The 57,006-nt window shown below is 64.8% G+C and carries 54 protein-coding genes and 1 other RNA gene (2 of these 55 cut by a window edge); 33 read left to right on the top strand and 22 right to left on the bottom strand.

Going from position 1 to position 57,006, the window contains the following annotated elements; all coding sequences use genetic code 11:
• From DWV00_RS29200 to DWV00_RS29245, 10 genes are all read right to left on the bottom strand, one after another.
• On the bottom strand, nt 1–1,479 hold the 5' portion of the coding sequence (locus DWV00_RS29200) for a PhoH family protein (protein ID WP_115537099.1). Its footprint begins 330 nt before the window's first position; only the first 1,479 of its 1,809 coding nucleotides appear in the window; its start codon is at nt 1,477–1,479; its stop codon lies off the left edge, out of view.
• Nucleotides 1,480–1,804: 325 nt separating this feature from the next.
• Nucleotides 1,805–2,266, bottom strand: coding sequence for a peroxiredoxin (locus DWV00_RS29205; RefSeq protein WP_115537100.1), 462 nt, complete (start codon nt 2,264–2,266; stop codon nt 1,805–1,807).
• A gap of 90 nt (nt 2,267–2,356) precedes the next feature.
• Nucleotides 2,357–3,253, bottom strand: coding sequence for a polysaccharide deacetylase family protein (locus DWV00_RS29210; RefSeq protein WP_115537101.1), 897 nt, complete (start codon nt 3,251–3,253; stop codon nt 2,357–2,359).
• A gap of 43 nt (nt 3,254–3,296) precedes the next feature.
• Nucleotides 3,297–4,373 (bottom strand): bifunctional UDP-4-keto-pentose/UDP-xylose synthase, encoded by a 1,077-nt coding sequence (locus tag DWV00_RS29215; protein WP_115537102.1) that lies wholly within the window; start codon nt 4,371–4,373, stop codon nt 3,297–3,299.
• Nucleotides 4,370–5,323 (bottom strand): formyltransferase, encoded by a 954-nt coding sequence (locus DWV00_RS29220; RefSeq protein WP_115537103.1) that lies wholly within the window; start codon nt 5,321–5,323, stop codon nt 4,370–4,372. Before DWV00_RS29220 ends, DWV00_RS29215 begins: the two co-directional genes overlap by 4 nt.
• Nucleotides 5,320–6,360, bottom strand: a complete 1,041-nt coding sequence (locus DWV00_RS29225; protein WP_245965077.1) for a glycosyltransferase — start codon at nt 6,358–6,360, stop codon at nt 5,320–5,322. Before DWV00_RS29225 ends, DWV00_RS29220 begins: the two co-directional genes overlap by 4 nt.
• 6 nt (nt 6,361–6,366) lie before the next feature.
• Nucleotides 6,367–7,521 (bottom strand): DegT/DnrJ/EryC1/StrS family aminotransferase, encoded by a 1,155-nt coding sequence (locus DWV00_RS29230; protein ID WP_115537104.1) that lies wholly within the window; start codon nt 7,519–7,521, stop codon nt 6,367–6,369.
• Nucleotides 7,522–7,655: 134 nt separating this feature from the next.
• Complete coding sequence (locus tag DWV00_RS29235; protein WP_115537105.1) at nt 7,656–8,027, bottom strand: SMR family transporter; 372 nt, start codon at nt 8,025–8,027, stop codon at nt 7,656–7,658.
• A gap of 35 nt (nt 8,028–8,062) precedes the next feature.
• On the bottom strand, nt 8,063–9,799 hold the full coding sequence (locus DWV00_RS29240) for a glycosyltransferase family 39 protein (RefSeq protein ID WP_115537106.1): 1,737 nt from the start codon (nt 9,797–9,799) through the stop codon (nt 8,063–8,065).
• A 117-nt stretch (nt 9,800–9,916) separates the two neighbouring features.
• Nucleotides 9,917–10,291: an Mth938-like domain-containing protein gene (locus tag DWV00_RS29245; RefSeq protein WP_115537107.1), complete on the bottom strand. Its 375-nt coding sequence runs from the start codon at nt 10,289–10,291 to the stop codon at nt 9,917–9,919.
• A gap of 332 nt (nt 10,292–10,623) precedes the next feature.
• Here DWV00_RS29245 and DWV00_RS29250 point away from each other — a divergent pair, with 332 nt between their 5' ends.
• From DWV00_RS29250 to moaE, 6 genes are all read left to right on the top strand, one after another.
• On the top strand, nt 10,624–11,871 hold the full coding sequence (locus tag DWV00_RS29250) for a pyridoxal phosphate-dependent aminotransferase (protein WP_115537108.1): 1,248 nt from the start codon (nt 10,624–10,626) through the stop codon (nt 11,869–11,871).
• 50 nt (nt 11,872–11,921) lie between these two features.
• Nucleotides 11,922–13,247 (top strand): homoserine dehydrogenase, encoded by a 1,326-nt coding sequence (locus DWV00_RS29255; RefSeq protein WP_115537109.1) that lies wholly within the window; start codon nt 11,922–11,924, stop codon nt 13,245–13,247.
• A gap of 34 nt (nt 13,248–13,281) precedes the next feature.
• Nucleotides 13,282–14,733, top strand: coding sequence for a threonine synthase (gene thrC, locus DWV00_RS29260; protein ID WP_115537110.1), 1,452 nt, complete (start codon nt 13,282–13,284; stop codon nt 14,731–14,733).
• Between the two features lie 185 nt (nt 14,734–14,918).
• The gene (locus tag DWV00_RS29265) at nt 14,919–16,175 is read left to right on the top strand and encodes a molybdopterin molybdotransferase MoeA (protein WP_115537165.1); all 1,257 of its coding nucleotides are present in this window, start codon (nt 14,919–14,921) and stop codon (nt 16,173–16,175) included.
• 44 nt (nt 16,176–16,219) lie between these two features.
• Nucleotides 16,220–16,477 carry a molybdopterin converting factor subunit 1 gene (moaD, locus tag DWV00_RS29270; RefSeq protein ID WP_115537111.1) on the top strand — a complete coding sequence of 86 codons (258 nt, stop codon included), beginning with the start codon at nt 16,220–16,222 and terminating at the stop codon, nt 16,475–16,477.
• Nucleotides 16,478–16,510: 33 nt separating this feature from the next.
• Complete coding sequence (gene moaE, locus DWV00_RS29275; RefSeq protein ID WP_115537112.1) at nt 16,511–16,990, top strand: molybdopterin synthase catalytic subunit MoaE; 480 nt, start codon at nt 16,511–16,513, stop codon at nt 16,988–16,990.
• A gap of 100 nt (nt 16,991–17,090) precedes the next feature.
• On the opposite strand, the gene DWV00_RS29280 is transcribed toward moaE, so the two are convergent.
• A complete protein-coding gene (locus tag DWV00_RS29280; protein ID WP_245965078.1) occupies nt 17,091–17,678 on the bottom strand; it encodes a group III truncated hemoglobin in 588 nt (195 codons plus the stop codon).
• Between the two features lie 233 nt (nt 17,679–17,911).
• Between DWV00_RS29280 and DWV00_RS29285 the strand changes: the two genes are divergently transcribed.
• From DWV00_RS29285 to DWV00_RS29300, 4 genes are all read left to right on the top strand, one after another.
• Nucleotides 17,912–18,403 carry an Rrf2 family transcriptional regulator gene (locus tag DWV00_RS29285; protein ID WP_115537113.1) on the top strand — a complete coding sequence of 164 codons (492 nt, stop codon included), beginning with the start codon at nt 17,912–17,914 and terminating at the stop codon, nt 18,401–18,403.
• Nucleotides 18,404–18,524: 121 nt separating this feature from the next.
• Entirely contained in the window at nt 18,525–21,122 is a 2,598-nt protein-coding gene (gene clpB / locus DWV00_RS29290) for an ATP-dependent chaperone ClpB (RefSeq protein WP_115537114.1), read from the top strand.
• Between the two features lie 174 nt (nt 21,123–21,296).
• A complete protein-coding gene (locus DWV00_RS29295; RefSeq protein ID WP_115537115.1) occupies nt 21,297–21,764 on the top strand; it encodes a MerR family transcriptional regulator in 468 nt (155 codons plus the stop codon).
• The gene (locus DWV00_RS29300; RefSeq protein WP_115537116.1) at nt 21,707–22,123 is read left to right on the top strand and encodes a carboxymuconolactone decarboxylase family protein; all 417 of its coding nucleotides are present in this window, start codon (nt 21,707–21,709) and stop codon (nt 22,121–22,123) included. The genes DWV00_RS29295 and DWV00_RS29300 overlap by 58 nt, the downstream gene beginning before the upstream one ends.
• A gap of 46 nt (nt 22,124–22,169) precedes the next feature.
• Here DWV00_RS29300 and DWV00_RS29305 read toward each other — a convergent pair whose 3' ends face one another.
• From DWV00_RS29305 to trxA, 6 genes are all read right to left on the bottom strand, one after another.
• The gene (locus DWV00_RS29305) at nt 22,170–23,540 is read right to left on the bottom strand and encodes an MATE family efflux transporter (RefSeq protein WP_115537117.1); all 1,371 of its coding nucleotides are present in this window, start codon (nt 23,538–23,540) and stop codon (nt 22,170–22,172) included.
• 9 nt (nt 23,541–23,549) lie between these two features.
• Complete coding sequence (locus tag DWV00_RS29310; protein WP_115537118.1) at nt 23,550–25,310, bottom strand: ArnT family glycosyltransferase; 1,761 nt, start codon at nt 25,308–25,310, stop codon at nt 23,550–23,552.
• Nucleotides 25,311–25,539: 229 nt separating this feature from the next.
• A complete protein-coding gene (locus DWV00_RS29320; RefSeq protein WP_115537167.1) occupies nt 25,540–25,803 on the bottom strand; it encodes a type B 50S ribosomal protein L31 in 264 nt (87 codons plus the stop codon).
• 194 nt (nt 25,804–25,997) lie between these two features.
• The gene (locus DWV00_RS29325; RefSeq protein ID WP_115537168.1) at nt 25,998–26,873 is read right to left on the bottom strand and encodes a M90 family metallopeptidase; all 876 of its coding nucleotides are present in this window, start codon (nt 26,871–26,873) and stop codon (nt 25,998–26,000) included.
• A gap of 96 nt (nt 26,874–26,969) precedes the next feature.
• Nucleotides 26,970–28,232: a transcription termination factor Rho gene (gene rho / locus DWV00_RS29330; protein ID WP_115537120.1), complete on the bottom strand. Its 1,263-nt coding sequence runs from the start codon at nt 28,230–28,232 to the stop codon at nt 26,970–26,972.
• 192 nt (nt 28,233–28,424) lie between these two features.
• On the bottom strand, nt 28,425–28,751 hold the full coding sequence (trxA, locus tag DWV00_RS29335) for a thioredoxin TrxA (protein ID WP_102647006.1): 327 nt from the start codon (nt 28,749–28,751) through the stop codon (nt 28,425–28,427).
• A 441-nt stretch (nt 28,752–29,192) separates the two neighbouring features.
• Here trxA and ffs point away from each other — a divergent pair.
• An RNA gene (gene ffs / locus DWV00_RS29340) (signal recognition particle sRNA small type) lies at nt 29,193–29,291 on the top strand.
• An 89-nt stretch (nt 29,292–29,380) separates the two neighbouring features.
• Here the strand turns inward: ffs and DWV00_RS29345 are convergent.
• The gene (locus tag DWV00_RS29345) at nt 29,381–29,587 is read right to left on the bottom strand and encodes a hypothetical protein (protein ID WP_115537121.1); all 207 of its coding nucleotides are present in this window, start codon (nt 29,585–29,587) and stop codon (nt 29,381–29,383) included.
• Nucleotides 29,580–30,035 carry a lysozyme gene (locus tag DWV00_RS29350; protein WP_115537122.1) on the bottom strand — a complete coding sequence of 152 codons (456 nt, stop codon included), beginning with the start codon at nt 30,033–30,035 and terminating at the stop codon, nt 29,580–29,582. Before DWV00_RS29350 ends, DWV00_RS29345 begins: the two co-directional genes overlap by 8 nt.
• A 388-nt stretch (nt 30,036–30,423) precedes the next feature.
• Here DWV00_RS29350 and DWV00_RS29355 point away from each other — a divergent pair, with 388 nt between their 5' ends.
• The 4 genes from DWV00_RS29355 to DWV00_RS29370 all read left to right on the top strand — a co-directional run bounded on the left by DWV00_RS29355 (nt 30,424) and on the right by DWV00_RS29370 (nt 35,302).
• Entirely contained in the window at nt 30,424–32,898 is a 2,475-nt protein-coding gene (locus DWV00_RS29355) for a DNA polymerase III subunit gamma/tau (protein ID WP_115537123.1), read from the top strand.
• A gap of 134 nt (nt 32,899–33,032) precedes the next feature.
• Nucleotides 33,033–33,359, top strand: coding sequence for a YbaB/EbfC family nucleoid-associated protein (locus DWV00_RS29360; protein ID WP_102646965.1), 327 nt, complete (start codon nt 33,033–33,035; stop codon nt 33,357–33,359).
• Nucleotides 33,360–33,428: 69 nt separating this feature from the next.
• Complete coding sequence (gene recR, locus DWV00_RS29365; RefSeq protein ID WP_115537169.1) at nt 33,429–34,025, top strand: recombination mediator RecR; 597 nt, start codon at nt 33,429–33,431, stop codon at nt 34,023–34,025.
• 71 nt (nt 34,026–34,096) lie between these two features.
• A complete protein-coding gene (locus DWV00_RS29370; RefSeq protein ID WP_115537124.1) occupies nt 34,097–35,302 on the top strand; it encodes a CaiB/BaiF CoA transferase family protein in 1,206 nt (401 codons plus the stop codon).
• A 79-nt stretch (nt 35,303–35,381) separates the two neighbouring features.
• Here the strand turns inward: DWV00_RS29370 and DWV00_RS29375 are convergent, their stop codons facing one another.
• Complete coding sequence (locus DWV00_RS29375; protein WP_115537125.1) at nt 35,382–36,356, bottom strand: NADPH:quinone oxidoreductase family protein; 975 nt, start codon at nt 36,354–36,356, stop codon at nt 35,382–35,384.
• A 221-nt stretch (nt 36,357–36,577) separates the two neighbouring features.
• On the opposite strand from DWV00_RS29375, the gene surE reads away from it, so the two are divergent.
• From surE to DWV00_RS29400, 5 genes are read left to right on the top strand one after another with little or no spacing between them, the layout of a single operon-like run.
• Nucleotides 36,578–37,336, top strand: a complete 759-nt coding sequence (gene surE / locus DWV00_RS29380) for a 5'/3'-nucleotidase SurE (RefSeq protein ID WP_115537126.1) — start codon at nt 36,578–36,580, stop codon at nt 37,334–37,336.
• A complete protein-coding gene (locus tag DWV00_RS29385; RefSeq protein WP_115537170.1) occupies nt 37,333–38,193 on the top strand; it encodes a protein-L-isoaspartate(D-aspartate) O-methyltransferase in 861 nt (286 codons plus the stop codon). The genes surE and DWV00_RS29385 overlap by 4 nt, the downstream gene beginning before the upstream one ends.
• Before the next feature lie 5 nt (nt 38,194–38,198).
• Nucleotides 38,199–39,161, top strand: a complete 963-nt coding sequence (locus DWV00_RS29390; RefSeq protein WP_115537127.1) for a peptidoglycan DD-metalloendopeptidase family protein — start codon at nt 38,199–38,201, stop codon at nt 39,159–39,161.
• Nucleotides 39,162–39,172: 11 nt separating this feature from the next.
• The gene (rpoS, locus tag DWV00_RS29395; RefSeq protein WP_115537128.1) at nt 39,173–40,273 is read left to right on the top strand and encodes an RNA polymerase sigma factor RpoS; all 1,101 of its coding nucleotides are present in this window, start codon (nt 39,173–39,175) and stop codon (nt 40,271–40,273) included.
• Between the two features lie 48 nt (nt 40,274–40,321).
• Nucleotides 40,322–41,125 (top strand): 3'-5' exonuclease, encoded by an 804-nt coding sequence (locus tag DWV00_RS29400; protein ID WP_115537129.1) that lies wholly within the window; start codon nt 40,322–40,324, stop codon nt 41,123–41,125.
• 38 nt (nt 41,126–41,163) lie between these two features.
• On the opposite strand, the gene DWV00_RS29405 is transcribed toward DWV00_RS29400, so the two are convergent.
• A complete protein-coding gene (locus DWV00_RS29405) occupies nt 41,164–42,018 on the bottom strand; it encodes an endonuclease/exonuclease/phosphatase family protein (RefSeq protein WP_115537130.1) in 855 nt (284 codons plus the stop codon).
• Between the two features lie 172 nt (nt 42,019–42,190).
• On the opposite strand from DWV00_RS29405, the gene rlmD reads away from it, so the two are divergent.
• Complete coding sequence (gene rlmD, locus DWV00_RS29410; RefSeq protein ID WP_425452855.1) at nt 42,191–43,495, top strand: 23S rRNA (uracil(1939)-C(5))-methyltransferase RlmD; 1,305 nt, start codon at nt 42,191–42,193, stop codon at nt 43,493–43,495.
• A gap of 179 nt (nt 43,496–43,674) precedes the next feature.
• Here the strand turns inward: rlmD and DWV00_RS29415 are convergent, their stop codons facing one another.
• Nucleotides 43,675–44,373, bottom strand: coding sequence for a Bax inhibitor-1/YccA family protein (locus DWV00_RS29415; RefSeq protein WP_115537131.1), 699 nt, complete (start codon nt 44,371–44,373; stop codon nt 43,675–43,677).
• A gap of 237 nt (nt 44,374–44,610) precedes the next feature.
• Here DWV00_RS29415 and ndk point away from each other — a divergent pair, with 237 nt between their 5' ends.
• The 12 genes from ndk to hflC all read left to right on the top strand — a co-directional run.
• Entirely contained in the window at nt 44,611–45,036 is a 426-nt protein-coding gene (ndk, locus tag DWV00_RS29420; RefSeq protein ID WP_115537132.1) for a nucleoside-diphosphate kinase, read from the top strand.
• A 113-nt stretch (nt 45,037–45,149) separates the two neighbouring features.
• The gene (gene rlmN / locus DWV00_RS29425) at nt 45,150–46,325 is read left to right on the top strand and encodes a dual-specificity RNA methyltransferase RlmN (RefSeq protein ID WP_245965079.1); all 1,176 of its coding nucleotides are present in this window, start codon (nt 45,150–45,152) and stop codon (nt 46,323–46,325) included.
• A 137-nt stretch (nt 46,326–46,462) separates the two neighbouring features.
• A complete protein-coding gene (locus tag DWV00_RS29430) occupies nt 46,463–47,608 on the top strand; it encodes a helix-turn-helix domain-containing protein (RefSeq protein WP_115537133.1) in 1,146 nt (381 codons plus the stop codon).
• A gap of 94 nt (nt 47,609–47,702) precedes the next feature.
• Nucleotides 47,703–49,007, top strand: coding sequence for a flavodoxin-dependent (E)-4-hydroxy-3-methylbut-2-enyl-diphosphate synthase (ispG, locus tag DWV00_RS29435; RefSeq protein ID WP_115537134.1), 1,305 nt, complete (start codon nt 47,703–47,705; stop codon nt 49,005–49,007).
• 18 nt (nt 49,008–49,025) lie between these two features.
• Entirely contained in the window at nt 49,026–50,366 is a 1,341-nt protein-coding gene (gene hisS / locus DWV00_RS29440; RefSeq protein ID WP_115537135.1) for a histidine--tRNA ligase, read from the top strand.
• A gap of 57 nt (nt 50,367–50,423) precedes the next feature.
• Nucleotides 50,424–51,053, top strand: a complete 630-nt coding sequence (locus tag DWV00_RS29445; protein WP_115537136.1) for a tetratricopeptide repeat protein — start codon at nt 50,424–50,426, stop codon at nt 51,051–51,053.
• A 65-nt stretch (nt 51,054–51,118) separates the two neighbouring features.
• Nucleotides 51,119–52,264 carry an outer membrane protein assembly factor BamB gene (gene bamB, locus DWV00_RS29450; RefSeq protein WP_115537137.1) on the top strand — a complete coding sequence of 382 codons (1,146 nt, stop codon included), beginning with the start codon at nt 51,119–51,121 and terminating at the stop codon, nt 52,262–52,264.
• A gap of 73 nt (nt 52,265–52,337) precedes the next feature.
• A complete protein-coding gene (gene der / locus DWV00_RS29455) occupies nt 52,338–53,675 on the top strand; it encodes a ribosome biogenesis GTPase Der (protein WP_115537138.1) in 1,338 nt (445 codons plus the stop codon).
• 141 nt (nt 53,676–53,816) lie between these two features.
• Complete coding sequence (gene hfq, locus DWV00_RS29460; RefSeq protein WP_102608263.1) at nt 53,817–54,053, top strand: RNA chaperone Hfq; 237 nt, start codon at nt 53,817–53,819, stop codon at nt 54,051–54,053.
• Nucleotides 54,054–54,129: 76 nt separating this feature from the next.
• Nucleotides 54,130–55,329: a GTPase HflX gene (hflX, locus tag DWV00_RS29465; protein WP_245965085.1), complete on the top strand. Its 1,200-nt coding sequence runs from the start codon at nt 54,130–54,132 to the stop codon at nt 55,327–55,329.
• 32 nt (nt 55,330–55,361) lie between these two features.
• On the top strand, nt 55,362–56,708 hold the full coding sequence (gene hflK / locus DWV00_RS29470) for an FtsH protease activity modulator HflK (RefSeq protein WP_115537140.1): 1,347 nt from the start codon (nt 55,362–55,364) through the stop codon (nt 56,706–56,708).
• Between the two features lie 12 nt (nt 56,709–56,720).
• A protein-coding gene (gene hflC, locus DWV00_RS29475) for a protease modulator HflC (protein ID WP_115537141.1) crosses the window boundary here: on the top strand, nt 56,721–57,006 show its 5' end (the start). 623 nt of this gene lie beyond the right edge of the window; the window shows 286 of its 909 coding nt (coding positions 1–286); the start codon lies at nt 56,721–56,723; its stop codon lies beyond the right edge, outside the window.

Consider the following 57,006-nt stretch of genomic DNA (forward strand, 5'->3'; position numbering starts at 1 on the left):
CGCGCGGCCCCATTCGCCGGCGCTGTCGTCGGTCCGCTGCAGCACTTCGAGGTTGTCGTCGAAGGCGCCCATCCAGGGCTGCATCTTCTCTTCCTCGGTCCCCGGCAAAAAGCCGATGTCTTCGCCGACGGGCACCGTCGCCCGCGTGACGATGATCTCGTTGTATCGCTTTTCGTCGAGCACCTGCGCGAGGCCGGCAGCCAGGGCAACCAGCGTCTTGCCGGTGCCGGCTTGGCCCAGCAGCGTCACGAAGTCGATCTCGGGATTCATGAGCAGGTTCAGCGCGAAATTCTGCTCGCGGTTTCGCGCCGTGATGCCCCAGACATTGTTCTTGTTATGGCTGTAGTCGCGCAGCGTCTGCAGAACGGCCGTCTTGCCGTTGAGCTCGCGCACGATGGCTTGGAACGGCGGCTCGCCGGTTTGCGGCTCGAGATAGACGAACTCGTTGACGAGCAGCGACGGACACAGGGGCCCCGTCACGCGGTAGTAGGTCGTGCCGGTCTTGTTGTCCTGCCAGCTTTCCATGCCCTTCGCGTGCTTCGTCCAGAAGTCCTGGGGCAGGGCACGCACGCCCGAGAACAGCAGATCCGAGTCCTCGAGGACTTGGTCGTTGAAGTAGTCCTCGGCCGGCAAGCCGAGCGCATGGGCCTTGATCCGCATGTTGATGTCTTTCGACACCAGCACGACTTGGCGGTCCTGACGATCGCGCTGCAGCGCGCGGACGACACCGAGAATCTGATTGTCGGCTTTGCCCTGCGGCAATCCTTCTACCGGCTCGATGTCGGCGAGCTTCGTCTGGAAGTACAGACGCCCGAGCGCCTCGCGGCTGCCGAGCCCGGACAGCGGCAGTCCTTCCGCGATCGGGCCGGCGTTCGCCACGAGCGAATCGAGCGTGCGGCTGACTTGCCGCGCGTTGCGCGCGACTTCGGACATGCCTTTCTTGTGATTGTCGAGTTCCTCGAGCGTCATCATCGGCAGATAGACGTCGTGTTCCTCGAAGCGGAAAAGGCAGGTCGGATCGTGCATGAGCACGTTGGTGTCGAGCACGAACAGCTTGCGCAACTCGGTTTCGACGACGGCGGCCTTGCCGGTGCGGGCCTTGGCGGCACCGCGCGCGGCGGGCGCCTCGGCCGGCTGCGTTGCCGCGGCGGGGGCTTCCTTGCGTGCTTGTACAGGGACAGGGACAGGGGCAGGGGCGGGTTGCAACAGGGCGGCAGTCTGCTTCGATTTACGGGCGCGAGCCGAGGGAGCGGGCTCGGCGGCGGCCGGCGACGACGGCAACGGGCGCAGGGTCGCGCCCGCATTGGCGGCCGTGCCCATCGGGGCGGCTACATGGGCGGTCGAGCCATACTCGGCCGCCTCGGTTTGCTCCCCCATCGTCCCCTGTTTTTTGGCGCCTCGCGCCGGTCTGGCTTTGGCCTTGAATTCGTCGGGCGGCAACAGGCTGCCGAGCTTGCTGGGCGGGGTAGGCAAAGGCATGGTTTCCCTCAAAGAATCGAGTCGCATCTCATGCGCTGCCGAACGCTACACCCTCCTTCACGGGGCGAGCCTTCAAGTAGCGCGTTTCAGGTTTCGGTTCGCCGGTTCGCCTAGTTTTCGATCAGCTCCTTCGCGGAAAGTCGGCGAACGCCAATATTGCCGCCGCCGAAAAACAAAAAAGCCGCCGCTCCTGTTGCGATGGAGCAAGCGGCTCGGTTTCGAGCATCGCGCGGCGCCTGACGGACGAAACATCGACCGAATCGACGGCGCTCGAGCGGACAGAACGAAGTGAACGGGAACTCATTGCAACGCAATATAACGCGCGTCAAAGTCCTTGTACAGCCTCAAGCGTTTCATCCACATGGCCCGGAACTTTCACCCCTCGCCATTCGCGCTTGAGCACGCCGTTCGCATCGATCAGAAAGGTCGAACGTTCGATGCCGCGGACTTCCTTGCCATACATCTTTTTCATCTTGATGACGCCGAACAGCGCGCAGAGCGCCTCGTCGGCATCCGAAATCAACGGGAACGGCAATTCGAGCTTGGCCTTGAAGTTCTCGTGCGAACGCAGGCTGTCGCGCGAGACGCCGACGATCTCCGCGCCGGCTTTCTTGAACTTCGGATACAGGTCGCGAAACTGTAATCCTTCCGTCGTGCAGCCCGGTGTGTTGTCCTTGGGATAGAAATACAACACGACCTTCTTGCCGCGCAGGCCGGACAGCGTGATATCGCCGCCCGTCGCAGGCGCTGAAAAATCGGGGACGGGTTGGTCGACTGCAATGGGCACGTGGTTCTCCTGTTTTTATCGCGCAAATTGTCAAGCAGGCCGATTGAGGGGCGGCAAAGCCGCAAGCACCAGGACTTGCAAAATGGCCGGTCAGTCCGGCTGGACGATCAACTCGCCTGAACGGCCCGGAATCTCACCCCAGGTGACAGGGTACGATGGGAGTTCATTGCGGTCCAGCGCGGCATGGTAATCGCCCATCGTCGCAAACGTGTGACCTTGAGCATGCCAGCCGGCGAGTAGCTGCTCGAAGATGGGGGCGAGTTTTTGCCCTTCGAGTTCGGCGTGCAGCGTGAAGACTTGATCGCGCGGGCTGTGCTCGGTGGCAGAAAGCAGGCGCCGGGCGACGTTCGATTCGTCGCAGCCGTCTACGCCGAGCAGCTCGTCGAGCGTCGGCAGGGTGGTCGGCAACTGCACATGCGCGAGGGTTTTACCGCCGACGACCGGCCGATACGGCGAATGGCCGCGCCCGTCCGAAGCGTAGCGCATGCCCCAGGCGTCGATCTGCTCGAAGGCGTGTTCGTTCATCTGCCAGCCCGCCGAGCCGTGTGTCGCCGGCGGCGCGCCGAAGATATCGACGAAGCGCGCGAAGCTTTTCTGCATCTCCCCGGCAGTCCATTCGCGCCCGCGCGCCCGCACGTTGTCCTGCCAATAGACGTGATCCCACGTATGGATCCCGCATTCGAAGCCGGCTTCGTGGATCGCGCGCATCTCGGCGGTGGCGCGCCGGCCGATGTCGGGGCCGGGCAGCAATACCCCGTACATCAACTGCTTGACGCCGTAGTGTTCGACGACGGACGTGCGCGACACCTTCTTCAAGAACCCGGGCCTGAGCACGCGCCGCAGCGCCCAGCCCGTGTGGTCCGGGCCGAGGCTGAACAGGAACGTCGCGCGTGCCTTGAAGCGGTCGAATATGCGGGCGAGGTTGGGCACACCCTCGCGCGTACCGCGCAGCGTGTCGACGTCGATTTTCAGAACGATACGGGGCAAAGGCGGGTGTCCTTCTTAGGCTGTCCGACGAAGGTAGCCGCGATTACTGCTGCTCGACGAGGGCGCGGGCGTCGGCGACATGGCCGCGGTACGCTTCGAAGATCTTGCGCAAAGCGTCGTCGAACGTGGTCGTCGGAGCCCAGTCCAGCTCGGCCATCGTGTTCTCGATCTTCGGCACGCGGTTCTGGACGTCCTGATAACCCTTGCCGTAGTAGGCGCCCGAGGACGTCTCGACGAGGTTCACCGCCTTGGCCGAATCGGCGTATTCCGAATATTCGGACGCCAGCGCGAGCATCTTGTGCGCGAGTTCGCGCACCGAGAAGTTGTTCGTCGGATTGCCGATGTTGTAGATCTTGCCCGAGGCGATGCCGTTCGGATTGTCGATGATCTTCATCAGCGCGCTGATACCGTCGTCGATGTCGGTGAACGCGCGCTTTTGCGAGCCGCCGTCGACGAGGCTGATGTTCTCGCCGCGAACGATGTGGCCGAGAAACTGCGTGACCACGCGCGAACTGCCTTCCTTCGGGGTGTAGATCGAATCGAGGCCCGGCCCGATCCAGTTGAACGGGCGGAACAGCGTGAAATTCAAGCCTTCCTGCATGCCGTAGCCCCAGATCACGCGGTCCATCAGCTGCTTCGAGCACGCGTAGATCCAGCGCGGCTTGTTGATCGGACCGTACGTGAGCGCGGAGGCTTCCGGGTCGAATTCGTCGTCGGCGCACATGCCGTAGACTTCCGACGTCGACGGAAACACCAGGTGTTTGCGGTACTTGACCGCCGAACGCACGATCGGCAGGTTCGCCTCGAAATCGAGCTCGAACACGCGCAGCGGCTGCTGCACGTAGGTGGCGGGCGTCGCGATCGCCACGAGCGGCAGAATCACGTCGCACTTTTTCACGTGATATTCGACCCACTCCTTGTTGATCGTGATGTCGCCTTCGAAGAAGTGCATCCGCTCGTGCTGCGTCAGGTCGCCGAGGCGGTCCGTCTGCATGTCCATGCCGAACACTTCCCAGTCGGTCGTCTCGAGGATGCGCTTGGACAGATGGTGGCCGATGAAGCCATTGACGCCGAGGATCAGGACTTTCTTGGCGGAGCGTTCGGTTTTGGCGGAATTCATGAATGACGGGAACGATTAGTGATCTGAGCGAACTGCGCGGGCGTAACGACGGTTTCTTGCCCGTCGCGCTGATGCCGCAGCTCGGAAATGACGATGGCGCGCGCGTCGCCGCACACGCCCAAACAAGTATTATCGCTTACGTGCAGACCCGGGGGCAAATTGGCGGGTGCGCTGGCGGCCGTGCCGATCGTTTCCAGGCCCGCCAATCGCGCACGCGCGACGACGAAGCGGTCCTCGCCGATGTCGGTGAACGCACCCGGGTACGGCGGCGCGACCGCGCGGATCAGGTTGTAGACCTGCTGCGCGGGCTTGGACCAATCGATGCGGCCGTCTTCAGGTTTGCGTCCGCCGAAGTAGCTGCCGCGGGCCAGGTCGTTCGGCAGATGCGGCGCCTCGCCGGCCAACAGCGCGGGCAGCACGCGCCATAGCGTCTGCTCGGCCGCGACGGTGACTTTGTCGAACACTTCCTGCGCGGTATCGTCGGGCAGGATCGGGACGCTCGTTTGCGCGACGATCGCCCCGGCGTCGGGCTTGGCCGCCATTTCGTGCAGCGTTGCACCCGTCTCGGTTTCGCCGTTCAGGACCGCCCAGTTCGTCGGCACGCGGCCGCGATACTTGGGCAGGAGCGAGCCGTGCATGTTGTAGGCGCCGCGCGGTGCCAGCGCAAGCACGCCGGCCGGCAGCATATGGCGGTAGTAGAACGAGAAGATGAAATCGGGCCGCGCGCGCATGACCGCTTCGCGCAGCGCGGCGCCGGCGGGGTCGGAGGGCGTGATCGTCTCGATGCCGTGCTCGGCGGCTACTTGCGCGACGCTGCCGAACCAGATGCGCTCGGCCGGGTTGTCCTCGTGCGTGACGACGAGGGCGACGTCGACGCCGCGCGCGAGCAGCACGCGCAGGCAACGCACGCCGACATTGTGATAGGCAAACACGACGGCACGCGGTTTCATCGGTTGCGGTCCTCGGGGTGAGCGTCGGGCAAGATGTCGCCGGCGACGGCCGGCGCGGGGGCGCGCGGCGCCACGTCGCCCGGGCGCCCTTCGAGTATCGTCTGCACGAGATAGCGAGGCCGCGCGCGAACCTGCTGGTAGATCCGGCCGATGTACTCGCCGAGCAGCCCGAGCGCGAAGATGATCACGCCGAGCATGAAGAACGTGATGGCGAACAGCGTGAACACCCCCTGAACTTCGGCACCGATCACGAAGCGCCGCACCACGAGCAGGAGGAACAGACCCGCGGAGCCCATCGACAAGATCACGCCGATGAACGAGAGCCATTGCAGCGGCACGACGGAGAAGCCTGTCACGAGATCGAAGTTCAGGCGGATGAGGCTGTACAGCGAGTACTTCGATTCGCCCGCGAAGCGCTCCTCGTGCGCGACCTCGACTTCGATCGGGTTCTGCGCGAACGTATAGGCGAGGGCGGGGATGAACGTGTTGACTTCGCCGCAGCGGTTGATCGTATCGATGATCTTCCGGTTATAGGCGCGCAGCATGCAGCCTTGGTCGGTCATCTTGATGTGCGTGATGCGCTCGCGTACGCGGTTCATCGCCCGCGAGGCCTTGCGCCGCCAGAGCGTGTCCTGGCGCTGCATGCGGATCGAGCCGACGTAATCGTAGCCCTCGCGCATCTTCGAGACGAGCTTGCCGATCTCCTCGGGCGGATTTTGCAGGTCGGCGTCGAGCGTGATGATGATCTCGCCGCGCGCCGCCTCGAAGCCGGCGAGGATCGCCATGTGCTGCCCGTAATTGCCGTTGAGCAGGACGACGCGCGTCGTGTCGGGGCGCGCACGGAATTGCTCGGCCAGCAGCGCCGCCGATTTGTCGCGGCTGCCGTCGTTGATGAAGATGATCTCGTAGGTCGCGTCGAGCGCATCGAGCGCCGGATAAAGGCGCGCGTACAGCGCGTGCAGCCCCGCTTCTTCGTTGTAGACGGGGATGATGACCGAGACTTCCGGCTGCGCCGATCGGTGTTCCGTGTAACTCATGTCCGCTTATTTCCCATATTGTTCGCAGATCTCGTTGACGGCGCCGCACACGCGCGCCACGTCACGCTCGGTCATCAGCGTGAACAGCGGCAGTGTGACCGTCGTCGCGCCGAAGCGCTCGGCGTGCGGGAACATGCCGGGCGCGAAGCCGCGAGCGCGGTAAAGCGTGAACAGATGAATCGCCGGGTAATGCACGCCCGAGCCGATCCGGTACACATCGTGCAGTTTCTGCATGACGGCGGCCCGGTCGATCGTCAGGCGCTCCAGGGGCAGCGTGATCTGGAACATGTGCCAGTTGCCGTTCTCGAACTCGGCGGCCGGCAAGCCGACACCGAGCGCGACCGCCGCGCCGCCTTCGAACCCCGCGAAGTAGGCGCGAGCGAGCTTCTTGCGCTGAGCCAGGAAACGCTCGACGTGCGCGAGCTGGCCCAGGCCGACGCGCGCCGCCACGTCGGTCAGATTGTACTTGCCGCCGAGCACGTCGCAATCCATGCCGTCGAAACCCTTGCGCGTGACGCCCTGCAGCCGGTACTTGCGCGCCAGTTCGGCTTCATCCGCGTCGTTCAGCACGAGCGCGCCGCCCTCGATCGACGTCAGGTTCTTGTTCGCATGGAAACTGAACGAGACGATGTCGCCGAGCTTGCCGATGCGCTCGCCGCGCCAGGTCGCGCCGAACGCCTGGGCGGCGTCTTCGATCACGCGCAGCTTATAGGCTCGCGCGATATCGTAGAGGCGATCCATGTCGACGGGAAGTCCCGCCAGAAAGACGGGGATGATCGCCTTGGTACGCGGGGTGATCGCTTTTTCGAGCAGATTCAGGTCGATGTTGCGCGTGGCCGGGTCGATGTCGACGAAAACGGGCGTTGCGCCCACCTCGAGAATCACGTTGGCCGTCGCGACCCACGACGCCGGGGTCGTGATCACTTCGTCGCCCGGGCCCACGCCGGCGATGCGCAACCCGATTTCCATCGTCGCCGTGCCCGAGTTGAACGTGCGCACCGGACGGCCGCCGCAGAACGCCGAAAGCTGCTCCTCGAATGCCTGATTTTGCGGGCCCGTCGTGATCCAGCCGGAGCGCAGCACGTCGGCGACACCGGCGATCGTTTCCTCGTCGATTTCGGGACGCACGAACGGCAGGAAAGGAAGAGAGTCTTGGGTCATGGATGGGCTTCGCTCGAGTATTCGGTTATTCGGTTGTTAGTGTTGTAGCGGCGCTCGCGGCGCCGGGAATGGTGTTTCGGTTTCGGCTTTGGCTTCGATGCGTCGTGAAACGCGATGATCTCGTTGCCGCGCGCTCAGCTACGTGCCAATACGAGCACGCCGATCAAGATGATGCCGATACCGATGAGGCGCTGCAGGCTCAGCGCCTCGCCGAACAGATACCAGGCCGCGACCGCGTTGACCACGTAGCCGAGCGAGAGCATCGGGTAGGCGATCGATACGTCGACGCGCGATAGGCCGACGATCCAGACGACGACACTGATGACGTAGCAGCACAGCCCGCCGATGATCGGCACCTGCGTGGCGAGCTTGAACCCGATCGGCAGAATGTTCGCACGGGTGAAATCGAAGTGTCCAACGGCGTTCACCCCGGCTTTGAGCAGCAATTGCGCGCAGGCGTTGAGGGCGACGCCCGAGAGGATGCAAAAAAGAGATATAGGGTTCATCGATTGAGTAAGGGACGTGGCCGGCTCGGTGGCGGTCAGGGTTTTTCGACGACGACGCGCCGTGCGTCGCGCGCGATCACGCGCATCGGCACATGCTGGGCGGCGAGTTGGCCGTAGAGCGCGGGCGCCATCACGGCGAGCGCGTGCGGGTCGGCGTCCCAGCGCGCGATCCATTCGGGGATGGTCGGTACCCACTTGGACGGCTCTTGCATGACGCCGAAACGCAGTTCGTCGGGGCTGGCGACCATGATCGTCGTATGCCCGACATAGAAAGGCAGCGTGTGGTCGAGCATGGCGACCCCATAGAAAGGCGTGTCCGCCGGCAGCCGCGCCAGCGCGGCTTTGACGGCCGGAGCGAGCAGGGCGCCCGAGCTTTCGCGCCCGAACACGTCGTGTCCGGTGCCGCCGATCGTGGCGAGCATGATCCAGGCTGCGCCGAAGGCGACGGCCGACGGCAGCACGCCGCGCTCGGTGCGCCGCAGCACGGCGAGCGCGGCGAGCGTCAATACGAACGCGACGCCGATCGCGGCCCACACCCAGACGCGGAATTCGCGGTAAAGCACATTCGGGGTGCGCGCGTCGCCGGAGCGGGCGATGAAGTAGGCGCCGATCGCGGCCAGGACGAGAAAGACGGCGTAACCGATCAGGTGGCGGCGCCACGTGTCGCGCGACACGTGCGGCAAGTAGGCGCCGATGACGAGCGCGAGCGCCGGCGCGATCGGCAGCACGTAGGAAACGAGCTTCGAGTGCGAGGCGCTGAAGAACAGAAAAATGAAGACGGACCAGATTATGAGCAGTTTTCCCGGCGCGAATCCGTTCGACTGCCGCGGCTGCGCAAGGGCATGGCGGATGCTTTGCCAGCCGAGCGACAGCCAAGGCAAGAAGCCCACGAGCAAGACCGCCACGAAGTAGTAGACGGGGCCCGGCCGGTTCTGGGCGGGCGTCAGGTATCGGTCGAACTGCTGAACGACGAAGAAGAAATTGAAGAATTCGGGGTTGCGCTGCTGCACGAGCACGAACCACGGCGTCGCGATCGCGAAGAAGACGACGAGGCCGCTCGGCAGATAGAGGCGCCTCCATAGGGCCCAGTCGCGTTCGATCAGCGTGTACAGCACGAGCACGGCGCCAGGCAGCATGATGCCGATGAGCCCCTTGGAGAGCACGGCGAGCGCCATCGAGCCCCAGCAGAGCCACATCCATCGGCGTGCCTCGCGCCCGCCGATGCCGGCTCGTTGCCCGAGCAGCATCGCGCACAGCGTGACCTCCATCCAGAACGAGAGCCCCATGTCGAGCGTGTTGAAGTGGCCCATCAACTGCCAATACGGCGCGCTGGCGAGCACGAGCGCCGCCGCGAAGCCCGCGGCCGGGTTGATGAGGCGGGCCGCGGTATAGCCGGCGACGAGCACGCCGGCGAAGCCCGCGAGCGCCGTGTAGAGCCGCGCCTGCCATTGGCCGATGCCGAACCAGGCGAACGTCAGCGCGTTCATCCAGGTTTGGAGCGGGGGCTTTTCGAAGTACTTGTAGCCGTTGTAGCGCGGCGTGATCCAGTCGCCGGTGACGAACATTTCCCGGGCCATCTCGGCGTAGCGGCCTTCGTCGCTCGGCACGAGATGCCGCCAGCCGAGCGGGACGAACCAGATGAGGGCGAGCGCCACGAGGAGCAGGACGATCGTCCATCCGCCGACGGGCCAGTGAGTCGCCGCCGCGCCGGGCGGCGACGTACGATCGGACGAGACGGCGCTGTCGGCGCGGGAGTAGCGTTGAAGCGGCATAGGGTGGCGTGGATGTCTATCGATATCGGCGGGCGGCGCGGCCCGCATTGCGGCCCGCGGGCGCTGGCCGGCGGGCGCGCGAACGAACGGGCGCGGTCGGGCTGGCCGCTCGCGGGCTCATTGCTCGATGAGCAGGGCCGCGCACACGCGCCGGCCTTCGGCCATGAGGATGTTGTACGTGCGGCAGGCCGCCATGAAATCCATCGTCTCGACGCCGATCCGCCGAGCCGAGAGCGACGCCGTGAGCCGGGGATGCGGAAAGCGCAGGCGCGCGCCGCTGCCGAACACGACGAGTTCGGGCGCTTGCTCGAGCAACAGCTCGAAATGCTCGGGCGCGAGCGCGTCGAACGACGCCACCGGCCAGGCGATGACGGGCGTATCGGGCAGCAGCAAGATGCTGCTTTCATGGCGTACGAGATTGACGTCGACGTAATGGGCGCCGTAAGCGGTCACCGTATTGAGCGCGCCGCTCGAGTCCTGATGTAATTTCAAATCGGTTTCCGTAGTTCAGACGGCCGCGGCGAAGCCCGCCGTGACCGCATCGAGGCCGAAAGGAGCTTTCGCGGCGAATGGTGCATTGCGAAAGTCGGCCGAAATCCGCTAAATTATAACTTTTTAGCCGCCCTGCGGCGCCCAGCATCGTGCCCGCGCGCGAGCGACCCCCCCAGCAGCCGCACTCGCATGCGCCAAAAGCGCGCCGTGGGCGCGCAAATCTGCTGCACCGGCGTATCCATCGCCACCCGGGCGCAGCAAAGCTTCAGCGCGCATTCGACCACCGGCGCGCTCGGCCCGCGCTCCCCGTCTTTCGGCCCTCCCCAGGAACTGTGTCCGCCGTGAAACCGATTCTTAAATCGAACAAGCTGCTCAACGTCTGCTACGACATTCGCGGGCCCGTGCTCGAGCACGCCAAGCGTCTCGAAGAAGACGGACATCGCATCATCAAGCTGAACATCGGCAACTTGGCGCCGTTCGGATTCGATGCGCCGGATGAAATCATCCAGGACATGATCCGCAATCTGTCGGCCTCCTCGGGCTATTCGGATTCGAAAGGGGTATTCTCCGCGCGCAAGGCGATCATGCATTACTCGCAGCAAAAGGGCGTGGCCGGGGTCGAGCTGGATGATATCTACATCGGCAACGGCGCGTCCGAACTGATCGTGATGGCGATGCAGGCGCTGCTCAACGACGGCGACGAAGTGCTGCTGCCGGCCCCCGACTATCCGCTGTGGACGGCCGCGGTCAGCCTCTCGGGGGGCACGCCGGTGCACTATTTGTGCGACGAATCGAATTCGTGGATGCCCGATCTCGACGATCTGCGCTCGAAAATCACGCCGCACACGCGCGCGCTCGTCGTCATCAACCCGAACAACCCGACCGGCGCGCTCTATTCGGACGAGCTGCTGCTCGATCTGCTCGAAATCGCCCGGGAGCACGGGCTCATCGTGTTCGCCGACGAGGTCTACGATAAAATCGTCTACGACGGCAAGAAGCACACGTCGCTCGCGGCGCTTTCGGAAGACGTCCTGACCGTCACGTTCAACAGCCTGTCCAAGAGCTACCGCTCGTGCGGCTATCGCGCGGGCTGGATGTACGTCTCCGGCTTGACGGGCGAGAACAGGCGCCGGGCCAAGGATTATTTCGAAGGGCTGGGCATCCTCGCGTCGATGCGGCTGTGCCCGAACGTGCCGGGGCAGTACGCGATCCAGACGGCGCTCGGCGGCTATCAGAGCATCAACGATCTGATCGGCCCGGGCGGCCGCCTTGCCCGTCAACGGCAAGTCGCCTACGAGATGCTCAACGCGATTCCCGGCGTGAGCTGCGTCAAGCCCGAGGCGGCCTTGTACATGTTTCCGCGGCTCGACCCGAAGATTTATCCGATCGAGAACGACCAGCAATTCATCCTCGATCTGCTGCTCGAAGAACGCGTGCTGCTCGTGCAGGGCAGCGGCTTCAATTGGCCGCGGCCCGATCACTTCCGGGTCGTATTCTTGCCGAACGTGGACGATCTGACCGACTCGATCAACCGCATCGGGCGCTTTCTCGAAGGCTATCGCAAGCGTCACGGCACTTGACTGCCCAGGACGCTTCCCCTTTTTCGAATCAATCAACTAGAAAACGCTGAATGGAACCGATCAAAGTTGGCCTGTTGGGCTGCGGCACGGTAGGCAGCGGCACTTTCACGGTGCTGCGCCGCAATCAGGAAGAGATCAAACGGCGAGCCGGCCGTGGGATCGAGATCGCGCGCATCGCGGTGCGCAATCCGGCCAAGGCACTGGCCGCGCTCGGCGACGCCGCCGGCACGGTGCCGATCGGCAGCGACTTCGAAGCCGTGATCGACGATCCGGCCATCGACATCGTTGCCGAAATGATCGGCGGCACCGGCATCGCGCGCGAGCTCGTGCTGCGCGCCATCGCGAACGGCAAGCATGTCGTCACCGCGAACAAGGCGCTGCTCGCGGTGCACGGCACCGAGATTTTCGCGGCGGCGCGCGCCAAAGGCGTGATGGTGGCGTTCGAGGCCGCCGTCGCCGGCGGAATTCCGATCATCAAGGCGCTGCGCGAAGGGCTGACCGCCAACCGCATCCAGTCGATCGCGGGCATCATCAACGGCACGACGAACTACATCCTCTCTGAGATGCGCGAGCGCGGCCTCGATTTCGCGACGGCGCTCGCCGGGGCGCAGGCGCTCGGCTATGCCGAAGCCGATCCGACGTTCGACGTCGAAGGCGTCGACGCGGCGCACAAGCTCACGATCATGAGCGCGATCGCGTTCGGCATTCCGGTTCAGTTCGACCGCGCGTACATCGAAGGCATCAGCAAGCTTGCCTCGATCGACATCAAATACGCCGAGGATCTCGGGTATCGGATCAAGCTGCTCGGCATCACGCGCCGCACCGAGCGCGGCATCGAGCTGCGCGTGCATCCGACGCTGATTTCGGCCAAGCGCCTGCTCGCGAGCGTCGAAGGGGCCATGAATGCCGTCGAAGTGCACGGCGATGCCGTCGGGACGACGCTTTACTACGGCAAGGGCGCGGGCGCCGAGCCGACGGCATCGGCCGTCGTCGCCGATCTCGTCGACGTGACGCGTCTGCACACGGCCGATCCGGGCCACCGCGTGCCGCATCTCGCATTCCAGCCGCAAAGCCTGGCCGATACACCGGTGCTGTCGATCGAAGAAGTGACGAGCGGGTACTACCTGCGTTTGCGCGTGGCCGACGTGACGGGCGTGCTGGCCGACATCACGCGCATCCTGGCCGAAGCGGGCATTTCGATCGATGCTTTGCTCCAAAAGGAGTCGGAGCAGATCGCCGACAACGGCGAGACCGACGTCATCATCATCACGCACGATACGCTCGAGAAGAACGTCAATGCGGCGATCGCGCGCATCGAAGCGCTTTCGACCGTCGTCTCGAACGTGACCCGCCTCCGGATCGAATCCCTGAGCTGAGCCCGTTATCGAAATCGAAGTTACGAAGCCGACCATGAACTATATCTCCACGCGCGGCGCCGGCATCGGCGAGCGCCACACGTTCTCCGACATCCTGCTCACGGGCCTGGCCAAGGACGGCGGTCTTTATCTGCCGTCCGAGTATCCGCTCGTGACGGCCGACGAACTCGCCCGCTGGCGCACGCTGTCCTATGCGGATCTCGCATTCGAGGTGCTCGGCAAGTTCTGCGACGACATCCCCGCCGCGGATCTGCATGCGCTTACGCGCAGCACCTATCGCGCCGAGGTCTATCGCAACGTGCGCGCGGGCGAGGACGCGAACGCGATCACGCCGCTCACGCCGCTCGGCGTCGAGAACGGCGCGCAGCTTTCGCTGCTCGCGCTGTCGAACGGGCCGACGCTTGCCTTCAAGGATATGGCGATGCAACTGCTCGGCAATCTGTTCGAGTACGCGCTCGCCAAGCACGGGCAGACGCTGAACATCCTCGGCGCCACGTCCGGCGACACGGGCAGCGCGGCCGAGTACGCCATGCGCGGCAAGGCCGGTGTGCGCGTGTTCATGCTGTCGCCGCATCGCAAGATGAGCGCCTTCCAGACGGCGCAGATGTTCAGCCTGCAAGAGCCGAACATCTTCAATCTGGCGGTCGAAGGCGTCTTCGACGATTGCCAGGACATCGTGAAGGCCGTCTCGAACGATCACGCGTTCAAGGCGCGGCATCGGATCGGCACGGTCAATTCGATCAACTGGGCTCGCGTCGTCGCTCAGGTCGTCTATTACTTCAAGGGCTACTTCGAAGCGACGAAATCGAACGACGAGCGTTGCTCGTTCACGGTGCCCTCGGGCAACTTCGGCAATGTCTGCGCGGGGCATATCGCCCGCATGATGGGGCTGCCGATCGAAAAGCTCGTCGTCGCCACGAACGAGAACGACGTGCTCGACGAATTCTTCCGCACGGGCACCTATCGCGTCCGCGGTGCCGCGCATACGTACCACACGAGCAGCCCGAGCATGGACATCTCGAAGGCGTCCAACTTCGAGCGTTTCGTCTTCGATCTGTTGGGCCGCGATCCGGCGCGCGTGCTGCAGCTGTTCCGCGACGTCGAAGAGAAGGGCGGATTCGATCTGGCCGCGAGCGGCGATTTCGCCCGCGTGCGCGAGTTCGGATTCGTGTCGGGCCGCAGCACGCACGACGACCGCATCGTGACGATTCGCGACGTCCAGGCGCGCTATGGCCAGATCATCGATACGCATACGGCCGACGGTCTCAAGGTTGCGCGCGAACATCTCGATCCGGGCGTGCCGATGGTCGTGCTCGAGACGGCCCAGCCGATCAAATTCGGCGAGACGATCCGCGAAGCGCTCGGGCACGATCCGCAGCGGCCGGCCGCGTTCGAAGGCCTCGAATCGCTGCCGCAGCGCTTCGAGGTGCTGCCCGCCGATGCTGCACGGGTGAAAGCGTTCATCGCGGAGCACACGGGCGCTTGACCTCGAGCGGGCGGCGCCGCGAGGCAAGCGCGGCCCGCGCCGCCATTTTGCGTGTGCGTGCGGCTCGCGGCCTGCATTTGCGGCCCGCATATGCCGTTCGCATGGGCGGCTTGCGATTCGGCATATGTTCGAGCGGTCGCAAGCCTCGCTACAATGGGAGTTTTCGCAGCGAGAATCGCTTGCCGATGTCCACGCCATCTCACTCGGCGCCCCGCGCGCCCCTCTTGTCGACGGCAGACGCGCTGGCCACGTTGCTTGCCGCCGCCGTCCCCATCGCCGAAACCGAATCGGTCGCGACGCTCGATGCGCTCGGGCGCGTTCTCGCCGCCGACGTCGTCTCCGAACTCGACGTGCCGCCCGCGCATACCAGCGCGATGGACGGCTACGCCGTGCGTGTGGCCGATCTGGTGCACGACGAACGCCGCCTGCCGGTCTCGCAGCGGGTGCCCGCGGGCCACTCGCCGCAGCCGCTGGCCGCCGGCACGGCCGCGCGCATCTTCACGGGGGCGCCGGTGCCGCCGGGGGCGGACGCTGTCGTGATGCAGGAGCAGACCGAAGTGGACGGCGACGCCGTCGCGATCCTGCATACGCCGAAAGCGGGCGAATGGATCACGGCACAAGGCGCCGACATCCGCCGCGGCGCCGTCATCCTGCCCGCCGGCACGCGGCTTTCGCCGCAAGCGCTCGGGTTGGCCGCATCGATCGGCGCGGCGCGCCTTCAGGTCGCGCGGCGCTTGAAAGTGGCCGTGTTCTTCACCGGCGACGAGTTGACGATGCCCGGCGAGCCGCTTGCGCCCGGCGGCATTTACAACTCGAACCGCTTCACGCTGCGCGGCCTGCTGACGCGCTTGAATTGCGAGGTGACCGATTTCGGCATCGTGCCCGATCGCTTCGATGCGACGCGGGACGCATTGGTTGCCGCGGCTCGGGATCACGATTTGATCTTGACCTCGGGCGGCGTGTCGGTGGGGGAAGAGGACCACGTCAAACCGGCCGTGGAATCGTTGGGCCGCCTCTCGCTATGGCAGATCGCGATGAAACCGGGCAAGCCGCTCGCGTTCGGCGCCGTGCGCCGCGGTGCCGAGGGCGGGCCGGGCGGCGAGACGCATTTCATCGGCTTGCCGGGCAATCCGGTGTCGAGCTTCGTCACGTTCCTGCTGTTCGTGCGGCCGTTTCTGCTGCGTCTGGCGGGCGCGCACGAGGTCGCGCCCCGCGCCGTCTCGCTGCGGGCCGACTTCACGCAGACGAAGGGCGATCGCCGCAACGAATTCTTGCGTGCACGCGTCAACGCGGCGGGCGGGCTCGATGTGTTCCCGAACCAAAGTTCGGCGGTGCTGACGTCGACGGTATGGGGCGACGGTTTGATCGACAATCCGCCGAATCATGCGATCAGCGCCGGCGAAACCGTGCGTTTTCTCCCTTTTTCCGAATTGCTCGGCTGAAGGCGAGCGGCAGCGCTCGGGGTATCTTGATACGGCATTTCAAAATGAAGATCGAGCTGAAATATTTTGCGAGCGTGCGCGAGGCGCTGGGCCTTGCCGAGGAGGCGGCCGAGGTGCCCGAGGGCGTCGCGACCGTCGGCGACGTGCGCGCCTGGCTGCGCACGCGCGGCGGCGCATGGGCCGACACGCTCGCCGAGGGGCGGGCTTTGCGCATGGCTTGCAACCATACGATGACGGACGCCGGCACGCGGCTGACCGACGGCTGCGAAGTCGCGTTTTTCCCGCCCGTGACGGGCGGCTGAAGCCAGTCGGCGAGGGATCAGGAGTTTGAAGACATGACTGTTCGCGTCCAAACGGAAGACTTCGACCTATCGACCGAAGTCGCCGCGCTGCGAGCCGAGAACCCGAAAATCGGCGCCGTCGTGGCATTCGTCGGCACCGTCCGCGATCTGAGCGACGGCGAGGAGGTCGCGGCGATGGAGCTCGAGCACTATCCCGGCATGACCGAAAAGGCGCTCGAGGCGATCGTGGAAGAGGCCCGGCGCCGCTGGCCGGGGTCGGAACTGCTGATCGTGCATCGCGTCGGCAAGCTGTATCCACGCGATCAGATCGTGCTGGCGGCGGCGACATCGGCGCATCGGCACGACGCGTTCGACGCTTGTTCGTTCGTCATGGATTATCTGAAGACGCAAGCGCCGTTCTGGAAGAAGGAAACGACGCCGAGCGGGGCGCGTTGGGTCGATGCGCGCGTCTCGGACGACGCTGCGCTCGAACGCTGGGGCATTGCGGCCGGCAACGCGGTGCGGGATGAATAGGTGCCGTGCGCTGTTCGAGCGGTGAGACCGTTCCTCGAGCGTCTCGGCGTCCGGCCGGCTTCGCGCAAGGAACCGCGCCTCGGCGCCGCGGCCGGCGGGATCAGTCGCCGCCGCCGTCCTTTGTCTCGGATTCCGCCGAACGGCCGATGATTTTTGCCGGGAACGGCTCTCGGCCCTTGGAGATGCCGATATGCGGCGTATCGTCGCGCGCTCGCTTCGGTGCAACGCGATCGAGCAGGGCCTGCTGCTCGGGTGGAATCGTGTAGTCCCAGCCGAATCGGCTCAATTGCAGGCTTTGCGCGATTCTCAGCGCCGGCTCCATGAAGCGGACGGCCGCGGCCGGCTCGTAGCGGTCGCAGACGGTATCGAGGAACAAATGAAGCCAGCGGCTGAAATGACGGGGCTCGAGGCCTTCGAGCGGCTGATGGGCTTGTTGGACGTTGCCGCGGTAGCGCTTGTCGCCGAGCACGAGGCTGCCCCAGAACGTGCACATTTTCGGCAAATGATCGTCCCACCGCCCTGCTAGGACGGCATCGAATACGGGGCCGAGCAAAGGATCCGCGCGTACGCGATCGTAGAAAGCGTAAACCAGTTCGCGGATGTTGGCCTCAGTCGGTTCGTGATGACGCACGGGGGACACATCGGCGGGCGCATTGCCCGGATTGCCGGGATCGGTGGGAATTGACATCGAAATACCGTGTTGCCTGCACCGCTGCGGCGAATCCGCCGCCAATCGCATGCAAAGCAAGCTAAATTATCGAAATGCGCTAAAGCGCGGCCGTCATGATACCTGCATCTCTAATGCATGTTATGGTCAAGCTGCTGCTCTTACAACCCTTTGCATAGTGCGGTCTTGCCGCGGGACGACGCCTTTCGTTCCGCGCGTTTCGCCCCGTGCTCCTATCGAGCTGTTGCCCGCAGATGAGACTCACCGATTACACCGACTACGCCTTGCGCGTGCTGCTGTTCCTGGCCGTCCGTGAGGAGGGGCTCACGACGATTCAAGACATTTCGGAAGCCTACGGCATTTCGAAGAACCACTTGATGAAGGTCGTGCAGCGGCTCGGCGAGTGCGGTTGGATCGAGACGGTTCGTGGGCGCAATGGCGGGCTGCGGCTCAACGAGCGCTCGCTCGGACTGACGATCGGCGAGGTGGTGCGAGGCACCGAGGGCGATTTCGCGCTCGTCGGCTGTTTCCCGCGCGAGGGCGCCGAGCCTCGGCACTGTGTGATCGAGCCGCAGTGCCGCCTCAAGCATGTTTTCGAAGCGGCCCGCGACGCGTTCCTGGCGGAATTGGACCGGTACACGCTGGCCGAACTCGCGGGCCCGGGGGCGCCGCTGGCCGAGTTGCTCGGCCTGCCCGCCATCGCGGGCGCCGCTGCCCGGCCGGTGGTGCCGATCACGGCCGTGTAGGCGGGCGCGGCCGGGCAAGACGGCGCATGGCACGCGCCGGTGGTGGATTGGGCAAAAAAACAGCTTGAAACGAGCCGAGAGCACCTCATTTTGGTGATAGTCAAAAATTGGAGGTCTCTTCATGAGAATCGACAAGCTCACCACCAAATTCCAAGAAGCGCTCGCCGATGCCCAGAGTCTCGCGGTCGGCCGCGGTCAGCAATACATCGAACCGGTACACGTCCTGTCCGCGCTGGTCGCGCAGCAGGACGGCTCGGCGCGTTCGCTGCTGTCGCGCGCGGGCGTGCACGTTCAAGCACTGCAAACCGCGCTGAACGAGGCGATTTCGCGTTTGCCGCAGGTGCAGGGCACGGACGGCAACGTGCAGATCAGCCGCGAGCTGAACGGCTTGCTCAATCAAGCCGACAAGGAAGCGCAGCAGTTGAACGACACGTTCATCGCGAGCGAAATGTTTCTGCTCGCTTGTGCCGACGACAAGGGCGAAGTAGGGCGGCTCGCACGCCAGTACGGGCTTGCGCGCAAGTCGCTCGAATCCGCGATCGCCGCCGTGCGCGGCGGTGGGCAGGTTCATAGCGCCGACGCCGAAAGCCAGCGCGAGGCGCTGAAGAAGTACACGATCGATCTGACCGAGCGTGCGCGGGCGGGCAAGCTCGACCCCGTCATCGGGCGCGACGACGAGATTCGCCGCTCGATCCAGATTCTGCAGCGCCGAACCAAGAACAACCCGGTTTTGATCGGCGAGCCCGGGGTGGGCAAGACCGCGATCGTGGAAGGGCTCGCGCAGCGCATCGTCAACGGCGAGGTGCCCGAGTCGCTCAAGAGCAAGCGCGTCCTGTCGCTCGACATGGCAGGCCTGCTCGCCGGCGCGAAGTACCGTGGCGAATTCGAGGAACGGCTCAAAGCCGTGTTGCACGACATCGCGAAGGACGAAGGCCAGACGATCGTTTTCATCGACGAAATCCATACGATGGTCGGCGCGGGCAAAGCCGAGGGCGCGATGGATGCCGGCAACATGCTCAAGCCGGCCCTCGCGCGCGGCGAGCTGCACTGCATCGGCGCGACGACGCTCGACGAATATCGCAAGTACATCGAAAAGGACGCGGCGCTGGAGCGGCGTTTCCAGAAAGTGCTCGTCGACGAACCGTCGGTCGAGGCGTCGATCGCGATCCTGCGCGGGCTGCAGGAAAAGTACGAGCTGCACCATGGTGTCGAGATCACCGACCCGGCCATCGTTGCGGCGGCCGAGCTCTCGCATCGCTACATCACCGATCGTTTCCTGCCGGATAAGGCGATCGATCTGATCGACGAGGCCGCCTCGAAGATCAAGATGGAGATCGACTCGAAGCCCGAGGAGATGGATCGGCTCGATCGCCGGTTGATCCAGCTCAAGATCGAGCGCGAAGCGGTGAAAAAGGAGAAGGACGAGGCGTCGCAAAAGCGGCTGCAGCTGATCGAAGAGGAAATCGAGCGGCTGAACCGCGAGTATTCCGATCTCGAAGAGATTTGGACGGCCGAAAAGGCCGCCGTGCAAGGTAGCGCGCAGTTGAAGGAAGAGATCGAGAAGACGCGCGCGGAAATCGTGCGCCTGCAGCGCGAGGGTAAGCTCGAGAAGGTGGCCGAGCTCCAGTACGGCAAGCTGCCCGAACTCGAGGCGCGTCTAAAGCAGGTGACGCAGGCGGAGGCCACGGAGCAGCACAACCCGACGCATCGGCGCTTGTTGCGTACGCAAGTGGGCGCCGAGGAAATCGCCGAAGTCGTGTCGCGTGCGACGGGGATCCCGGTCTCGCGAATGATGCAAGGCGAGCGCGAAAAGCTCCTGCAGATCGAGTCCAAGCTGCACGAACGCGTGGTTGGGCAGGAAGAAGCGATTGCCGCCGTGGCCGATTCGATTCGCCGCTCGCGCGCGGGCTTGTCCGATCCGAACCGGCCCTACGGCTCGTTCCTGTTCCTCGGACCGACGGGTGTCGGCAAGACGGAGCTGTGCAAGGCGCTGGCCTCGTTCCTCTTCGATTCCGAGGAGCACTTGATCCGGATCGACATGAGCGAGTTCATGGAAAAGCACAGCGTCGCGCGGCTGATCGGCGCGCCGCCGGGCTACATCGGCTACGAGGAAGGCGGGTATTTGACGGAAGCGGTGCGCCGCAAGCCGTACAGCGTGATCCTGCTCGACGAGGTCGAGAAGGCGCACCCCGACGTTTTCAACGTGCTGCTGCAGGTGCTCGACGACGGGCGGATGACCGACGGCCAAGGCCGCACGGTCGACTTCAAGAACACGGTCATCGTCATGACGTCGAATCTCGGTTCGCAGATGATCCAGTCGATGACCGACGCGCCGCAGGAAGCGGTGCGCGACGCGGTTTGGACCGAGGTCAAGGAGCATTTCCGGCCCGAATTCTTGAACCGGATCGACGAAGTCGTCGTGTTCCACTCGCTCGATCGCGCCAACATCGAGTCGATCGCGAAGATCCAGCTGCAACGGTTGCACGAACGGCTCGCGAAGCTCGACATGCAGCTCGTGGTGTCGGACGCCGCGCTCGAGCAAATCGCGCAGGCCGGCTACGATCCGCTGTTCGGCGCGCGGCCGCTCAAGCGGGCGATTCAGCAGGAGATCGAGAATCCGGTCGCCAAGCTGATTCTCGCGGGGCGCTTCGGGCCGAAGGACGTCATCCCCGTCGAAGTGGAAGGCGGCAAGCTCGTGTTCGAGCGTGTGGTGCATTGACAGCACCGCAAGCCGGGCGGATGGTTGGCTGCGTACCGGCGGATGCTCGGTCGCGCTCAGCCGCTGCCCGGCGCCGTGTTAATTTGAGAACGGCCGAGCGTTGACGCGCTCGGCCTTTTTCTTGCGAAGGCGCTTGACTTCGAGTGCGCTCGAAGTCTTAACGTTGAGGTCGTCATGTCGGAAGCACTCACGATCGGCCACATGGCCGAAGCACTTGGCGTTTCGACGCACACGCTGCGGTACTACGAACAGGCCGGATTGATTCGGGCCGTGTCGCGCTCCGGCGCGGGACACCGCCTCTACGCGCCGGCCGATATCGAATGGCTGCGGTTCGTGATGCGGCTGAAGGCGACGGGGATGCCGATCGCGCGCATGCAGGCGTTTGCCGCGCTCAGGGCCGAGGGCCGCTCGACTGCCGCCGAGCGGCGCGCGTTGCTCCTCGAGCATCGCGAAGCCGTGAAGAGCGAGTTGCGGCAGTGGCAGGCGAACCTGGACGCGATCGAGCAGAAGATCGGCGCCTACGACGAGATGCTGCGCGACATGACGGATGACAAGCACAACCCTCAACCGTCAAAGGATCGAGCATGGCAATCGACACGAACGCAAACAACGACCGCTACACGCGCGGATGGGCAAAGCTGAAGGAGGTCGACGGCGAGATCGGAGAACGTGTTGTCGCATCGCTCGCGCCGATCGCGCCGGATTTCGGCCAGCTGTTGATCGAATTCGGCTTCGGCGACATTTACAGCAGGCCGGGGCTCGACCTGAAGTCGCGCGAGATCGCGACGATCGCCGCGCTAGCCGCGCTCGGCAACGCGCAGCCTCAACTGAAGGTGCATATCGAAGGGGCGCTGAACGTCGGTTGCACGCGCGAGGAAATCGTCGAGGTGTTCATGCAGATGGCACTGTACGCTGGGTTCCCCGCCGCGCTGAACGCGCTGTTCGCCGCTCGCGAAGTGTTCGAGGCGCGCGATGCGGCCGGCGCGGCCGTGGCTGCGTGAGCGTACTCGCTCGATACGCCGCGCGCCGAGAGGCCGCGCTACGGCGTTAAGACGCCAGCGGCTCCGGCTGCTCGAAGGCGCGGCGTTTGCTGATTGCACGCCAATGCAGGAACAGCCCGCTGCCGGCCACGGCCAAGCTCGCGGCGCTCGCCGCCCAGAACCCGCGAGCGCCCGTCAGCCAAACCGGCACCGCACCACCGACATCGAATCCGAGCAGATAGCCGCCGCCGAGCCCGACGCCCCACAGGGCAACGGCATAGATCACGGTGGGCACGACGGCGACCTTATAGGCACGCAGCACGAAGGCCGTCACCGTCTGGAATGTATCGAAGATGTGATAGATGAGCATGATCGGCAGCAGCGGCATCGCGGCGGCGACGACGGCGGCGTTCGTCGTGTAGCCGGCGAGAATCTCCGGCCGAAGGATGAAGGCCGTCGCGGCGTAGCCGAGTCCGATCGTGCACGCCATCACGATGCCGTGCCGCGCGAGCGTGCGCGCGGCCTCATGATGATGAGCGCCGAGTGCCTGCGCGACGAGCGTCGATGTGGCGACACCGATCGACATGGGCGTCATGTACAGCACGGCACCGAAGTTCCCGGTGATCTGATGCCCGGCCAGCGTGGTCGTGCCGAAGCGCGCGATGAACAGCGCCATGAACGTGTACGACGTCACTTCGATCAGAAACGAGAGGCCCATCGGCACCCCGAGCTTGAGTAGCGCGACCTGCCGTCGCCGCTCGGGCCAGCAAAAGTGCTTGAATATCTCGAACGGCGCGAAGAATTCGAGCCGAGCGAGCAGCGTCAACCCGATCACGGCGAGCACACAGTTGATGATGGTGCTGGCGAGTGCACAGCCGGGGCCGCCTAGCGCGGGCACGCCGAATCCGCCGAAGATGAACCACAAGTTCAGCGGGATCTTGATCAGCAGCGCACCGATCTGCAGGATCATGACCAGCCGTGGCTTGCCGACGCCGTTCGTCAGTGCCGTGTAGACGCGAAAAGCGAGGCTCGCGGGCAAGCCGAAGGCGGCGATGCGCAAATACGCTTCCGTGCGCTCGTGCAGGGCGGGCGGCACGTGCGAAATGGCGAGCAGCGGCTCGGGGAAAAACATCACGACGAAGCCGAGCGCGGCCAGACCCGCCGACAGCCATAGCCCTTGGCGAACCTCTTCGCCGATTTCCGTATAACGCCGCGCGCCGAACAATTGCCCGCTGATGGGCTGCAAAGCGAGCACGACGCCGGTCAGGCCAACGAACACGGATACGTAGACGGACGAACCGAGACCGAGCGCTGCCAGATCGACCGCCGAGTAGCGGCCGACCATGACCGTGTCCATCACGCCGAACGCGATGATGGCGAGTTGTCCTATCAGCACCGGCCATGCGAGGCCGGCGATTTTGCGCATGTCGGCGAACATGAGCGTGTATCAGGACGGGTGTTTGCGGATGAGATGCCGGTGCCGTTCCACGTTCGGCACCGGCCGATCCACACGCACGTAGAGCCGGAACCGCTCATCGCGGTCGGCCGCACGCCGGCCTTCCCAGACGAGCTTCCATGCGTAGTTGAGCATGGGGCTCGGGGCGCTGAAATCGGCGGTGTCTTGCCGCAGCAGTACGTCGCAGTCCTGGTTGAACGAGAACTGCATGTCGGCGAAATAGGCGAACGAGGCAAGCTGCGCATCGCCTAGCCTAACGGGGGAAATGCAGGTGTAGTCGTCGGGCAGGTGCTCCGCGATTTGCAGCGCGACGTCGCGATAGGTGCGGCTGTAGTTGACCATGGGCAGCCACAGCGTCATAAGGAGCACCCACATCATCGTCGTGCCCGCACTCGAGAGCACGACGCTGCGCCAGAGGACCTTCGGATGGCGCGCGATGCGCCAGCGGGCGAGCGCGAGCCAGCAGAGCGTCGCCGCCACGGCACAGGCGAACGCCGGGACGGAAAACTGCGGCACGAAGCCCGGCACGAGGCGCGCGAGATTGTGTGCGAGCGGATGCGGAAAGCCGATCTGCGCCGCGAGCCAGACGAGCCAGACGAAGATGGCGAGGATCGAAAAGCTCAGCACCGCAAACCAATCGATCGCGTTGATCGCGCCGCGCTTGAGCATCGGCAGCGCGAACGCGGCGAGGGTTGCGAGCGGCGGCAGCAACAGGATATAGAGCCGATTGGTCTGGTGGCTTTGCAGCACCGCGAGAAAGAGCAGGGGCACTGTGACGGACACGGGAATCGCGATGTGCGGCTTGCGCCGCAGCCCACCCCAACTGACCCAGGCCCACAGCGCGAGCGGCCACGCCGGCCAGGTGAACAGCGGAAGGTTTTTGAACGCGTAGAGCCAGACATGGCCCGACGGCGCCGTAAAGCGGTCGATGCTCCCGTTGATCCATTCCTCGATGAACCAGCGTGCGTCGTCGGGATAGGCATGCAGGACGACGAGCGGCCAGGCAAGCGCGATCGCCACGGCGAGCGGCAGCCCGACGAGCGGCTGCCAGATCGAACGCAGCTCGGGAACGACGACGATCATCGCGAGCGTGCTGGCGAGGAGCGCGACTACGAGGAGCGGGTTGCCCGACAAAGCGAGCAAGCCAAGCGCGAGGGCCCACCAAAGCGCGCCCTGCAGCGGCTTGTCGGCGCCGCGCACGAGCCCGTACAGGAGCATGGCGACGCCCATGAATTGCGATAGTTGCGGCGTCGTTTCGTGGCCGCGCTCCGCAAGCCCGAAACAAGCGACGAGGATCAGCAGTGCGCCGTCGGCCAGCGTGCGGCCGAAGTCGCGCGGCTCGGGTTCGCCGCCGAACGCGTATTTGAACGGCTGTACTTCCGCGCGCCGGCCGAGCAGATAGGCGGCATACCAAACGAACGCGCACGTCGCGCAAAACAGCAAGCCAGTGGCGAGCCGCGAGGCGTCGCCCGCGTCGACCCACGGCGCGAGCGCGCGGATCGAGATGGCGCCGAGCCAGTAGCCGAGCGGCCCATCGTTGGTGATGAACTTGCCGACGAGATTCGGCAGCAGCCAGTCGTGCGCGTTGCCGCCGGCCATGGTCCACATGACACCGAAGCCCGCGGCATCCTCGTTCTTCCACGGGTCGCGGCCGAACAGGCCGAACGCCGCGTAAACGATGCAAAGCGTAAGCAGCAGCCAGCGCGGGAGGGCGCGCGTGGCGGATGCGGTTAGGCGAACGACGGGTCTCATTCAGGCTGCGGGTCTCGGACGGCGGTTGTCATGCTGATGGGCGTGGGCGCTTGGGCGCGCGCGATGCGGCATTGTAGTCGCGCCGAAGCTGGCCCGCCATGCGATGCGGTGGCCCGCGCCAATGAAAATGGGCAGCAACAGGCTGCCCATCTCGTAAAAAAGGGCAGCGTATTGCTGCCCTTCGATTCGGTCCGGCGTGAAGGCCGGGCGCATCGGTTGCCGTGCGTGATTACTTCGCGGCCTTGCCGGCTGCGCGCGCACCGAACTTCTTGTTGAACTTCTCGACGCGGCCAGCCGTGTCCATGATCTTTTGCTGGCCCGTGTAGAACGGGTGCGATTCGGACGAAACTTCGATCTTGGCGAGCGGGTAGGTCTTGCCGTTGTACTCGACCGTTTCGCGCGTTTGAATCGTCGAGCGCGTCACGAACATGAAGCCGTTCGACAGATCGTGGAAAACGACTTCGCGGTAATTGGGGTGAATGCCTTCTTTCATGGTATTTCCTTTGGTCTGGCGGTAGCCAACCCACGCTGCATCGCCGCGGACGATCACTCAGACGGAGCGAACCTAGCGACATGCCGAAGGCGCGAGCCACTTGCCTAAGGTCGAAAAACGGCGATTATGCCAGAAAATCAGACGCTTGACGAATAATTTGCACGCCATGCGAGCGCAGGCCCCGATTGCGTCGGTCAGAGCGGTACGTCTCGTGAGCTCGCATCGGCGCCCGTTCGGGTATCGATATCGGAAAGCACGCCTTTGCGGGCGGGGTCCTGGCGGTAATAGCGGGCCAGCAGCCGGTACAACTCCGGATATTCCGCCTCGAACGCACGCGGCTGCACGAATAGCGCTTCGCTGCAGACGGCGAAGAACTCCGAGGGGTGATCGGCCGCATACGGGTCGATCAGCGATTCGCGTTCGAAGCGCGCCCAGCGTCGGCGCGGAACGGCGTCCACGTGCGCGCAAAAGCGGTCATAGGCCGAATCGAAGACGTCGGCCCAGGTTTGCGCGTCGAGTGGGGCATGCCAGCGGCGAACGAGCGGCGGGTGGCCGTCGGTTTCGCCGGTCAGCATGTCGATTTTGTGTGCGAACTCGTGAATGACGACGTTGTAGGCGTCCTGTCCGTCCGTCAGTTGGGCGTCTTCCCACGACAGGATGACCGGGCCGCCTTCCCACGCTTCGCCGCTCGCATCGTGTTCGACTTCGTGCACGACGCCGTCTTCATCCTCGACCGTCTTGCGGATCACGAACTCGCCGGGGTAGACGGTGATCCCGACCCACCCCCGATAGAGATCGAGACTCAGATTCAGCACCGGCAGGCAGGCCTGCACGGCAATGCCGACGATCATTCGATCGGTGAGCTCGAGTTCGTGCGCCGTCGAGAATTGCTTCCGAGCGATGAACAGGCTCGTCGTCTCGCGCAACCTCGCGAGATCGGCGGCATCGAGATAACCGAGAAAAGGCAGGCCGTCGAGCGTGGCCTGCCATAGCACATCGTCGATCGCATGCTCACGCAGCGCGCGTTCGCGACGGCGCGTATCGAGCCAGCGCGTGAGCTTGGAGAGCATGTCGACGAAGGAGAGGCGGAAGCCAGCGGCCGATGCGGCCGCCTTCACCGTGCGCGTACGCGCGAAGAATGCGGTGCCGTAGCGTGGCCGCCGCGCTTAGCCGCCGCGGCGCATCAGGTCGAAGAACTCCGAGTTGCTCTTCGTTTGGCGGATCTTGTCGAGCAAGAACTCCATCGCTTCGACTTCATCCATGTCGTGGATGAATTTGCGCAGCACCCAAATCTTTTGCAGGATCTCGGGTTTGATGAGCAGTTCTTCGCGGCGCGTGCCCGACTTGTTCAAGTTGATCGAGGGGTACACGCGCTTTTCCGCGAGGCGCCGCTCGAGGTGCACTTCCATGTTGCCCGTGCCCTTGAACTCTTCGTAGATCACGTCGTCCATGCGGCTGCCCGTTTCGATGAGCGCCGTGCCGATGATCGTCAGCGAACCGCCTTCCTCGATATTGCGTGCCGCGCCGAAAAAGCGCTTCGGACGCTGCAGCGCGTTGGCGTCGACACCGCCCGTGAGCACCTTGCCCGAAGCGGGGATGACGGTGTTGTAGGCGCGTGCGAGACGCGTGATCGAATCGAGCAGGATGACGACGTCCTGCTTCATTTCGACGAGACGCTTGGCCTTTTCGATGACCATTTCGGCCACTTGGACGTGACGCGTGGCGGGCTCGTCGAACGTGGAGGCGATCACTTCGCCGGCCACCGAGCGCTGCATTTCGGTCACTTCCTCGGGGCGCTCGTCGATCAGCAGCACGAACAGGACGACGTCGGGATGGTTTTGCTTGATCGCATGCGCAATGTGCTGAAGCATGACCGTCTTGCCCGACTTCGGCGAGGCGACGAGCAGCCCGCGCTGGCCTTTGCCGATCGGGGAGATCATGTCGACGATCCGGCCCGTCACGTTTTCCTCGCCGCGCATTTCGCGTTCGAGCAGCAACGGCTTGTTCGGATGCAGCGGCGTGAGGTTCTCGAACATGATCTTATGTTTCGAGGCCTCGGGCGGCTGTCCGTTGACCTTGTCGACTTTCACGAGCGCGAAATAGCGTTCGCCGTCTTTCGGCGTACGCACTTCGCCTTCGATCGTGTCGCCCGTATGCAGGTTGAAGCGCCGGATTTGCGAGGGGCTGATGTAGATGTCGTCCGTGCTCGCGAGGTACGACATTTCCGGCGAACGCAGGAAGCCGAAGCCGTCGGGCAGCACTTCGAGCGTACCGTCGCCGAATATGGTCTCGCCGGTTTTGGCGCGCTTCTTCAGGATGGCGAACATCAACTCTTGCTTGCGCAAGCGGTTCGCGCTCTCGATCTCGAGGCCGTTCGCCATCTCGATCAATTGAGACACGTGCTGAGACTTAAGCTCGGATAAATGCATACGGAAATCCCGCCGGGGAAGGTGCGACGAAAAGAAATATGGGAGGAGAGTGTTGAGCGGAACCGCTCAGAGACTTATATGTCTTGAAGTCTTATGATTCTAGCATAGCACAGGCCGCGTGCGGCCCGTTCGTTCTGCTGTCTTGCCGCGCACCGGGCCTGTTGTCATGGTGCAACAGGCCCGGCCGGTTCGTCACAGATGGCTGTCGAGGAATGCCGTCAATTGCGACTTCGACAATGCGCCCACCTTCTGCGCTGCCACCGCGCCGTTCTTGAACAGGATCAGCGTCGGGATGCCGCGCACGCCGAACTTGGCCGGCGTCGATTGGTGCTCGTCGACGTTGATCTTGGCGATCTGAAGCCGGTCGCCGTAATCCTTCGCCACTTCGTCGAGAATCGGCGCGATCATTTTGCACGGGCCACACCACTCGGCCCAGAAATCGAGAAGTACGGGCTTGTCGGATTTCACGACGTCCTGTTCGAACGATGCGTCGCTGATGTGCTTGATTTGTTCGCTCATGTAAAAATACCTCTTCGGGTTCGGGGCCCGCGTCTGAAATTGCTCGCCACGATACACCAAAACGGGAAATCGTTCCGAGCGCTCGCGCCCGGCCGGACATGCCGGCAACGGATGCTGCGCTGGCTTCGCGGGACAGCTTGCGGGCCAGCGGGTGCGCTAGGCTCGCGAGGCTGCGGGTCGTCTAACTGTCATATTAGCCCAAATTGCTATGCGTCGTGCGAAGCGATAGCCGAGACACGCGCGCCGCCGCACGCGGGCGTTGGAGCCCGCGCATGAGCGGGCATGGGCGTGTATGGGCGTATTAGAGAGAGCGTAGGCGTATGAGGGCATAGCGTGACGAGCGAACCGCGCTCGAGCCATTCGAGACGCCGTCGCGCCTTAGTCGAAAGAATCCGCGGCCGGCGCTCGCACGATGCGCGAAGCGATGTTAGAATTCGCCGTGACGGGCCTCCTCGCATGGAGGGGCGGTCAACCTGGTCAGGTCGGGAACGAAGCAGCCACAGCCGTTTTCCACCAGTGCCGAGGGTCAGGCTCGTCACCTCGAATTCCCATCTCCTCGCGAAATCCCCCACGCGATACCGCGTAAACGCCTGCCGCACCGAATCGTGAATACAGGCAGGCGCGGCACCTCATTGTGCATCCCCGCCAGTGCCTTTCGCGGCGTTGGCTGCTCCCTGTTCGGCGGCGTCGCTCGCGCTTGCAGCCGACGACGGCGCACGGGCTCGGAGGCGCTGTTGCAGCTTCAGCAACTCGGCTATTTCATTCGCCTCGAGCGGGCGGTTCAGGTATTTCTCGGCGATCTGCCGCAGAGCAGGGTCGAGCGCGTCCTCAGCCATGATTCACTCCCTGATCGACCGGCGTTTGGAATAGTGCCTGTTCCGCCTGTCTGCGTCTGAGCAGGCCTGGAAGTTCGCGTCCGCCGGCCTTGTCCCAGAGGGGGAACTGCTGCGCCGCGCCCGCGTAGTCGCTCTGGTTCAGGAGGCGCAGAAGCGTCGAGCCGCCGAGGTTGCCGAGCCCCACGTTGTAACTGAAGCTGACCAGCGCCGAAAACTGGTTGGCGTTGACCGGCACTTTCACGAGCCCGCTGACGCCGTTTTCGAAGCGCGCGAGGTCGTCGATCAACAACTGCCCGGCCTGGGCTTCGGTGATGACCATACCCGGTTTCACGTCCGGGCCCGTGTGGCCGTAGCCGATGGTCAGGACGCCGACGACGTCGGCGTATGCCGTGAGGCGCAATCCTTCGAACTCCTTGATCAAATTGATACCCGCTTCATTTATTTTCATATTGGATCCCGTGTGTTGAAAGGCGAAACGAAGGCGGCCCGCGCCGGGCGCCCGCGGCCGACATCTGCGGCGCGTGCCGCTAGTCGTCCTGCATGAGCGAGCGGTGCCGCCCCCTACGTAAACGTCGTCTCGAGATAAATATGAAGGGCACGAAGCCTCTGACTGTTAACCTTGACAGCGTCGGATGCGGGGTTTTAGCCAGAATTTCGAAATATTGGGTAATAGGCGTCGGTATGCTTCGGTGGCGGCTCGGAACGAAATGGACGGGAAGTCGCGGATGCCGGAGCGCGCGATCCGCGGTTCGTCACGAGACGGGGCCGGCGTTGGCGGGCTTCGCCGCGCACTCGCAGTTGCATTGGCGCCGCGATGTTGCTGATACAATTTCGCGATGACCTATCAAGTTCTCGCACGCAAGTGGCGACCGAGGGATTTCGCTTCGCTCGTCGGACAAGAACACGTCGTGCGTGCGCTCACGCACGCGCTCGACGGCGCGCGCCTGCACCACGCCTATCTGTTCACCGGAACGCGCGGCGTCGGCAAGACGACACTCTCACGTATTTTCGCGAAAGCGCTCAATTGCGAAACGGGCATCACGGCCACGCCGTGCGGCGTTTGTCGCGCGTGCCGTGAGATCGACGAGGGCCGTTTCGTCGATTACGTCGAGATGGATGCGGCGAGCAATCGCGGCGTCGACGAAATGGCCGCGCTGCTCGAGCGCGCCGTCTACGCGCCTGTCGATGCACGCTTCAAGGTCTATATGATCGACGAAGTGCACATGCTGACGAACCACGCCTTCAACGCGATGCTGAAGACGCTGGAGGAGCCGCCTGCGCACGTGAAGTTCATCCTCGCGACGACCGATCCGCAAAAGATCCCCGTCACGGTGCTCTCGCGCTGTCTGCAGTTCAGTCTGAAGCAGATGCCGGCAGGCCACATCGTCGGCCATCTAGAAAGGATTCTCGCGGCCGAGCAGATCGTCTTCGAGCCGCAGGCGTTGCGTCTGCTCGCCCGGGCGGCGGAGGGCAGCATGCGCGATGCGCTCTCGCTGACCGATCAGGCGATCGCCTATTCGGCCAATCAGGTGACCGAGGAGGCCGTGCGCGGCATGCTCGGCGCGCTCGATCAGAGCTATCTGATTCGCCTGCTCGATGCGATCGCCGCTTGCGACGGCCAGCTGGTCTTGTCGATCGCCGACGAAATGGCGTCGCGCAGTTTGTCGTTCTCCACGGCGCTGCAGGACTTGGCGAGCTTGCTGCATCGGGTGGCCTGGGCGCAGTTCGCGCCGGCTTCGGTGCTCGACGAGTGGCCCGAGGCGAGCGATCTGCGCCGATTCGGCGAAGCGCTCGCGCCGGAGCAGGTGCAGTTGTTTTATCAAATCGCCACGCTTGGCCGCGCCGAGCTGGGCCTCGCCCCCGACGAGTACGCGGGCTTCACCATGACGCTGCTGCGCATGCTCGCGTTCGAGCCGGCTTTGCCGCCCGGATCGGGGCCGGCCGGGCCTGCGCCGAAGCGGGCCGGCGGGGCCGGTGCGCCGGCTGGCGCGGCGGGCTCCCGCGGAGCAGCGGTCACCGCGCAGGGGAGCCGAGGCGCCGCGAGCGCGGCCGCTTCGCATTCGATGTCGCCGCAAGCGGCGGCCGAGGTCCCGCCGCGGCCGGCTGGCATCGAGTCGCCGGCCGCACCGGTGCCGGCGGTACCAAGCGATCTCGGCGGCGTGCCGACAACGGCGCCCGTCGAACGAGCGGCGCGTCGGGCGGCTGACGTGTCCACGCCGAACGGGGCCGATGCAAGCGGCGAGGGTGCCGTGGTTTCGGCGGCCGGCGATCCGGCTAGCAATCCGCAAGCGGTCGCGGCCGAGCGGGCTCAGGAGCTCGGTCGCCCACCGATCGACGCGGCGGCGCGCGTGATGGCGGCCGCGCCTGACGGGCTCGAGCGTGCACCGCAAGCCGAGGCTCGGAAAGACGTATCCGCATTCGTGCCTGAATCCGCACGGCCGGCCGAGCCGCAACCGGAAGCGCGTCCACGCGTGGGCGGCGCGAGCGCCGCGCTCGATGTGCTGCGCAACGCGGGCCTGCGCGTATCGACCGATCGCAGCCGGCCCGCCGGCAAGCCTGAAGCGGCGGCACCGGTCAAGCCGGCCGCGCCGCGCGCGCCCGTCGTGGTGCCGACACCGCGTCCGCGCGCGAGCGAGCCCGAGCAGGGCCGGCCCGAGCGTCAGGCGCCGCCCGAGCGGGCCGCGGCCCCCGCGCCGTGGGACGACATGCCGCCGCTCGACGATTACCCGCCGCCATCCTCGGAAGACGACTATTTCGCGGGGCCGCCCGACGACGGATTCGTTCCGGCATTCGGCGCGGGGCCCGACGACGTGCGGCTCGGTGCGCGTTTCGACGCGCCGGTCGTGCCGTCGACGCCGGCCGTCGATCTGAGCAAGCTGCCGCCGCCGATCACGCTCGACGCCGTCGGTTTTTCGGGCGATTGGCCCGCGCTCGCGGGCAGCCTCGGGCTCACGGGCGTCGCTCACCAGTTGGCGTTCAACAGCGAGCTGACCGAACTCGACGGCGATGCATTCGCACTCAGCGTGCCGGTGCCGCAGTACGCGGACGCGGCTCAAGTGGCGAAGTTGAAAGCCGCGCTGGCGGAAAAGCTCGGCAAGAACATCGACGTGCGGGTGACCGTGGGTCCCGCTCGCCGCACGGCGGCGGTGCTCGAGGCGGCCGCGCGTGCGGAGCGTCAACGCGAGGCGGAGCGCGAGATCGGCGCCGATCCTTTCGTGCAGTCGTTGATACGCGAATTCGGCGCGAACATCGTGCCGGGCTCGGTCAAGCCGGTATCGCCCGATGCCGCGGCCGGAGCCGAGGCGCGCTGAGCGCCGAGCCATCGGCGGCGGAGGCATGCCGCGACGGACAAAGACAAAAGACAGGCTTTTCCAACCACCCATTCGCGGCATCGCGTCGATGCGACGGCCGCACGTAAGATCCAAACGATCCAAGGAGCACAACCATGATGAAAGGCCAACTCGCCGGGCTCATGAAGCAAGCCCAGCAGATGCAGGAAAACATGAAGAAGATGCAGGAGCAGCTGGCACTGATCGAGGTCGAGGGCCAATCGGGCGCCGGCCTCGTGAAGGTGACGATGACCTGCAAGAACGACGTGCGCCGGGTGTCGATCGATCCGAGCCTGCTGGCCGACGACAAGGACATGCTCGAAGACCTCGTCGCCGCCGCGTTCAACGATGCGGTGCGCAAAGCCGAAGCGACGGCGCAGGAAAAGATGAGCGGCATGACTTCGGGCCTGCCGCTGCCGCCGGGATTCAAGCTGCCGTTCTGACGACGTGCCGCGCTTAAATCCCGCATGTGATCCTGATCCGCTCGGCGAATTGACCGCAACATGGGCAACATGAAACAGCCATCCGCTCTCGTCGCGCTGGTCGAGGCGTTGCGCGTGCTGCCGGGCGTCGGGCCCAAGTCCGCGCAGCGCATGGCCTACCATCTGATGCAGCACGATCGGGAGGGGGCCGAGAAGCTCGGGCGCTCGCTGCTGTTCGCGACCGAGCATCTGCGTCATTGCGAGAAGTGCAATACGTTCACCGAGGCGCGCGTGTGCGACGTGTGCAGCGACGAGTCGCGCGACCCGACGCTGCTTTGCGTCGTCGAGACGCCGGCCGATCAGATCATGCTCGAGCAGACGATGACCTACAAAGGACTCTATTTCGTCCTGATGGGGCGTTTGAGTCCGCTCGACGGCATCGGTCCGAAGGAAATCCACTTCGACCGCCTGGTCAAGCGCGCGTCTGACGGGATCGTCAAGGAAGTGGTGCTCGCGACGAATTTCACGAACGAAGGCGAGGCGACGGCCCACTACCTCGCACAGACGCTCAAGGCGCGCGACCTGTCGGTGACGCGTCTCGCGCGCGGTGTACCGGTCGGGGGCGAACTCGAGTATGTCGACGCCGGCACCATCGCGCGCGCGATGCTCGATCGGCGCTCGCTTTGAAGAAGTCGAAGAAGCCGCGCGGCTTTATTTAGCCGCCACCCGAACGTTCTTTCCGAAAGGAGACGATAGCTATGAGCACATCGGCTGGCCCGCTGGAGGGCGTCAAGGTGCTCGAACTCGGCACGCTGATCGCGGGGCCGTTCGCCTCGCGGCTGCTCGGCGAGTTCGGCGCGCAGGTCATCAAGATCGAAGACCCGAACGGCGGCGATCCGTTGCGCAAATGGCGCATGCTGTATCCCGAAGTGGGCGGCACCTCGCTTTGGTGGGCGGTGCAGGCGCGCAACAAGAAATCGGTGACGCTGAATCTGAAGGCCCCCGAGGGCAAGCGGATCTTGCAGCAGCTCGCGCGCGAGGCCGACATCGTCGTCGAGAACTTTCGCCCGGGACTGCTCGAAAAGCTCGGCCTCGGCTATGACGTGCTGAGCGCCGAGAATCCCGGTCTCGTCATGGTCCGCCTCTCGGGCTACGGCCAGACCGGGCCCTACCGCGATCGGCCGGGGTTCGGATCGATCGCGGAAGCCATGGGCGGCCTGCGCCACATCACGGGCTACCCCGAGTTGCCGCCGCCTCGAATCGGTATCTCGATCGGCGATTCGATCGCCGCGCTGCATGCCGTGATCGGTGCGTTGATGGCGCTTCATCATCGGCAGGCGAACGGGGGCAAGGGCCAGGTCGTCGACGTTTCGCTATACGAGGCCGTCTTCAACATGATGGAAAGCATCGTGCCCGAGTACGGCGTCTACGGCGCGGTGCGCGAGCGCACCGGTGCCTCGCTGCCGGGCATCGTGCCGTCGAACACGTATGCGTGCAAGGACGGCAGCATCGTCATCGGCGGCAACAGCGATCCCATTTTCAAGCGGCTGATGCTCGCGATCGAGCGCCCCGATCTGGCCGACGACCCGGCGCTCGCGCACAACGACGGCCGAGTGCCGCGCACGCGCGAGATCGACGACGCCATCGCGGCTTGGCTCGCCGGCCGCACGATCGACGAAGCACTCGATGTCCTCAATGCGGCCGACGTGCCGGTCGGCCGTATCTATAGCGCCGCCGACATGTTCACCGATCCGCAGTTCGCGGCGCGCAAGATGATCGAGCACTTCAAGTGGCAAGACGGGCTCGACATCGCGCTGCCGAACGTGACGCCGAAGTTCTCCGATACGCCGGGCGGTACGCGTTGGCTCGGGCCCGCGCTCGGCGAGCACACAGACGAAGTGCTCGCCGAACTCGGCTACGACCCGGCGGCGATCGCCGGCTTGCGCGAACGCAAGATCGTCTGAGTCCTATGCAAGCCCCGGACGCGGCGAGCGCCGCGTTCGGCGTTCGGCCTATCGCACGGCATCGTCTGCGCTCGCATCCTCACGGCGTGATGACGATTTTTCCCGTCACGCGCCGCTGCGCCATGTCCATCAACGCGCGCGACGTATCTTCCAGCCGGTAGCGCGCGCTGATGCGCGGGCGCAGCTTTCCCTCCCGAAGCCAGCCGAGCAGCTCCCCGAACGCCTGCGCGTTGCGCTGAGATTCACGTTTCGCGAATTCGCCCCAAAAAACGCCGACGATGCTCGCGCCCTTCAGCAATGCGAGATTCAATGGAAGTTTTGGGATGTCTCCGCCCGCGAAGCCGACGACGAGATATCTTCCGCGCCAGCCGATGCTGCGGAAGGCCGGCTCGGCGAACGCGCCGCCCACCGGATCGTAGACGACGTCGGGGCCGTGGCCATCCGTGAGTGCGGCGATTCGTTCGCGTAGATCCTCGCTGTCGTAGCGGATCGTGGCATCGGCGCCGTGTTCGCGCGCGATGGCGAGTTTTTCGTCGCTCGAGGCGGCCGCGATGACGCGCGCGCCGATCGCTTTGCCGATTTCGACGGCGGCGAGCCCGACGCCGCCGGCGGCCCCCAGCACGAGCATCGTCTCGCCTGGACGCAGCGCGCCGCGATCGACCACGGCATGGTGCGAGGTGCCGTACGCGAGCGTGAAGGCCGCCGCGGTGGCGAAGTCGGCATCGTCGGGCAACGGCATGCATGCATCGGCCGGCGCGAGCGCCTGTTCGGCGAACCCGCCCACTCGAGTGAACGCCGCTACCGGCATCCCCACGCTTACGTTTGAAACGCCTTCGCCGATCGCCCGGACCACCCCCGCGACTTCCGAACCGGGGGTAAACGGCAGGGGTGGTTTGAACTGGTATTTGTTCTCGATGACGAGCACGTCGGGGAAGTTGACGCTCGCCGCTTTCACGTCGATGACGACTTCGCCCGGAGCGGGCGCTAAATCGGGCAGCGTGTCGACGACGAGCGTTTCAGGCGGTCCGTACTGGTGGCATCGAATGGCGCGCATGGGCTTTTCCTCGATTGAATGTGCATGGGCCTCGGCGTCGGCTCGTGAGGCATCGACGCAGTGTAGAGCAAGCAGAACGACCGTGCCTTTTTCGACGGACCCCGTCGAGCGAATCGCTGGCGAATCGTTGGCGAATCGTTGAATCGGCTATCGGAACGATTCCATGAGGATGCGGTCGCTCGAGCGCTCAGGCGCCCCCGGTCCTCGGTTACAATCGCCGGATGCGAATCCTACTGAGCAACGACGACGGTTACCTTGCGCCGGGTATTGCGGCGCTTTATCACGCCCTTCAGCCGCTTGGCGAGGTGACGGTGATGGCGCCGGAGCAGAACTGCAGCGGCGCATCGAATTCGCTGACGCTGTCGCGCCCGCTCTCGGTCTGGCGATCGGCAACCGGTTTCTATTACGTCAACGGCACGCCGACCGATTCGGTCCATATCGCGCTGACGGGCATGCTCGATCATAAGCCCGACCTCGTCGTCTCCGGCATCAACAACGGCCAGAACGTCGGCGAGGACACCCTCTATTCGGGTACCGTCGCGGCGGCCACCGAAGGCGTCATGTTCGGCGTGCCTTCGATCGCATTCTCGCTGGTCGAAAAGGACTGGGCTCATCTGGATGATGCGGCGCGCGTCGCGGCCGACATCGTTCGCCACTTCCTGTCTTGCCCGCTGCCTACGCATCCGCTGCTGAACGTCAACATCCCGAACCGGCCGTACGATGAACTCGGCGAATGGGAGGTCACGCGTCTCGGCAAGCGTCACCCGTCGCAGCCCGTCATCCGCCAGAACAATCCGCGCGGCGAGCCCATCTATTGGATCGGGCCGTCGGGCGATGCGCTCGACGCCAGCGCGGGCACCGATTTTCACGCGCTGGCAAACGGCCGCGTGTCGATCACGCCGCTCCAGCTGGATCTCACCCACACTCAGATGATGGCGGCCACGCGCGAGTGGGCACGCGCGGGGCGTCGCGATTCATGACGGGCGAACGTGCCAAGCGCTTTCCGCTCGGGCTCGCCGATCTCGAGCGCAAGCCGCGCGCGGCGACCGAGGCGCGCGCGCGTCCCGACGAGCGCGGGCGGGCGCGTGAACCGCTTGCCGGGCGGGAGAACGGCGCGCGCCGGATTGACACGTACGCGCCTTCTGCCGCCGAGAAAATGGGCGCGCCCAACGTGCCGCTCGCGAGCGCGTTGGCGTTGACGTCGGAACGGGTGCGCGAGCGCATGGTCGAACGGCTGCGAGGAAACGGGATCGCCGACACGCGGGTGCTCGACGCGATGGCCGCGGTGCCGCGCCATATGTTCGTCGACCCTGGCCTCGCGGCGCAGGCTTACGAAGATGCGGCGCTGCCGATCGGCCATCACCAGACGATTTCGAAGCCGTCGGTCGTCGCGCGCATGCTCGAGCTCGCCGCCGCCGGCCGCACGCTCGAACGCGTGCTCGAGATCGGCACGGGGTGCGGGTATCAGGCGGCAGTGCTCAGCCGCGTCGCGAAAGATGTCTATTCGATCGAGAGGATCAAGCCGCTTTACGAGCGCGCGAAGCTCAACCTGCGGCCGCTTCGCGTGCCGAACATCCGCTTGCATTACGGCGACGGACGTGTCGGTCTGCCGGCGGCCGCGCCGTTCGACGCGATCGTGATCGCGGCGGCGGGGCTGGATGTGCCGCAGGCGCTGCTCGAGCAATTGGCTGTGGGTGGCAGGCTCGTTGCACCCGTCGGCTCACAGAGTGGGCAGGCCCAGGTGCTCACGCTCGTCGAGCGCGTAGCACCCAGCCAATGGCGGGAGTCTCGCCTTGATCGCGTTTTCTTTGTCCCTTTAAAATCCGGAGTGATTTGACACCGATGTTTACGTTGCGCGCGATGCAAAGAAACAACGAACAGGCTCGGCTGACCGCCGTTCAGCGCGTTGTCTGTGTGCTTGCCCTCACAACGCTCGCCGCGTGCGCCACGCGGCTCGATCAAGCGCCCGTCGTGGATCGCTCGAGTGCGCTATCGACGGGCGGCGCGCCCGCGGTTGCCCAAGGCGCATCGCAGCCGGCCGTGCCGCTCGGCCCGCCGCCGCCCGGGTACTACCGCGTGAAGCCGGGCGATACGCTCTATCGTATCGCCCTCGAAAACGGCCAGAACTATCGCGATATCGCGACGTGGAACAACCTCGCGAACCCGAATCAGATCGAAGTCGATCAGTTGCTGCGCGTGGCGCCTCCGGGCGCGAACACGGCGGCGATGACACCGGGCGTGGCGACCGCGCCCGTGGTTGCAGGCGGTGCCGTCCAAGGCGCGCCGCTTGCCCCCGCGACGGCCGCCCCCGCCCCGGGCACGGCAACGGCGAATGCAGCCGTGCCGCCGATCTACGGCAGCGGCCCGGGCTCGACCGCGACGACGATTCCCCCGCAACCCGCCGCGCCCCCGCAGGCGAGTTCGCCGCTGGCCGAAGGCAGCGTCGCGTTCGCGTGGCCGGTACGCGGGCCGGTCCTGAACGGGTTCGACGACAACAGCAACAAAGGCCTGAACATCGGCGGGACGTCGGGCGAAGCGGTGAAGGCTGCCGCGGCGGGACGAGTCGTCTACGCAGGAAATGGGCTGCGCGGCTACGGCAATCTCATTATCATCAAACACAACGCGACGTATCTCACCGCCTATGCACACAACCGCACTTTGATGGTAAAAGAGGGGGACGCGGTGACGAAGGGGCAGGAGATCGCCGAAATGGGCAACAGCGATTCCGACCGCGTCATGCTGCACTTTGAGATCCGCCGACAGGGCAAACCTGTCGATCCGATGAAATACTTGCCGCCGCAATAAGCGATACGACCATGCCGACATCGAAGCGCCGCAAGCAGCAAGCCGAAACGGACACGCTCAGCCGCGTCACGCCCGACCTGGTGCACGACGCGGGCGCTTCGACGAACGAGCCCGAGGACGACGCCTCGGAGTCCGAAGCCGATCTGGAGCAGGAAGGGTCCTCGGAGCAAGCCGAGGAGGGCGGAGAGGAGCGTGAGGGGGCGGCGGCCGAGCCCGGCCCCGATCCCGACGATTTCCGAGCGCTGCTGCAGGCCGAGTTGACGGCCGACACGATCCAGCACTACCTGAACCGCATCAGCGTGAAGCCGCTGTTGACGGTCGAGGAAGAGCAGCGCTATTCGAGGCTGGCCAAGGCCGGCGAGTTCGAGGCCCGCCAGGTGATGATCGAGCGCAACCTGCGGCTCGTCGTGAGTATTGCGAAGGGCTATCTGAATCGCGGCGTGCCGCTGCTCGATCTGATCGAAGAAGGCAATCTCGGCCTGATGCATGCGATCGAGAAGTTCGATCCGACGCGCGGCTTTCGTTTTTCGACCTACGCAACCTGGTGGATCCGTCAGAGCATCGAGCGCGCAATCATGAACCAGGCGCGCACGGTCCGCTTGCCCGTGCATGTGATTCGCGAACTCAACCAGGTGCTGCGGGCGAAGCGGCATCTGGAAAAGAATTCGATGAATTCGGGCGAGGCCGTCGAGCGGCGCGACGCCAGCATCGACGACATCGCCTACCTGACGGGCAAGACCACCGACGAAGTCACGGACATCCTTGCCCTGAACGAGCATACGGCGTCGCTCGACGCGCCGCTCGACCTCGATCCCGCCAGCAGCCTGCTCGATCTTCTGTCCGACGATCAAAGCCAGTCGCCCGATGCCGAGGTTCAGCATCGCGAGTTGGAAACGCTTACACGGGCATGGCTGTCGCGGTTGTCGGACAAGCATCGCCACGTGATCGAGCGGCGGTTCGGGCTCAATCACATCGAGCCGGCGACGCTCGAGGAATTGGCTGACGAAATGGGCCTCACGCGCGAGCGGGTGCGACAGATTCAGCAAGAAGCCCTGGTGCGCCTGAAGCGTTTTTTCGCGTCGAACGGCGTGCGCAAGGACGCGGTGCTTTAGGCGTACGACAGCACGGCGATCCGAACACACGCAGTACCCTAGGTATCCATGATCCCGATTCTCGTATTCGACATCGAGACGATTCCCGATGTCGCCGGCATTCGCCGTCTGGACGATTTGCCCGATTCGATGGCCGACGCCGAAGTGGCGGACTACGCATTCGCGGCGCGTCGCGAAAAGACCGGCAGCGATTTCCTGCCGCACCATCTGCAACGCATCGCAGCCATCTCGTGCGTCTTTCGCGACCGCACGGGCTTGCGTGTGCGATCGCTCGGGACCGCCGAGGACGGCGAGGCGGCGCTGATTCAATCGTTCTACCGCGTCATCGAAAAGTACACGCCGCAACTCGTCTCTTGGAACGGCGGCGGCTTCGATTTGCCGGTCTTGCATTACCGTGCGCTGGTACACGGTATTGCTGCGTCGCGCTATTGGGATTTGGGCGAGGACGATCGCGATTTCAAATGGAACAACTACATCAGCCGGTATCACGCTCGCCATACCGACTTGATGGACGTCCTCGCAATGTATCAAGCGCGGGCGAACGCACCGCTGGACGCGCTGGCCAAGCTGTGCGGCTTTCCCGGCAAGCTCGGGATGGATGGGGGGCAGGTCTGGACCGCCTTCCGCGAAGGACGCATCGACGAGATCCGCAACTATTGCGAGACGGATGTCGTCAATACCTACTTGCTCTATTGCCGGTTCCAACTCATGCGCGGCGCGTTTTCGGCCGATGAGTACGCCGACGAGATCGCGTTCGTGAAGCAGGCGCTCGCTCAAGAGACCGCGCCGCATTGGGCCGAATATCTCGCCGCCTTCGCCGAACCGGCGATTGCCCCCGTCGATCCTCGCTGAAAACGTTGTGGTCGGGTGTGGCGTTCGTTCGACCGAGCTCAATCGAGTTCGAGCACGATCGGCTGGTGATCGGACGCTTGCGTCGTGCCGTCGATGTCGCAGCTTCGTAGCCGGCCTCGCAAATCTTCGGTAACGAACACGAAGTCGCACGTGATCGGCCCGGAACTCCACTGTGCCGTGTCATAGACGCCTGCCGTCGGCGGCGGCGTCGCGCCTGGATGCAGCGTCGTCCACGCATCGATGAAGCTAGGTGCGCCCGGCAGCGGGGAGACGAATGCCCGGTAAGCCTCGGAGCCGAACTCGCTGTTGAAATCTCCGCAGACAATCGCGCTCACGGGCCGCGACGTCGCGGCGAACGGTCCGGCCGCGTTTTCGGCCGGCGCCGGATGGGCCGCGTGATCGGCGGCTTCAAGCTGCATGCGCCGCAATTCGTCGGTCTGCGCGAGCCGCTGCTTCAGCGAATAGAATTCGAGATGCGTAACGATGATGCGGAGCGCCCCGCGTTTCGTCTCGACGACGGCTTCGAGCGCGACGCGCTGCATCGACGGCGAAGCGGCGTCCGCCGGCCAAGGCAGCGAATGGCGAATGACCTGAGACACCCGCAGTCTCGTGGCGATGGCATTGCCGAATTGACGCCGATGCCGCGAGCCGTCGAGCGGCGGCAGATCGGCGCCGATCGCACAGAGCACGGTAAATCCGGGCAGCGCCCGGGCGATTTCGTCGAATTGATCGGGCCCCGGCCCGCCCGGCAGGACCCCGAAGCCGCGCGTGATCTCCTGCATGCAGAGGATGTCGAAATCGGCGAGCCGCTTGGCGGTCTCGATCGTTCTACCGAGATCCACGCGGCCTTGGGCGTCGCGCCCCCATTGCACATTCCAACTCACGAGCTTCACGTTTCGCCTCCGTGGGATTGCGCCGTTCGTCTACAATCTCGCCTTTCGTCCCATGTCCGTCAGGAAGCCGCAGGTGTCCGAATCTCCCCGTAGTATCGCGCGTCGCCCCGCCGGCGGCGCATCGCAAGCCGAGCCCGTCCGTGCCCCTATTATCGAGATCGACTCGCTCGATATGGAGGCCCGCGGGGTGGGGCGCCTGACCACCGAGAACGGCGAGCCCGGCAAGGTCATTTTCGTCGAAGGCGCGCTGCCCGGGGAGCGCGTCACCTATTCGAGCTATCGCAAAAAGGCGAGTTTCGAGCAAGCGCAAGTCGTCGATGTCCTGCGGGCAAGCGCCATGCGCACGGTGCCGCAATGCCGCTACTTCGGTACCTGCGGCGGCTGCTCGATGCAGCATCTCGACGAGCGCGCGCAAGTGGCCATCAAACAGCGCGTGCTCGAAGATAACCTTTGGCACCTCTCGAAGCTGCGCGCGGAAACAGTGTTCCGGCCGATCCACGGACCGTCTTGGGGCTACCGGTATCGCGCGCGGCTGACCGTGCGCCATGTCGCGAAAAAGGGCGGGGTGCTCGTCGGATTCCACGAAAGGAAGAGCAGCTACGTGGCCGACATGGAAAGCTGCGAGGTGCTGCCGCCGCACGTTTCAGAGATGCTCGTGCCGCTGCGCCGGCTCGTCGAAAGCTTGTCGATTCGCGATCGCTTGCCGCAAATCGAGCTTGCCGTCGGCTCGAACGTGACCGCGCTCGTGTTGCGCGTGCTCGAGCCGATGACGCTTGACGACGAAGCGCACGTGCGTGCGTTCGCCGACGAGCATGGCGTGCAATTCTGGGTTCAGCCGAAAGGGCCGGATACGGCGGTGCCGTTTTATCCGCTCGACGTCGAGCTCGACTACACGCTGCCCGAGTTCGGGATCCGGATGCCGTTCAAGCCGACCGATTTCACCCAGGTCAACCACGCGATCAACCGGGTGCTCGTCGGCCGCGCGCTGCGGTTGCTGTCGCCGGCGCGCACCGATCGCGTCCTCGATCTGTTCTGCGGGCTCGGCAACTTTACGCTTCCGCTGGCACGGCTTGCCCGCGAGGTGGTCGGCATCGAAGGCAGCGAAGCGCTGACGACGCGGGCGCTGGCCAACGCGAAGGTCAATGGCGTCGAAGGCCGTACGTCGTTTGCCTGCCGCAACCTGTTCGAGGTGACGGCCGACGATATGCGCGCGCTTGGCACGTTCGATAAATTCCTCGTTGACCCACCGCGCGAAGGCGCCCTTGCGGTTTCGAAGGCGCTGGCCGAGATCGCGCAAAGCGGGGAAGGATCCCTCCCGAGCCGGATCGTCTACGTGTCTTGCAATCCGGCCACGCTCGCGCGCGACGCGGGGCTGCTCGTGCACGAGGCCGGTTATCGGCTCAGGGGGGCGGGCGTCGTCAACATGTTCCCGCATACGTCGCACGTGGAGTCGATGGCGCTGTTCGAGCGCGACTGACGATTATCGGGTGATCGCAAGCTGGCCGGTGAAAGCCGGCAGAAAGTTTGCCGACAAAAAAAGCCCCCAGGCATGCCGTGGGGGCTTTTTTCTTGCGTTTCCTGCCTTGATCGACGCAGCGCCGGCCCGTATGTGACGCGGGTGGGGGGGGGCGTTGCCGCCCCGCGCCGGTCGATAGGTTAGTTGCGGTTGCCGCCGAAGATGCCGAGCAGCGCCAGCAGGTTGACGAACACGTTGTACAGATCGAGGTAGATCGCGAGCGTGGCCGAGATGTAGTTCGTCTCGCCGCCGTTCACGACACGCTGGACGTCGAACAGCATGTAGGCCGAGAAGATCGCGATCGCAAGGACCGAGACCGTCAGCATCAGTGCCGGCAGATGCAGGAACATATTGGCGACGGATGCGAGCAGGATGACGATCACGCCCATGAAGAGCCAGTGGCCGAGGCCCGAGAAATCGCGCTTGCTGACCGTTGCGAGCGTGGCCATCGCCGTGAAAATCACGGCGGTGCCGCCGAACGCGAGCATGATCAGCGCCGGGCCGTTCGAGAAGTGCAAGGTGAACGTCAAGATCCGCGAGAGCATCAGTCCCATGAAGAACGTGAAGCCCAAGAGGAAGACGATGCCCAGCCCGCTCTGCTTCGTGCGCTCGATCGCGAACATGAAGCCGAATGCGATCGCGAAAAACGCGAGCATGCTCATCATCGGGCTCGTGGCCGCGAACAGCGAAAAACCGCTCACGACGCCGAGCCAAGCGCCAACCACTGTCGGCACCATCGACAGCGCGAGCAGCCAGTAAGTGTTCCGTAGCACGCGGTTGCGGATGGCCGCCGAACCGACGGCACCGCCGCGGGCGACGTTGTACGGATAGTCGTTCATGCTTTCTCCTAGCGTAAAAACGCACTCGAACCGGGTTTCGCTTTGCGCCGGCTTACTGCCACGCAGTTGACCCACCCGTTTCCTAAGATCGGTTCTATGAGCGCGAGTTTCAAGCTCCCTTTTGACTTTTCGGACGAACTTTCGTCCGAGCCAGGGATCGGTCGCAATCATACACTGGAACATGCTACAATTGCAGATTCGTTAGAATTCGTAACCCCTTAATTTTTTGGAGTTTTTATGGCGATCGAGCGTACCCTGTCGATTATCAAGCCCGATGCAGTAGCGAAGAACGTGATTGGCCAGATCTACAGCCGCTTCGAAAACGCGGGCCTGAAGATCGTCGCGTCGCGCATGGCGCAGCTCTCGCGCGCCGATGCCGAGAAGTTCTACGCCGTGCACGCCGCGCGTCCGTTCTTCAAGGATCTCGTCGAATTCATGATCTCGGGCCCGGTGATGGTGCAAGTGCTCGAGGGTGAGAACGCCATTCTGAAGAACCGCGACCTGATGGGCGCGACGGATCCGAAGAAGGCCGAGCAGGGCACGATCCGTGCGGATTTCGCCGACAGCATCGACGCGAACGCCGTGCACGGTTCGGATGCCGCCGAAACGGCAGCCGTGGAAATCGCATTCTTCTTCCCCCAAATCAACGTTTACTCGCGCTGATCGCCGGGTAGGACGTTAGCGTATGACGCTTGGCGCGGGCGGCCCGTTCGGCGAACCGGTTGCGCATGACGCGACCGCCGCCGGCGAGCCGCATTGAAACAGCAGGATCCGACATGACGAGCAGCACCTCCGTCAATCTTCTCGACCTCGATGCCGCGGGGCTCGTCGCCTATTGCGACAGCCTCGGCGAGAAGCCGTTTCGCGCCAAGCAGCTGCAGCGCTGGATACACCAGTACAACGCCGCCGATTTCGACGGCATGACCGATCTCGCGAAGTCGCTGCGCACGAAGCTCAAGGATCGCGCGGCGATCGTGATGCCGCCCGTGGTCAGCGATCACGTGTCGGCCGACGGCACGCGCAAGTGGCTCGTCGACGTCGGCAACGGCAATGCCGTGGAAACGGTATTCATTCCCGAAGAGACGCGCGGCACGCTGTGCGTGTCGTCGCAGGCGGGGTGCGCCGTCAACTGCCGGTTTTGCTCGACGGGCAAGCAGGGCTTTTCCCGCAATCTGACGACGGGCGAGATCATCGGCCAGCTGCGGATGGCCGAATTCGCGCTGCGCGCGGCGCTCGGCCGCCCGCACGCGCCGGACAACAAAGGCGAGCGCGTCATCACGAACGTCGTGATGATGGGCATGGGCGAGCCGCTGCTCAATTACGACGCGCTCGTGCCGGCGCTGCGGCTGATGCTCGACGACAACGCGTACGGCCTTTCGCGGCGGCGCGTGACGGTATCGACCTCGGGCGTGGTGCCGATGATGGATCGGCTCGGGGCGGATCTTCCGGTCGCGCTGGCCGTGTCTCTGCATGCGCCGAACGACGCGTTGCGGGACATGCTCGTGCCTTTGAACAAGAAGTATCCTCTGCGCGAATTGATGGCCGCGTGCCGGCGCTATCTCGAAGTGGCGCCGCGCGATTTCGTCACGTTCGAGTACTGCATGCTCGACGGCGTCAACGATAGCGAAGCGCATGCGCGCGAATTGCTCGCGCTGACGGCCGACGTACCGTGCAAGTTCAACTTGATTCCGTTCAATCCGTTCCCGGAGTCGGGGCTTGTGCGCTCCAAGGCGGACCGGATCAAGCGATTCGCGCAGATACTCATCGACGCGGGCGTGGTGACGACGGTGCGCAAGACGCGCGGCGACGATATCGATGCCGCCTGCGGTCAGCTCGCGGGTGCGGTGAAGGATCGCACGCGCCTGGCCGAGCGCACGGGCGGGGCCGCCCATGGCCGGACCGCGAACGGCGGCCACGCGGGCAAGGTGATCGAAGTGCGGCCCGTGCGCTGAGCGCGCGCGGGACATAAAGGAGGCGGCGCCGTGTGCGTGCCGCCGGACGGTAGTGAGACAGACGGTTCGCGCATCGGCGGCATGAATGAGCCCGGCGGGCGCGAAGTGGAAAAAGAGAATCGACGCGAGGATCAGGGATGAGTGAGCCGCAGCATCCGCAATCAGAAGGCACACAGACGAGTGCGGGACGGGGAGGCACCGTGCCGCAGACGGCGCCCGGCGCCGCGTACGCGCCCCTCGACTCGCTGGCCGCGGTCGGCGCTCGTCTTGCGCAGTTGCGGGAAGCGAAGGGCTGGTCCGTCGACGACGTCTCGGCTCGGCTGAAAGTCTCGCCTAACAAGATGCGCTCGCTCGAAGCGGGCGATATCAGTCAGTTGCCCGGCACGACGTTCGCGCTTGGCGTCATCCGCAGCTATGCCAAGATGCTCGGCACCGATCCGGAGCCGTTCGCGCAGGCGCTGCGCCGCGTCAAGGGCGAGGCCGAGCCGGATTTGTCGATGCCTGCCTCGACGGGTGCCGATTTGCCGCGGGGGCGGGTCTCCGTCTCGCTCGGCGGCACGCCGAAGCATCGTTCCTGGTGGTGGGGCGTGGCAGCGGGCGTGATCGTCGTCGTCGCGCTCGCGATGTGGCACCAAGGCGGCGATTCGGCTGCCTGGCTCGCGCGCCTGAAGGCCAGCGCGGGCGGCATGGCGGCCAATCCGGGCGGCACGGCATCGGGCGCGGCGGCGCCTGCGACGGCTTCGGCCGCGACCTCGACGGGCCTCGTCGTCACGCAAACGGGGGCGGCTTCGGGCGCGACGGCTGCATCGGAATCCACCGCAAGCCCGGCAGCGACTGAAGCCAGCACGCCGACGATCACCCCGCTCGAGCCGACGGCGCAAGCGCCCGCCTCGCAGCCGGCCGCCGAGCAAACGGCTTCGGCCGCAGCGCCGGCAGCAGCTCAAGCTCAAGCGCCCAAGCAGGCCGCGGCCGCGTCGGCTCCTGCCGCAGCTTCTGCTTCTGCGGCACAAGCCGCGGCCGCGGTACCCGCGTCGGGTGCCTCGACGATCGCCGTGAAGGTGTCCCAGGACAGCTGGTTCAGCGTTCGCGACAAGAACGGCAAGGAAGTGTTCTCTGGGCTCGTTCACGCCGGCGATACAAAGGAAGTGTCGGGCGTGCCGCCTCTGAAGGTCACCGCGGGCAACCGCGCGGGGCTCGAATCGATGACGCTCGACGGACAGCCGGTCGATGCGGCGAAGTTCGGCCCGAACAAGGGCAATGTCGCGCGTTTCACGTTGCCGTAACGGTCCAATGCCGCGGCGGCGCGCCGCGGCCCAGTTCCAATTCTCGGGTGCGCAGCCGTTGGCAAGAGTTGCGTACGCAGCGTAACCAGGACTCATGGGTTTTTCGATGCCTACCGACAGCAGCAGTCAAATTTGTTCTTCCGTGCCGGTTTTCGGCGGCCCCGCGAAGCGTCGCGCCTCGCACGCGGTCGACGTTCGCTGGGGCGGCCAGCTCGTGACGATCGGCGGCGACGCGCCCGTGCGCGTGCAGTCGATGACGAACACGGATACGGCCGATGCGATCGGCACGGCGATCCAAGTCAAGGAACTCGCGCAGGCGGGCTCGGAGCTCGTGCGCATCACGGTCAATACGCCCGAGGCCGCGCAAGCCGTGCCGGCGGTGCGCGAGCAGCTCGATCGCATGGGCGTGACGGTGCCGCTCGTGGGCGATTTCCACTACAACGGCCATTTGCTGCTGCGCGACTATCCCGCTTGCGCCGAGGCGCTCTCGAAGTACCGGATCAACCCCGGCAACGTCGGCCACGGGGCGAAGCGCGATACGCAATTCGCACAGATGATCGAAGCCGCGGCTCGCTACGACAAGCCGGTGCGCATCGGCGTGAACTGGGGCAGTCTCGACCAGGATTTGCTGGCGCGCATGATGGACGAAAACGGCTCGCGCGCGCAGCCGTGGGACGCGCAAAGCGTGATGTACGAGGCGCTGATCCAATCGGCGATCGGCTCGGCCGAGCGTGCCGTCGAACTGGGCTTGCCGCGCAACAAGATCATTCTGTCGTGCAAGGTCAGCGGCGTGCAGGATCTGATCGCCGTCTACCGCGAACTGTCGCGCCGCTGCGAGTTCGCGCTCCATTTGGGCCTGACCGAAGCCGGCATGGGCTCGAAGGGCATCGTCGCGTCCACGGCCGCGCTCGGCGTACTGCTGCAAGAAGGGATCGGCGACACGATCCGTATCTCGCTGACGCCCGAGCCCGGCGCGTCGCGCACCGGTGAAGTCATCGTCGGCCAGGAAATCCTGCAGACGATGGGCCTGCGCTCGTTTACGCCGATGGTGATCGCGTGCCCCGGTTGCGGCCGCACGACGAGCACGCTGTTCCAGGAACTCGCGTCGCAAATCCAGAACTACTTGCGCGCGCAAATGCCGGTCTGGCGCGATCAGTACCCCGGTGTCGAAAAGATGCACGTGGCGGTGATGGGCTGCATCGTCAACGGGCCCGGCGAATCGAAGCAGGCCAATATCGGCATCAGCTTGCCCGGCTCGGGGGAAAACCCGGCGGCACCCGTCTTCATCGACGGCGAAAAGGTCAAGACGCTGCGCGGCGAACGGATTGCCGAGGAATTCCAGCAAATCGTGAGCGACTATGTCGAGCGCACCTATGGCCGCGAGAGCGTCGCGAATTAACGAGTCCACCGAACAACGATGACAGAACAGAAGAGAAAGCTCGAGAAGCTTGCCGGCGTCAAAGGCATGAACGACATCCTGCCGGGCGAAGCCGCGCTGTGGGACTTCTTCGAGTCGACGGTCAAGTCGATGCTGCGCGCGTACGGCTATCAGAACATCCGCACGCCGATCGTCGAGCACACCCAGCTGTTTACGCGCGGGATCGGCGAAGTCACGGACATCGTCGAAAAAGAGATGTACAGCTTCGTCGATTCGTTGAACGGCGAAAACCTGACGCTTCGTCCCGAAAATACGGCGGCGGTCGTGCGCTCGGCCATCGAGCACAATCTTCTTTACGACGGCCCCAAGCGGCTTTGGTACATCGGGCCGATGTTCCGCCACGAGCGTCCGCAGCGCGGCCGCTACCGCCAATTCCATCAGGTGGGCGTCGAGGCGCTCGGCTTCGCCGGCCCCGACACCGATGCGGAAATCATCCTGATGTGCCAGCGGCTCTGGGATGATCTCGGCCTGATGGGCATTCGTCTCGAAATCAACTCGCTGGGTCTTGCCGAGGAGCGTGCGGCGCATCGCGTCGAGCTCATCGCTTATCTCGAAAAGCACGCCGACGTGCTCGACGAAGATGCGAAGCGCCGGCTCTATACGAACCCGCTGCGCGTGCTCGACACGAAGAATCCCGCGTTGCAGGAGATCGTGCAGAACGCGCCGAAGCTGATCGATTTCCTCGGCGACGCCTCGCGCGCGCACTTCGAGGGGCTGCAACGCCTGCTGAAGGCGAACAACATTCCCTTCAAGATCAATCCGCGGCTCGTGCGCGGTCTCGATTACTACAATCTGACCGTGTTCGAGTGGGTCACCGATAAGCTCGGCGCGCAGGGCACGGTCGCCGCCGGCGGCCGCTACGATCCGCTCATCGAGCAGCTCGGCGGCAAGCCGACGGCCGCTTGCGGCTGGGCCATGGGCGTGGAGCGCATCCTCGAATTGCTGAAGGAGGACGCGCTTGTCCCGCAGGAAGAGGGCTGCGACGTCTACGTCGTCCATCAGGGCGAGCGCGCGCGCGAGCAGGCGTTCATCATTGCCGAGCGTCTGCGCGATACCGGCCTGGACGTCATCCTCCATTGCAGCGCCGACGGCGCATCGGCAAGCTTCAAGTCGCAGATGAAGCGCGCCGACGCGAGCGGGGCGGCATTCGCGGTGATCCTCGGCGACGACGAAGTGGCGAACGGCACGGTGGCCATCAAGCCGTTGCGCGACACCGCGGGCGAAGGCGAAAAGAGCGAACAGAGCAGCGTGCCGGTCGAAAACTTGACCGAATTTCTAATCAATGCGATGGTTGCAACCGCCGAAGACGGCGACGACTGACGCAACTGTCGCCGCTCATGACAAGAACGGTGCGAGACACGAAGGAATCGCTTTGCGATGAGTTATCACGACGAACAAGAATCGATTGAGAGTTTCAAGGCCTGGTGGGCGCAGTGGGGAAATACGTCCACCTGGATCGTGCTGGTGGCGCTCATGGCCGCGGCTGCATGGAACGGCTGGAATTTCTGGCAGCGGCGTCAGGCAACCCAGGCCGCGGTGCTGTACGAGCAAGTGCAGCAGTCCGTCGCGGCGAAGGATAAGGCGCACGTCACGCGCGACGCCGGGGATATGGAAGCGCGCTACGGCGGCACCGCGTACGGCCAGATGACGGCGCTCGAGGCCGCCAAGGCGCTGTACGAAGCGGGTGACGTTGCCGGCGCGAAGGCCCAGCTGCAGTGGGCGATCGATCACGCGAAGGACGACGAGTACAAGCAGATCGCCAAGCTGCGTCTGGCGGCCGTCATGCTCGACGAGAAGGCCTACGATGCGGGGCTCGCGTTGCTCGCCGGCACGCCGCTGGAAGGCTTCCAAGGCGCCGTGGCCGATCGCCGCGGCGATTTGCTGGCCGCGCAGGGCAAGCGTGCCGACGCCCGCAGCGCCTATCAGCTCGCACTGTCGTCGCTGGGCAAGAGCGATACGTCCGCGCGCCAGCTCATCCAATTCAAGCTCGACGCGCTTGGCGGTTGAGCGGCGCTCGCTAGCGTCGCCGCCCGGCCTTACCCGAACAACCTTTGACGAAGCTTCGCCCACCGATGAATTTGCTGAAACGTTTCGCCGTGCCCGTCGCTTGCGCGATGACCGTCCTTGCGATGGCGGCTTGCTCGTCCACCAAGGATCCGCGCCGTGATCCGGTGCCGCTCACCGAGTTCAAGCCTGTCTTCACCGTCGATCAGGCCTGGAAGACGAGTATCAGCGGCGCGGGACGTTACTTCTTCTCGCCGGTCGTCGTAGGCGACGATGTCTACGCGGCCGGATCGAACGGAACGGTCGAGAAGATCGACGGCAAGACCGGCAACAAGGTCTGGAGCACGAAGGTGCATTCGGACCTGACGTCCGGTGTGGGCAGTGACGGTACCTACACGGCGGTCGGGGCGGAGAAGGGCGGTGTCGACGTGCTCGACGCCAACGGCAAGCTGATCTGGAAGACGACCGTGCCGGGCGAGATCGTCTCGCCGCCGCTCGTCGGCAACGGTTATGTGGTCGTGCGCACGATCGACGGCCAAATCAGCGCGTTCAACGCTTCCACCGGCGAGTTGCGGTGGCAGTATCACAATCGCGCCGTGCCGCTGAATCTGCGCGTGTCGGCGGGCATGGCGTTCGCGGGTCAGGCCGCCGTCCTGGCCGGATTTCCGGGCGGCTCGCTCTCCGCGATCAACCTGAAGACGGGTGACGACTATTGGCAAGCCCCGGTTTCGTTCCCCAAGGGCGTAACGGAAGTCGAGCGCATCAATGACGTGACGGGCGCGCCGACCTTGGTCGGCGCGGAAGCGTGCGCGGTGACGTTCCAAGGGCGTATCAGCTGCTTCGATGCGAACAACGGCCAACCCGTCTGGGAACAGCCGTTTTCGGGCGTGAGCGGCCTCGCAGCGGACCGTACGTCCGTGGTGGCGCCGGATGACTGGTCGGTGCTCCAAGCGTTCGACGCGACGACGGGCAAGCCGCTCTGGAAGAACGACACGCTCAAGAACCGCAATCTGAGCACGCCGTACTTGCTCGGGCCCGATGTCGTGGTGGGCGATTACAAGGGCTTCGTCCACTTCTTGTCGCGCGACGACGGCAAACTCCTCGCGCGCTTCAAGACGGACGGCAGCGCAATCACGGCCGCACCGGTTGCGGTCGGCAACACGCTGATCGTGCAAACGCACGACGGCCACCTGTACGGGCTCGTCTCGCACTGAGCGAGGCGGTACCGTCCAGTTTTTCGACCGCGGGCCGGCTCAGCCGGCCGCGGTCGTTTTGAGACTACGTAAGATGAAACCCGTAATTGCCCTCGTTGGGCGCCCCAATGTGGGGAAATCCACCCTGTTCAACCGGCTCACGCGCTCGCGCGATGCGCTTGTCGCCGATTTGCCCGGCTTGACGCGCGATCGCCACTACGGCGAAGGGCGCGTCGGCGACCGCGCGTATCTCGTCGTCGATACGGGCGGCTTCGAGCCTGTCGCCAAGGACGGGATCCTGCACGAGATGGCGCGGCAAACGCGGCAGGCGGTCGAGGAGTCGGACGTCGTCGTCTTCATCGTCGACGGACGCAACGGGCTGGCGCCGCAGGACAAATCGATCGCCGATTATCTGCGCAAGACCGGCAGGCCGATCGTGCTCGTCGTGAACAAGGCCGAAGGCATGAAGTACACGGCCGTCGCGTCCGATTTCTACGAGCTCGGGCTCGGCGATCCGCGCGCGATTTCCGCCGCGCACGGTGACGGCGTCACCGAGATGATCAACGACTCCCTCGGGATTGCCTACGCCGGCTATCCGGAAGAGACCGAAGAGGAGAAGGGCGAGCGAGGCGTCAAGATCGCGATCGTCGGGCGGCCGAACGTCGGCAAATCGACGCTCGTCAACACGCTCATCGGTGAGGAGCGTGTCATCGCTTTCGACATGCCCGGCACGACGCGCGACTCGATCTATGTCGATTTCGAGCGCCAGGGCAAGAAATACACGCTGATCGATACGGCGGGCTTGCGCCGGCGCGGGAAGGTATTCGAGGCGATCGAGAAATTCTCCGTCGTGAAGACGCTGCAATCGATCGCCGACGCGAACGTCGTGATTCTGCTGCTCGACGCGCGGCAGGATATTTCGGACCAGGACGCCCACATCGCGGGATTCGTGGTCGAGCAGGGGCGTGCGCTCGTGGTTGGCGTGAACAAGTGGGACGGGCTCGACGCGCATGTGCGCGAGCGCACGAAAGCCGACATGATCCGCAAACTCAAATTCCTGGAGTTCGCGAAGTTTCACTTCATCTCGGCCACGGAGAAGACGGGGATCGGCCCGCTCATGCGTTCGGTCGACGACGCCTACGCGGCCGCCATGGCGAAGCTGCCGACACCGAAGCTCACGCGCGCATTGATCGAGGCCGTGGAATTCCAGCAGCCGCGCCGCCGCGGCCCCGTGCGTCCGAAACTGCGTTACGCACACCAAGGCGGGCAAAATCCGCCGATCATCGTCATCCACGGCAACGCCCTCGATGCCGTTACGGAAACTTACAAGCGATATCTCGAAAATCGTTTCCGCGAAACTTTCTCGTTGACCGGAACTCCATTGCGCATAGAGTTCCGCTCGTCGACGAACCCTTACGCCGACAAGGGCTGAGCGGGCGCGCGAGCCGCCGGCCGAATGGCCTCCCCGGCCCGTGCCACAAAGAAAATCGGCTATAGTGTAGCGATTGGCGGCGGATTTCTTTTTCTTCGTCCCAATTCGGATCCAACCTGCAAAAAAACGACGGAGTTTGCTATGAGCAACAAAGGGCAACTGTTACAAGACCCGTTTCTGAACGCACTGCGCAAAGAGCACGTGCCGGTTTCCATCTATTTGGTCAACGGCATCAAGCTTCAAGGGAACATTGAATCGTTCGACCAGTACGTCGTGTTGCTCCGTAACACCGTGACCCAGATGGTCTACAAACACGCCATTTCGACGGTGGTGCCGGCTCGCCCGGTCAACTTCCACCCTGATTCGGAAACGGCCTAATCTCATCCTAGCGGCCGGCATGGTGCCGACTGATCGGCGCGCGTGCCGGCCGCTTCCCATTTTGACGCCCATCAATTTGATCAACGCAGCGCTCGTCGGCATCGATTTCGGAAAGATCGACTTCGAAGCCAGTCTCGAAGAACTCAGCCTGCTCGTGCAAAGCGCGGGCGCACACCCCGCCGTGACCTTGACCGGGCGCCGTTCGAGCCCCGATGCCGCGCTGTTCGTCGGCAGCGGCAAGGCGGAGGAATTGCGCCTCGCGTGCGAGGCCAACGATGTCGAAATCGTTATCTTCAATCACGCGTTGGCGCCGGCGCAGCAGCGCAATCTGGAGCGGGCGCTTAACCGTCGCGTGGTCGACCGCACGAGCCTCATTCTCGACATCTTCGCGCAGCGCGCGCGCAGTCACGAAGGCAAGCTGCAAGTCGAACTGGCGCAGCTGCAGTACATCGCCACGCGCCTCGTGCGCGCTTGGACTCACCTCGAGCGCCAAAAAGGCGGCATCGGTCTGCGCGGGCCGGGCGAAACGCAGCTCGAAACCGACCGCCGCTTGATTGGCGAGCGGATCAAGATGCTCAAGGGGCGGCTCGACAAATTGCGGCGCCAGCACGGCACGCAGCGACGCCAGCGGGCCCGCAATCGCGCGATGTCGGTCTCGCTCGTCGGCTACACGAACGCCGGCAAATCGACGCTGTTCAACGCGCTCACGAAGGCGCAGGCCTACGCGGCCGATCAGCTGTTCGCGACGCTCGATACCACGTCGCGCCGGCTCTACCTCGGCGACGAGGCGGGACAGGTGATCGTCTCCGATACGGTCGGTTTCATTCGCGAATTGCCTCACCAGCTCGTCGCCGCGTTTCGAGCGACGCTCGAGGAGACGATCCACGCCGATTTGCTGCTGCACGTCGTCGATGCGTCGAGCGCCGTGCGGCTCGACCAGATCGATCAGGTGAACGAAGTATTGGACGAGATCGGGGCGCATACGGTGCGGCAGATTCTCGTCTTCAACAAGATCGATGCCGTGCCCGAGCTGGCGGCACGTGGCAACGCGGTCGAGCGTGATGAGTATGGTAATATTTCGCGCGTCTTTTTGAGCGCGCGCACGGGGCAGGGTTTGGATACGCTGCGCGCGGCCATTGCCGAAATCGCCACCTCAGAACATCTCCCAGACAGCGGGCGGGCGCAGCCGGGTGAGACACCGGCGGCGCATGGGCTCGAAGACTCAGACGCATCGGCGTCGTCCGATGCGCGGACATGGCGCTCCGATTTGCATTGACCGGCTCTCCCAACTCGAGCGAACGAACACTGGTGAACGAATACAACGAGCGGGGTTTCTGGCTGCGTGCGCGCGCCATTCTTTCGATTAGCGATCCTCGCTGGGGGCGCGGCGACGGCAATGGCAGCCGGCAACGGCCCAACGAGCCGAAGCGCACGCCGGGCGACGGAGACGGCCCGCCCGATCTCGACGAAATGTGGCGCGAGTTCAACCGCCGTTTGTCGCGCTTCTTCGGCGGCAAGGGGCAGGGGTCGGGGCCCGGCGATCGGCGTCCGGACAACGGGCGCGCCGCGCGCATCGGCGTCGGCATCGTCATCGGCGTGCTCATCGCGATCTACATCGGCAGCGGAGTTTTCGTCGTGCAGGACGGCCAAACGGGCGTCGTCATGCAATTCGGCAAATATCAAGGCACGGTCGAGCCGGGGGTGCACCTGCGCTTGCCGTATCCGTTCGAGACACATGAAATCGTCAACGTCGCGCAGATTCGCTCGGTCGAAATCGGCCGCGGCAACGCCATGAGCGACGCGAGCACGAAGAACGCCTCGGTGATCACGCATGACGGCGATATCGTCGACGTGCGCCTGGCGATCCAGTACCAAGTGAAATCGGCCACCGATTACCTGTTCGGCGCCGCGGACCCGGATCTGAGCGTGACGCAGGCGGCGCAGGCCGCGGTGCGCGAGATCGTCGGTGCCCGCAGCACCGAGAGCCTGCTCGGCGGGAGTCGCGAGGCGCTGCGCGCGCCGCTGACGCTAGCGATCCAAGCGGCGCTCGATCGGTATCGCACGGGGCTCGCGGTGACGGGCGTGACGGTGGAGTCGATCGAGCCGCCCGCCGCCGTGCAGAGCGCGTACGCGGACGTCGTGCGCGCACGTCAGGACCGCGCGAGCGCCAAGACCGATGCGCAGTCTTACGCGGGACAAATTCTGCCCGGAGCGAAGGCGCAAGCGCAGCGCACGATCGACGATGCGAAGGCCTACGCCGCCCGCGTCGTCTCCGATGCGCAAGGCGACGCCGAACGCTTCAAGGAGGTCTACGCCCAATACGAGAAGGCGCCGGCCGTCGTGCGAGAGCGGATGTATCTGGAAACCATGCGCGACATCTACGCCAATTCAACGAAGATTTTCGTCAGCGGCAAGGCGGGCAGCAGCGTCGTCAATCTGTCGCTCGACAAGCTGCTCGAGGCCAATCGGCATGCGTCGCCCGAGACGGCCGCGCCGGCCTCCGCCGCGGCGGCCGCGAGCGCGGCATCGAGTGTCGCGCCGGGCGCCTCGGCGGCCGAGCCGAATCCGGCCAGCCAACCGGCTGCCGCGAGCGACGCGCTGCGTTCGCGCGATACGCTGCGCAGCCGCGCGCGCGAAGACGATCTGCAGCAATAAGGAGCGCTCGACATGAATCGTATTATTGCGCTCGTGATCGTCGTCGTCGCGGTGCTGTTTGCCGGGGCGTCGACCTTGCTCGTCGTCGACCAGCGGCATGTCGCGGTCGTGTACGCACGCGGCGGCGAACATCCCGCGCTCGTCGGGCCCGGCCTGCATGTGAAGCTGCCGACGCCGCTGCAGTCGGCGATGCTCGTCGATACGCGCGTGCGTACGCTCGCGCCCGCCGACGCCGACCGCTTCGTAACGTCGGACAAAACGGACTTGCTCGTGACGCCGGTGCTGAAATACCGCGTGA

Origin of the sequence: Trinickia dinghuensis (assembly GCF_003367175.1) — a bacterium.
GTDB classification, from domain to species: Bacteria; Pseudomonadota; Gammaproteobacteria; order Burkholderiales; family Burkholderiaceae; genus Trinickia; species Trinickia dinghuensis.

Coding starts and splice junctions, on each gene's coding strand:
- DWV00_RS29320 (WP_115537167.1), bottom strand. CDS start 25,803: ATGAAAGAAGGCATTCACCCCAATTACCGCGAAGTCGTTTTCCACGAT.
- DWV00_RS29220 (WP_115537103.1), bottom strand. CDS start 5,323: ATGAAACCGCGTGCCGTCGTGTTTGCCTATCACAATGTCGGCGTGCGT.
- DWV00_RS29215 (WP_115537102.1), bottom strand. CDS start 4,373: ATGAATTCCGCCAAAACCGAACGCTCCGCCAAGAAAGTCCTGATCCTC.
- DWV00_RS29345 (WP_115537121.1), bottom strand. CDS start 29,587: ATGGCTGAGGACGCGCTCGACCCTGCTCTGCGGCAGATCGCCGAGAAA.
- DWV00_RS29235 (WP_115537105.1), bottom strand. CDS start 8,027: ATGAACCCTATATCTCTTTTTTGCATCCTCTCGGGCGTCGCCCTCAAC.
- DWV00_RS29430 (WP_115537133.1), top strand. CDS start 46,463: ATGAGTGAGCCGCAGCATCCGCAATCAGAAGGCACACAGACGAGTGCG.
- DWV00_RS29300 (WP_115537116.1), top strand. CDS start 21,707: ATGGCAATCGACACGAACGCAAACAACGACCGCTACACGCGCGGATGG.
- rpoS (WP_115537128.1), top strand. CDS start 39,173: ATGCCGACATCGAAGCGCCGCAAGCAGCAAGCCGAAACGGACACGCTC.
- recR (WP_115537169.1), top strand. CDS start 33,429: ATGAAACAGCCATCCGCTCTCGTCGCGCTGGTCGAGGCGTTGCGCGTG.
- DWV00_RS29360 (WP_102646965.1), top strand. CDS start 33,033: ATGATGAAAGGCCAACTCGCCGGGCTCATGAAGCAAGCCCAGCAGATG.
- trxA (WP_102647006.1), bottom strand. CDS start 28,751: ATGAGCGAACAAATCAAGCACATCAGCGACGCATCGTTCGAACAGGAC.
- DWV00_RS29265 (WP_115537165.1), top strand. CDS start 14,919: ATGTCCACGCCATCTCACTCGGCGCCCCGCGCGCCCCTCTTGTCGACG.
- clpB (WP_115537114.1), top strand. CDS start 18,525: ATGAGAATCGACAAGCTCACCACCAAATTCCAAGAAGCGCTCGCCGAT.
- DWV00_RS29255 (WP_115537109.1), top strand. CDS start 11,922: ATGGAACCGATCAAAGTTGGCCTGTTGGGCTGCGGCACGGTAGGCAGC.
- DWV00_RS29230 (WP_115537104.1), bottom strand. CDS start 7,521: ATGACCCAAGACTCTCTTCCTTTCCTGCCGTTCGTGCGTCCCGAAATC.
- ndk (WP_115537132.1), top strand. CDS start 44,611: ATGGCGATCGAGCGTACCCTGTCGATTATCAAGCCCGATGCAGTAGCG.
- DWV00_RS29370 (WP_115537124.1), top strand. CDS start 34,097: ATGAGCACATCGGCTGGCCCGCTGGAGGGCGTCAAGGTGCTCGAACTC.
- DWV00_RS29325 (WP_115537168.1), bottom strand. CDS start 26,873: ATGCTCTCCAAGCTCACGCGCTGGCTCGATACGCGCCGTCGCGAACGC.
- moaE (WP_115537112.1), top strand. CDS start 16,511: ATGACTGTTCGCGTCCAAACGGAAGACTTCGACCTATCGACCGAAGTC.
- DWV00_RS29225 (WP_245965077.1), bottom strand. CDS start 6,360: ATGAGTTACACGGAACACCGATCGGCGCAGCCGGAAGTCTCGGTCATC.
- rho (WP_115537120.1), bottom strand. CDS start 28,232: ATGCATTTATCCGAGCTTAAGTCTCAGCACGTGTCTCAATTGATCGAG.
- DWV00_RS29415 (WP_115537131.1), bottom strand. CDS start 44,373: ATGAACGACTATCCGTACAACGTCGCCCGCGGCGGTGCCGTCGGTTCG.
- DWV00_RS29375 (WP_115537125.1), bottom strand. CDS start 36,356: ATGCGCGCCATTCGATGCCACCAGTACGGACCGCCTGAAACGCTCGTC.
- moaD (WP_115537111.1), top strand. CDS start 16,220: ATGAAGATCGAGCTGAAATATTTTGCGAGCGTGCGCGAGGCGCTGGGC.
- DWV00_RS29445 (WP_115537136.1), top strand. CDS start 50,424: ATGAGTTATCACGACGAACAAGAATCGATTGAGAGTTTCAAGGCCTGG.
- ispG (WP_115537134.1), top strand. CDS start 47,703: ATGGGTTTTTCGATGCCTACCGACAGCAGCAGTCAAATTTGTTCTTCC.
- surE (WP_115537126.1), top strand. CDS start 36,578: ATGCGAATCCTACTGAGCAACGACGACGGTTACCTTGCGCCGGGTATT.
- DWV00_RS29350 (WP_115537122.1), bottom strand. CDS start 30,035: ATGAAAATAAATGAAGCGGGTATCAATTTGATCAAGGAGTTCGAAGGA.
- der (WP_115537138.1), top strand. CDS start 52,338: ATGAAACCCGTAATTGCCCTCGTTGGGCGCCCCAATGTGGGGAAATCC.
- DWV00_RS29310 (WP_115537118.1), bottom strand. CDS start 25,310: ATGAGACCCGTCGTTCGCCTAACCGCATCCGCCACGCGCGCCCTCCCG.
- bamB (WP_115537137.1), top strand. CDS start 51,119: ATGAATTTGCTGAAACGTTTCGCCGTGCCCGTCGCTTGCGCGATGACC.
- DWV00_RS29295 (WP_115537115.1), top strand. CDS start 21,297: ATGTCGGAAGCACTCACGATCGGCCACATGGCCGAAGCACTTGGCGTT.
- DWV00_RS29305 (WP_115537117.1), bottom strand. CDS start 23,540: ATGTTCGCCGACATGCGCAAAATCGCCGGCCTCGCATGGCCGGTGCTG.
- thrC (WP_115537110.1), top strand. CDS start 13,282: ATGAACTATATCTCCACGCGCGGCGCCGGCATCGGCGAGCGCCACACG.
- rlmN (WP_245965079.1), top strand. CDS start 45,150: ATGACGAGCAGCACCTCCGTCAATCTTCTCGACCTCGATGCCGCGGGG.
- DWV00_RS29385 (WP_115537170.1), top strand. CDS start 37,333: ATGACGGGCGAACGTGCCAAGCGCTTTCCGCTCGGGCTCGCCGATCTC.
- DWV00_RS29240 (WP_115537106.1), bottom strand. CDS start 9,799: ATGCCGCTTCAACGCTACTCCCGCGCCGACAGCGCCGTCTCGTCCGAT.
- DWV00_RS29390 (WP_115537127.1), top strand. CDS start 38,199: ATGTTTACGTTGCGCGCGATGCAAAGAAACAACGAACAGGCTCGGCTG.
- rlmD (WP_425452855.1), top strand. CDS start 42,191: ATGGAGGCCCGCGGGGTGGGGCGCCTGACCACCGAGAACGGCGAGCCC.
- hisS (WP_115537135.1), top strand. CDS start 49,026: ATGACAGAACAGAAGAGAAAGCTCGAGAAGCTTGCCGGCGTCAAAGGC.
- DWV00_RS29280 (WP_245965078.1), bottom strand. CDS start 17,678: ATGTCAATTCCCACCGATCCCGGCAATCCGGGCAATGCGCCCGCCGAT.
- DWV00_RS29285 (WP_115537113.1), top strand. CDS start 17,912: ATGAGACTCACCGATTACACCGACTACGCCTTGCGCGTGCTGCTGTTC.
- hfq (WP_102608263.1), top strand. CDS start 53,817: ATGAGCAACAAAGGGCAACTGTTACAAGACCCGTTTCTGAACGCACTG.
- DWV00_RS29355 (WP_115537123.1), top strand. CDS start 30,424: ATGACCTATCAAGTTCTCGCACGCAAGTGGCGACCGAGGGATTTCGCT.
- DWV00_RS29400 (WP_115537129.1), top strand. CDS start 40,322: ATGATCCCGATTCTCGTATTCGACATCGAGACGATTCCCGATGTCGCC.